The following is a 57671-nucleotide window of genomic DNA, read 5'->3' as shown; positions in this document are numbered from 1 at the left end:
TAGGCCAGTTCCACTTGTATTCCTTACGGGTGCTGTCCAGTTTCGAACGCGACCGGCGTAACGGCCGATTGTGCTTCGAGGGTATTACTTCTGCGCGCGAGGTGGATGGGGGTACCGCGCTGCACGACTGCGCACCGATCAGCTCCGGGCGCTGTACGGGCAGATCGCCGGAGTCCTCAGGGACGGTGGGAATTCCCGGAAATGCGTGCGGTGGGCTTCGCCGAGGCCCCGCCGGTGTGGTGCTCGCAGTCGGTCGGAACCGTCCTCGTCGGGCTGAAGTAGGCGCCACGCTCCTGGGCTGAAGAAAGAAGAGAGTGGGAGGGCGGAGACGGAAGAGCCCTCCGCGGCGCCTGCCGCGGAGGGCTGTGCATGTCCCGGCCTGTCGGAGGGCTGTGCATGTCCCGGCCTGTGGCCGGGGCGCGTTGAACTACAGCACCTTCGAGAGGAACGACTTGGTGCGTTCGTGCTGGGGGTCGGTGAGGACGTCCCGCGGGTGGCCCGACTCGACCACGACGCCGTCGTCCATGAACACCAGCGCGTCGCCGACCTCGCGCGCGAAGCCCATCTCGTGGGTCACCACGATCATGGTCATGCCGTCCTCGGCCAGGCCGCGCATGACGTCCAGCACGTCACCCACGAGCTCCGGGTCCAGCGCCGAGGTCGGCTCGTCGAAGAGCATCAGCTTCGGCTCCATGGCCAGGGCACGGGCGATGGCCACCCGCTGCTGCTGGCCGCCGGAGAGCTGGGAGGGGTAGCTCCCGGCCTTGTCGCGCAGGCCCACCCGGTCCAGCAGCCGCTCCGCCCGCTCCCGGGCCACGGCCCTGGTCTCGCCCTTCACCTGGACCGGTGCCTCCATGACGTTGGCCAGGGCGGTCATGTGCGGGAAGAGGTTGAAGCGCTGGAAGACCATGCCGATGTCGCGCCGCTTGAGGGCGACTTCGCTGTCCTTCAGCTCGTAGAGCTTGTCGCCCTTCTGCCGGTAGCCGACCAGGTCGCCGTCGACGTAGAGCCGACCGGCGTTGATCTTCTCCAGGTGGTTGATGCACCGCAGGAAGGTCGACTTGCCGGAGCCGGAGGGCCCGATCAGGCAGAACACCTCACGGGGCGCGACCTCGAGGTCGATGCCCTTCAGGATGTGGGCCGGGCCGAACGACTTGTGCACGCCCTCGGCCTTGACCATCGTGCTCATGCGCCACCTCCGCTCGGACGGTTGCTGAAGGCGGCCAGGTTCACCTTGATCCGCTGGAACGGGGTGAGGGGCAGGCTGCGCACGCTTCCTCGAGCGTAGTACCGCTCCAGGTAGTACTGGCCGACGCTGAAGACGCTGGTCAGGATCAGGTACCAGACCACGGCGAGGAAGAGCATCTCCACCACCGCGCCGGAGGTCTGGCCGATGTTCTGCGTGGACCTCAGCAACTCGTCGTACTGACAGGCGCTCGCCGCCAGCGACGAGGTCTTGAGCATGTTCAGGAACTCGTTGCCGGTGGGCGGCACGATGACGCGCATCGCCTGTGGCAGAACGACCCGGCGCAGCGTCTTGCTGTGCGTCATGCCCAGCGCGTGCGACGCCTCGGTCTGGCCCTCGTCGACCGACTGGATGCCGGCCCGGACGATCTCCGACATGTACGCGGCCTCGTTCAGGCCGAGTCCGAGCAGAGCGGCCATGAACGGGGTCATGAAGTCGCTCATCTCGTCCCGGTAGAACCCCAGGTTGATGTAGGGGAAGACCAGGGCGAGGTTGAACCACAGGATGAGCTGGACGAAGACCGGAGTGCCGCGGAAGAACCAGATGTAGCCCCAGGCCACCGAGGAGGTGACCGGATTCTTGGACAACCGCATCACGGCCAGGACGATGCCCAGCACCAGGCCGACCACCATGGAGAGGACCGTGATCAGCACGGTCCTCCACAGACCCTCCAGCACGCTGGAGTCGAACATGAAGTCCGGGATGGCCGACCAGTTGATCTTGGCGCCGGCGAAGGCGTTGACCAGCAGTGCCAGCAGTCCGAGGACGATGATGCCCGAAGCCCACCGGCCGTAGTGCCGGACGGGGATCGCCTTGATGGTCTCAGGCTGCGGGCCCGGTGGCGGGATGTCCTCCGGGCCCGTCTTGTCGATGGGAACAGTCACGGGTAATGCCTTTCAGCGTTCCTTCGGCCGTACGAATCCTTCAGGAGGTCGTACGTACGATCAGGAGCCGCCGTTGATCTTGATCTCCTTGACTGCGCCGTCCTGGACCAGCCACTTCTTCATGATCTTGTCGTACTCACCGTTCTTGACGGTCGCCTCCAGCGCGGCCTTCAGGGCGTCGCGGAGCTGGGTGTTCTCCTTGCCGACCGCGATGCCGTACGGGGCGGCCTCGACTTGCTCGCCTACGATCTCGAAGTCCTTACCGCCGCCGGAGGTCTTCACCGCGTACGCCGCGACCGGGAAGTCGCTCGCGCCCGCGTCCGCGCCGCCCGCGCGCAGCCGGGTTTGCGCCTCGACATCGGTGTCGAAGGCCTCGATGGTGATTGCCTTGCCACTGGCCTTGGTGCACTTCTTCGACTGGTCCTTGGCCAGGTCGTGCGACACGGTGCCGCGCTGGACGACGACCGTCTTGCCGCAGAGGTCGTCCCAGGTCTCGATCCCCTTGGTCTGGCCCTTCTTGGTATAGATCGAAACACCCGCGGAGAAGTAGTCGACGAAGTCGACGCCCTCGAAGATCTTCTTTCCGGTCTCCGGGTCGATTCCGTTCTGCCGGTCCTTGGTGTCCGTCATCGCGGACATGGCGACCTGGTACCGGCCGGAACGCATACCGGTGAGCAAAGTGTCGAAGGTGCCGTTCTGGAACTCGAACTTCACACCGAGTTCCTTGCCCATGGCGTCGGCGAGGTCGGGGTCCAGACCGACCGTCTTGCCACCCTCCTTGAACTCCACCGGCGGGTACGCGATGTCCGAGCCGACCTTGATGACCTTGGAATCCTGGATGGCCTTGGGCAGCTTGGAGAACAGGGGCGCCTCGGAGCCCGCAGCGGTCGAGTCGCCGTTGCCGCCCTTTTCCGTCTGGTCGCCGCATGCGGTGAGCAGCAGGGCGCCCGCGACCGCGATCGCGCCGGCGGCGGCCATCCGGGACCTGGCTGCGGCCGCGCGACCAGTGTTGCTTGCGGTCATTGCTGGTTCCTCCTGCGAGTGAGGGAGTAGCCGATCGGTCGGGCACATCATCGAGTGTCGCGACCTCGTGTGATTGAGGCATCTTGCCATCCGGACGGCTCCGAACAGGGGGCCAGCCATGTCAAAATCGGATAACGGGCTTCCCCGCCGCCGGGCCCACGTAAGCGCAATTCGTGCGCGACTCGCGACTGTCCGGAGTGAGCGGCCCTCAGGGCGACTCCATTGCGTGATATGTCTCCCGGCCGGATGGCGGGGCCGAAAGAGTTCATGTCATGCGCCCGCGTGACGAAAGCGACTCGTCCATGTCAGCGCTCGTGCGGTAGAAACGGTGGTTACACCCCTCACCCGGGGCTCAGGGCGCGTGTGCGGCGCGCCCGGCGTCCGTTACCCATTCCGCGCAGCGGCCCATCCGCCGCGCAGGTCTTCCGGACGCGTGCCCGCCCGCTCCTCAACCTGGGGCGGCTACCCTCGACAGAAATCAGACATAAGGGGTCCAAAAAGTGGCAGCGGAGATCGTGAATCCTCGCAGCGATAGCGATACGGCGGACGACGGCGAGCCTTCTGATCCGGCCTTCGCCCTCCACCGCGGCGGCAAGATGGCCGTCCAAGCGACCGTCCCGGTCCGCGACAAGGACGATCTGTCCCTCGCCTACACGCCGGGTGTGGCCAAGGTGTGCAGCGCCATCGCGGAGAAGCCGGAACTGGTACACGACTACACGTGGAAGTCTCAGGTCGTCGCCGTCGTGACGGACGGCAGCGCGGTGCTCGGGCTCGGCGACATCGGGCCGGAGGCGTCGCTTCCGGTGATGGAGGGCAAGGCGATCCTCTTCAAGCAGTTCGGCGGGGTGGACGCCGTTCCGGTCGCCCTGGACTGCCGGGACGCCGACGACATCGTGGAGACCGTCGTCCGTATGGCGCCGTCCTTCGGTGGGGTGAATCTCGAGGACATCTCCGCACCGCGCTGCTTCGAGATCGAGCGCAAGCTCCAGGAGCGCCTGGACATCCCGGTCTTCCACGACGACCAGCACGGCACGGCCGTGGTCACCCTCGCCGCGCTGCGCAACGCGGCCCAGATCACCGGGCGTACGCTCGGGCAGCTCCGGGCCGTGATCTCCGGCGCCGGTGCCGCGGGCGTCGCGATCGCCCGGATCCTCGTCGAGGCGGGCATCGGCGATGTCGTCGTCTGCGACCGCAAGGGCGTCGTCAGCGCGGACCGTGAGGACCTCACGGATGTGAAGCGGGATCTGGCCGCCTTCACCAACAAGGCGGGCACCACCGGCTCTCTGGAATCGGCGCTCGCTGGCGCCGACGTCTTCATCGGGGTCTCCGGCGGGACGGTCGCGGAGTCAGCGGTCGCCACGATGGCCGAGGACGCGCTCATCTTCGCCATGGCCAACCCGAACCCGGAGATCCACCCGGACGTCGCGCACAAGTACGCGGCCGTGGTCGCCACCGGCCGCAGCGACTTCCCGAACCAGATCAACAACGTGCTCGCCTTCCCCGGGATCTTCGCGGGCGCCCTGCAGGTGCGCGCCTCGCGGATCACGGAGGGGATGAAGCTGGCCGCGGCCGAGGCGCTGGCGGCCGTGGTGGCGGAGGAACTGAGCGCGGACAAGGTCATCCCCTCGCCCTTCGACGAGCGTGTGGCACCCGCGGTCACCGCGGCGGTGGCAGCGGCCGCTCGCGCCGAGGGGGTCGCGCGGCGCTAGCTGTATCGATCACGAGCGACGGACGCCTACGGGCCGTGGCCCGCCCCCGCGGCGGGTGGCGGCCCGTAGCCCGTAGGCGCCAGGGGGCGCCCGGTCCCGCCGCTGCCGGACGCCCTGAGTTGGTTCCAGACCGTTTCCATGGGGGGCGAACTCGCCCCGCCTGCGCTGTACTTCCGGCCGGGTGGCCGGGTGGCGGTGCGACGAGCCTGCGGCCCGGGAGCGGACAGGCGAGCGGACACCTTCCGCGAAGCCCGCCTGAGCCCGGCGCCCCCGCACGGCCGGCCCCGGTACGGCGCACGGGCCGTCGGCGGTGCGTCCGCACGCCGTGCGTGTGCCACGCCGAACGGGGGCCATTGGAAGGCGCGGTGCGATTCACACCGGTGTGAGGTTCCGCCGCGTGCCGCGCGCGTCCTAGTCTCGGGATCATGTTCGCTGCCTACGCCGCCCGAATCGATCGTGACCAGCCGCTGAGCGGCCTCGAGCTGGGGGAGCGCCCCGCGCCGGAGGAGCGACCCGGCTGGACCACCGTCAACGTCCGGGCCGCCTCGCTCAACCACCACGACCTGTGGTCGCTGCGCGGGGTCGGCCTCGGCGAGGAGTCACTCCCGATGATCCTCGGCTGCGACGCGGCGGGCACCGACCAGGACGGCAACGAGGTCGTCATCCACTCCGTCATCGGGCAGAGCGGCCACGGCGTCGGCCCGAAGGAGCCCCGCTCCATCCTCACCGAGCGCTACCAGGGCACGTTCGCCGAGCAGGTCGCCGTCCCCACCTGGAACCTCCTTCCCAAGCCCGCGGACCTGTCCTTCGAGGAGGCGGCCTGCCTGCCGACCGCGTGGCTGACGGCGTACCGGATGCTGTTCACCAACGCGGGCGTACGGCCGGGAGACAGCGTCCTCGTCCAGGGCGCGGGCGGCGGGGTGGCGACCGCCGCGATCGTCCTCGCCAAGGCGGCGGGGCTGCGGGTCTACGCCACCAGCCGTGACGAGGCCAAGCGCAAGCGGGCGGTGGACCTCGGTGCCCTCGACGCGTTCGAGCCGGGGGCGCGGCTGCCGGAGCGCGTGGACGCGGTGATCGAGACGGTCGGCGCGGCGACCTGGTCGCACTCGGTCAAGTCGCTGAAGCCGGGCGGCACTCTGGTCATCTCGGGTGCCACCTCCGGCCCCAACCCCAAGGCCGCCGAGCTGAACCGCATCTTCTTTCTGGAGCTGAAGGTCGTCGGTTCGACCATGGGCACCAAGGACGAGCTGGAGGACCTGCTCAACTTCTGCGCGACGACCGGCGTGCGGCCGGTCGTCGACTCCGTGCTGCCGCTGGACCGGGCGCGCGAGGGCTTCGAGAAGATGGCGGGCGGCGACCTCTTCGGCAAGATCGTCCTGACCGTCTGAGCGTTCACCCATAACCTCCCGGTCCATCGGATGACCAGGTGGGCGGCGGCCCGCCCGGGGCACCGCCGACCCGCCGCACCTCGGTGGGGTGGGGCGCGGACGGCCGACCGAGGACGTAGGCGCGTGGACAACGGGCGTACGGGCGCGAGGACTTGGGTCCGGCGGGCGTGCGTTGCCGGGGCGGGACGCGGCCCTGGCGGGCCTTCCTGCCGGAGCTGCCACGCCGACGGGACGCAACGCATCTCGCACAACGGATCCCGCATGGCGCTGGTTTCCACGGGCCGGATCGACGACCCGATGGAGGACGTGCCGGAGCACACCCTTCCGTCCGGCAACGGCTACCGCTGGGACTGATGCCTCGGCCTCAGGGACGCGGAGCGCGCAGGACGGCACCGATGTGGGCCGCGGCCGTCGAGAGATGGCGGCGCGCCTCCTTCAACTGCTCCGCACTGACGCCGTGGTCGCGGGCCGCGTCGCGGATGTCGTCCCGGAAGCGGTCGAGCAGGCGCTCCAGATCGCGGGCCGGGTCGGTGGAGGCGGTTCCCGGTTCCCGGGCCCACTCGGGCTCGGGGCCCTCCGGTGTCCCGGCCCCGGCAGCGTTGCCCCCCGCCGCGGGGCCCTCGCCCGACTGCTGCTTGCCGAGGTCCGTCCGCTCGACCGTCACGTCCGCCGCCTCGGGGCCGGGACCCGTCTGCTGTGCCACCCGGCGCATCTCACGGGTGACTTCGGTGAGCGCGTCGCGTACGGCGCCCTGCCAGTCGCCGCTGCGGATCTGCCCCTGCGTCTGCTCCTGGACCCGCCTGACGATCCTCTGGATCTCCTCGCGCGCGAACGTCTGCGCGTCCCGTGCCTGCTGACGGGCCCGCTGCGCATCCTCCTTGGCGCGACGGCTCTCCTCCTTCGCCCTGCGTGCCTGCTCCTTCCACTCCTCCTTGGCGCGCCGCAGCTCCTCCTTGGCCTGACGCCAGGCCTCGCGGTCGCCCAGAGCGCCCTCCCAGCCCTCGGCCGAGGGCCGCTCGGCACGCGCCTGGCGCGCGGCGGCACGCATCTCGCGGCGGAGGTCACCGGCCATGTCGCGGACGTCCTCGCGGATCTCCGCGGCCAGTTCGGAGACGGATTCGCGGATCTCCAGCTCCAGATCGGCGAGTTCGCCCTGGCGCCCGGCGAGTTCGGCGCGCCCCGCGTCGGTGATCGAGTAGACCTTGCGGCCCCCCTCGGAGGTGTGGGTGACCAGACCCTCGGCCTCGAGCTTGGCCAGCCGCGGGTAGACGGTGCCGGCGGACGGCGCGTAAAGGCCCTGGAAGCGCTCCTCCAGCAGACGGATCACCTCGTAGCCGTGGCGGGGGGCTTCGTCCAGCAGCTTGAGGAGGTACAGGCGGAGCCGGCCGTGGGCGAAGACGGGAGGCATCAGAGGGCCTTTCCGGAGCTGGTGGGGGAGTCGGCGTGCGGTCCTGCGTCTCCGTTGTGCGGCGGTTCCCCCGCACCGTAGGGGGGTTCGTCCTCGGTCTGCGGGCGGCGCAGCAGGGCGATGGCGCCGGAGACGGTGCTCGCCTTGAGTCGCCCGTTGCCCTCGCCGAGGGTGCCGATGAGCTGCTTGGTGCCCCAGTGGCCGGTCACCTTGAGCTCTTCGAAGGCGCTGGAGACGGCGCCGCTCGCCGTGCTGGCCTCGACCCTGGTGTCGGCCGGGTGGGGAATCCTGATCGCGATTTCGCCGGAGACGGTGGCCAGGGTGAGATCGGCGGTCCTGCTGTCCACATCGACGATCATGTTGCCGCTGACCGATTCCGCTTGCACCGCGGAGCCGTACGCCTCGATCACGGTGAGATCGCCGGAGACGGAGGTGAACCGGAGCTGCCCGGTGAGCCCTTGGGCGTCGACGCCGCCGGAGACCGTCTCGGCACGGACGTCGCCGGTGAGCCCGACGAGCGTGGTGTCACCCGTGACCCCGCAGATGTGCGTGGGACCCTCGATGCCGGAGACCACCGCGCCGGCACCCACCACACCCACCTCGACGCGTGTCCCGGCCGGCACGGCGAGCGAGACGGCGGCGCTGCGCCGGCGGCCCTTGGGGTCGAGCCACTTCAGGAACCCCTTCCAGGGCAGGTCCTCGTACGTGACGGTCAGCGCGCCGTCCTCGTGCGTGACCATCAGCGGCGGGCCCTCGAACGCGCTGACCTCCAGCCGCGCCGTGCCGGCGTCGGTGCCGACGACATTGACCGTGCCGCCGACGATGCGGACGCTGACCCGGTCGACCGGGCCTTCCAGGTCGAGTGTGCGCGGGCCGGAGAGCGACCACGCGTTGCCGGCTTTCACTGCTGCGGCCTCCCTGAGGCATGGGCGTTCGACGACATATCGCGTTGCCATACGGAAGACACGATATATCGCGGGCAGGGGAAGTCAAGGGAGACGATTGCACGGGCTTCGCAGGGAAAACGGGGGACGACCGGCCGTGGCGGGGACGAAAGGCGCAGCCGCTCTGACGACGTACAGCGCGAGTCGCGTACTACTCGTCCGCCTCCCGGCCGCTACTCGTCGTCCTCGTCGTCGAGGCGCGCCAGCCATGTCGCGAGCCGCTCGACCGGGACCTCGAAGTCCGGGTTGAGATCGACGAACGTACGGAGCTGCTCGGCCAGCCACTCGAGGGTGACCTCTTCCTGGCCGCGCCGCCGCTCCAGTTCCTCGATGCCGCGGTCGGTGAAGTACACGGGACGCTCCTGATCCTCCGGAGATGTTCGCCTCCCAGGGTATGCGGGCCGTGGCCGGCACCCGCGCCGGCCGCCGCGGTCTCGCCCGCCGTCGGCGCAGGCCAGTACCCTTGTGTGGCTCAAGCACGAGCCGGGGAGGGCGAGTTGCTGTCGGAAGCGGGGGGAGCCGTGGCACGCATCCAGAGGATCCAGCTGCCCGGGGGAGCCGAAGTGCTCGCCCGTGTCCGTACGCCGGGGGGCTACGGGGAGGACGACGAGGACGTCGGCGTCCTCGACGCCGCCGCGGCCAAGGTCGAGCAGCTCCGTGAGGTCATCGGCGGAGTGGGCACGGCGGTTCTCGGCGCGGCGTCCGCGGTGAAGCCCGACGAGGCGAGCATCACCTTCGGCATCGAGCTGGCCGCCAAGTCGGGCAAGGCGCTGGCCGTGCTCGCCGACGGCGAGGCGAAGGCCTCGATCCAGGTGACACTGACCTGGCGGCCCGGCCCGGATTCGGCGGACGACCCGGCACGCACGGATGGGTGAGCCGGGGCATCTCGACGCACTGACCCGCGCCGCGACCGTGCACCTCCTGCCCGACGGCGGCGACGGCGCCGGGCGTTCCGCGATGTGGGGGAGCGGGTTCTTCATCGCCCCGGGCTGGGTCCTGACCTGCGCCCATGTGCTGCGGCCCCATCTGGGGCAGGGGCGGGACCGGGTCCTGTGCGTCCGCAACGATGCGGTGAACGGCGGAACACCCGTCGAGGCGCGCCTCGCGGACTGGCTCCTGACGGATGCCGGCAAGGACAAGGTGCCGGTGGCCGAGGACCTGGCCCTGGTGCGGCTGCTGGACGGGAGCGTCGAGCACGAATGCGTCTGGTTCACCGACCGGGCGGAACAGCCGGGCGGCGATCCCAAGTCGGCCCATGGTTACCGGCCCGGCGGCCCCGGGGACGACGCCGCGGTCTCCTGGAGCGCGGATGTCGAGATCAACCAGCGCGACGGGCCGTACGGGATGCGGTTCGCGCCGCAGGCCGAGTTCCCCAAGGGCACGTCGGGAGGGCCCGTACTCGACCCGTCCACCGGAGCCGTCGTCGGGATCATCAAGTCCCGCAGGGCGGACCGGGACGGCGGCATGGCCATCGCGGCCTCCGCCCTGCGGCGGTTCGGCGATCTGTACGGGGAGGTGCTGACGGCCCATGACCGCTGGCACGGGGACCGCGCCGCGCTCACGCCGTACCACTGGGCCGCCGAACAGGCCAAGCTGCCGGGCAGCAGCCCGGGTACCGGCGGGGACCGCTGGACCCCCCTCGACCGCATCGAGGCGCTCGGGCTGCTCGCCGAACTCCCCGCTCCGGGCAGTGCGTCCGACGTGGCGGCCCTGGTGCAGCAGGCCCGGGGCGAGCCGCCGCCGCCCGGCCGCCCTCCGCTGCTGCACACCTGGCGCGACGGCCACGGCAGGCTCTACGGCAGTGACGGCCCGCTGGAGGCCATCGCCTTCCTCCACTACCTGCGTCTGGTGGCACTCCTCGTCGAGCAACGGGACGGCGACGCCAAGACGCTGTCGGACTGGGTCGACCGGCGGTTGAGGAGCGTACGGCCTCCGGTGCGCGCGGTGGTCACCCTCACGCGCCTGCCGAAGACGTCGGCCGCGCCCGTGGGCCGGGACACCGGACGGCGCGTGATCCCGTACCCGGGCCCGGGCGAAGGCGCCACCGTCATCGTCGAGTTGGAGCCTGTGCACTACGAGGAACCCACGCGCTTCTACTGGCGCATCCGGGTCGACGACGGTGACGACAGCGGCGAGCCCTTCGAAGCCGAGGAGACCGGGCGAGGGGTGCTTCCCGAGGATCTGGTCCGGCGCCTCCGGCAGCCGCTGGCCGAAGTCTTCAAGGGCGTCGACACGCCGGACTGCCCCGCGCCGCTCGAAGTGGTCCTGCCCGTCGACCACTTCGACACCGCGGTGCACCGCTGGCAGCTCAGCGAGATGGCGAAGCTGTACGACACGGCGCAACTGCCCCTGGGTGCGCACCGCCGTGTGGTGCTGCGCGACATCGCTCGCCGTGGAGAACCGGCCAACGTCTGGCTCGCCCGCTGGGAACTCACCGCCGAAGCAGAGGAGTTCAGGGCCGTGCGCACCCCACCGCCGGGCCGCCCGCCGAGGTCTCGTCAGTTCCAGGACATGCCCCCCGCGGCCATCCCCGTGCTGTGCCGCCCCGCGAGCAAAGGCCTCGGGCGCAAGGCCATCGACCTGGCGCTGCAGGCCGGCCACGGCATCGCGCTCTGGCACACCGACGGGCACACCGCCGGCGGTTGCCTGGACGACTGCGACACCTTCCACGCGGGCGCCGCGGAAGCGCTGGGGCGGCTGGGATCAGCCGCTGAACTGCCCGACCGGCTGCGCCGTATCAGGGAGGAGATCCATCGGGACCGGGACGCGAACCACTGGGCGGAGGCGGTGGCCGTTCTGTACGACGACCCCAGGAGGCCGGTGCCCGCCGGCGCGCCCGGGACGCTGGACTCGCCATGAGGTCCACCGGCTCCTTACGGCGCGCGAGCGGCACGCGGCACCTTGGTGACTGTCCGGAAACCGCCGATACCGGCGCGCTGCGTGGGTACATTTTCAGGGGCCCGTTGTGGGCACAGCCTGCCCCCGTCGGCCAAGGCGCGGCGCCCCACCGACCGCCGACGAGGAGCGAGAGTTGAGCGACTGGCTGATCTACCGCGGCACGGGCGACGCCGATCACGACCGGATCCGTACGCTCCCACCACCCCCGCCCTGGCGGACTTTCGAGGGCGGTCCCGCCGTCCCCGCCGCCCCGCCCATCGACGCGGCCTCCAAACGGCGGCTGGGGAAGACGAATGCGCCGCTGCCCACCCAGGACGAAGAGGCACTCCACCTCGTCAATGCCGCCCTGTACCTGAGGCGCCCGCTGCTGGTGACCGGCGAGCCCGGCTCCGGCAAGAGCACACTCGCCCACGCCGTGGCCCATGAGCTGGGACTCGGCCGCGTACTGCAGTGGCCCGTCGTCAGCCGCACCGAACTGAAGGACGGGCTCTACACCTACGACGCCGTCGGACGCCTCCAGGACGTGCAGCTCTCCCGCCAGAACGACGGACCCGAGGACGACATCGGCCGCTACATCAGGCTCGGTCCCCTCGGTACGGCCCTGCTGCCCAGCGAACTGCCCCGCGTCCTGCTCATCGACGAACTGGACAAGAGCGACCTGGATCTGCCGAACGACCTGCTGAACGCCTTGGAGGAGGGCGAGTTCGGCCTCCCGGAGCTGGAGCGCATCGCCGACCGACCCGGCCGCGACGAGGTGCAGGTTCTCGACGACGACGGCCGGCGGGTGCCGGTGCGGAGGGGCCGCGTCCGGTGCTGCGCCTTCCCGTTCGTCGTCATGACCAGCAACGGCGAGCGGGACTTCCCCGCACCGCTGCTCCGCCGCTGCATCCACCTCGAACTCGACCCGCCGCGCGACGAACGCCTGGCCGCCATGGTGCAGGCGCATTTCGGCGCGGGCTCCGACGAGCGGAACCTCGACCTCATCTCGCTCTTCGCACAAGGGACCAGGAGCGGCGAGCTGCGCCCGACCGACCAACTCCTGAACGCCATCTTCCTGACCCAGTACGCGGCGCGCGAGGAGCGCGACAGCCGGGAGGACATCGCGGACCTGCTGATGCGACCGCTCGACCAACGGCAGCGGTAGCCGTGTCCACCGTCGCCGGCGCCGGCTCCGCCGACGCCGTGAGCGCTCTGCTCACGGCGCTGGTGGCACGGCTGCGGGAGGCGGGCATCGAGCCCACGGCCGAGGAACTGGCGGACACACTCTGGCTGGCGCGGTGGGCGGGCCCGGCGCAGCCCCGTACACGTCCCGGCGGCACTCCGCCGCCGGCTTCCTCCGCCCCGTCCTCCCCCTCCGCGCCCGCTCAGGAGCAGGCGCGCGCCGAGGAGTCCCCGGTGGCCCCGCGCCGGGACCAGGAGGGCCGGCCGCACGCGGGGACGGGCGCCCGTGCCGATCTGTTCGCCGCCGCGCCCCACGGAGGCCGGGACCCCGACGGCACACTGCCCGTACGGGTGCCGGCCGCCTCCGTACTGCCCCACCCGGAAGCCCTGCAACGCGCCCTGCGTCCCCTGCAGCGCTTCCGTGCCCCGGTCGTCCCCTCACGGACCCGCGTCGACGAGGAGGCGACCTCCGAACGGGTCGCGGACACCGGCCTCGTCATGCCCGTGTTCACGGGCATCCGGCGGCGCGAGGCACGCATCAGGCTGCTCATGGACGTCTCCACCTCGATGGCCGTGTGGGAGCAGACGCTCGACGAGCTGCGCCAGGTCTGCGAACGGGCGGGAGCCTTCAGAGAAGTCCGCGTGCACTACCTGCACCCGGCCGAGGACGGAACCCCCGGGGTCGGCAGGACCATGACCCCCGGCTCCGTGCTGCGCGCGCCCGCACAGCTCGCCGACCCGACGGGCCGGCAGCTCACTCTGGTGCTGAGCGACTGCGCCGGGCCGATGTGGCGCAGCGGGCGGATGCAGCGACTGGTCCACCGCTGGGCCGCCGCCTCACCGGTGGCCGTCGTGCAGCCGTTGCCGCAACGCATGTGGCAGCGCACCCACTTACCAGCCGTGCCCGGTGTGCTGCACCGGGCGGAAGGCCCCGTGGGGCGGCTGACGTTCACGGCGGCCCGGGGGCCGGGGGGCGGCCCCGGAGCCATGCCCGTACCCGTACTCGCGCCGGCCCCGGCCGCGCTGGGCGCCTGGGCCCGCCTCGTCTCGGGCACGGCGGGCGTCTCGCTCCACGCGGCCGCGGGACTGGTCCGCGCCGGCCACGGCCCGTCCTCGGCGGTGCCCCGCTCGTCCGAGCCGGTCGACGCCGCCGCCCGCGTCCGTGCCTTCCGGCGCGCCGCCTCACCGGAGGCCGCGCAGCTCGTCGTGCATCTCTCCGCCGTGCCCCTGGTCCTGCCGGTGATGCAGCTCGTCCAGCGGGCGATGCTCGCCGGGACCGGGCCGTCGGTGCTCGCGGAGGTCCTGCTCAGCGGCCTGCTGCGGCGGAACGCCGACGCCGGGCGCGCGGCCGGCGGCCGCCCGGGCGGCCCGGAGTACGACTTCCTCGACGGTGTGCGCGAACAGCTGCTGCGGCAGCTTCCGCTCGGCGACGCGCAGCTCGTCCTCAAGCACTGTTCCCAGTACGTGGAACGGCACTTCGGGCGCCGCGCACGCAACTTCCCCGCCATGGCGGCGGCCTATCTGTCGGGCTCCGTGGGGCGCTCGATGGAGGGGCGCGGCGACGGGGACCTTCCCGGACTGCGGACGTTCGCACGGGTCTCCGAGCAGGTCCTGCGCAGGTTCCTCCCACAGAGCACGGTGCCCGCGATGCCGCCCGTGCCGGACGACCCCCGCATCCTGAGCGCGAAGGCGCGCGAACTGCTGGACCGCTTCAGGGCGCAGGGGACGGCACGCGACCTGGACGAGGCGGTACGGCTGCTCCAGGGCGCCGCGACGACGCGGCTGGACGACGACCGCGCGGCGGCCCAGGAGGCCCTGGTGGACGCGCTGCTGCTCCGCTGGCGGACCCGGCATCTGCCCGAGGACCTGGAGACCGCCCGTCAGGCCGCCGAGCATGCGGCACGTCACCGGCCCTCGGCGATGCCGGTGCTGGCAGGGGTCGTGGAGATCATGGCCGACGAGGTGCTGGCCGGCGGGATCACCTCACGCGTCGTGCCGTACGCGCTGCGCCAGGAGGCGGAAGCGCACGACATCCCTGCCGAGTTGCAGGGGGTCTGGGTCGTACGCGAGCTGTTGGTCGAAGCGGACCGGCGCCTCGACGCGTTCGTCCGAGGACCCGGCGCTTCGGGGGACGACAGAACGCTCTTCGCTGCGGTCGGGCAGCGCGTCGGCGTGCTCCGCAAACTCGCCCTGGTCCGGCACGAGCTGGATCCGTGGCCCGATGCCTCCGGGACGCGCACCGACGAGAACTGGTTCGTCACGCTGATGCTGGAGGCGGTCGGCCTCGCCGACGCCGTCCTGGAACGCGCCACCACGGTCGACAGCCGGTGGGGAGCCATGGCGGTCGCCAACGGCCGGATCTGCCTGGACCTCGCGCGGCACTACGCGGGCCGGGGACCGGCGGTACGGCATCCCCGCCCCGGCGATCCCGAGCGGCTGAGGGAGATGGCCGGTCACGCCGTCGACACGCTCCAGGACGGGCTCGCCGTCCTGTCCGAGGTGCAGTGGCCCGGCGAGGACCTCGCTCAGGGGTGGCTGGATCTGGCCGAAGCGGTGGAGACGGCCGCCGGCGGGCTGTCGGACACCGGGGCCTATCGCGCGGTACGAGTAGCGCTCGGCCAGGCCCTGGGGCCGGCCGCCGGCGTCCCGGACCCCGAACTGCGGATCACCTGCCTCCGCCGTACCGCGGAGGTGACATGGGACCACCACCGGCGCACCGGCGACACCAGTGAACTCGGCTTCGCGGCCGTGACACTGGAGACCGCGGTCGGGCTCGCCGGGCGCGACCACGCCCGCCGCGCCGAACTCCTCGCCTTCCGCGGCGAAGTGCTCACCGCCTGCGCGCTGGGCCGCCCTCTCGCGTCGGCCGATGCGGACGAAGCCGTACGGTCCCTGCGCGAGGCACTTGCCGAGACGCCGGACCGTCATCCCCAACTCGCCCGGCGGCGCCTGCTCTTCGGTGAGGCGCTCCGCGTACGCCATACGCACGGGGGATCACTCGCCGATCTGCACGAGGCCGACTGGATACTCGGTGCCGCGGCCCGCGAGTCGGACGACCCGGCAATAGAGGCCCGCGCGTCCCTGGTGCGCGGACAGGTGGGGCTCGACCTCGCCCGCCACACCGGGTCGCGCGAGCGCCGGCAGCGCGCGGCCGACGACTTCCGCCGTGCGGCCGAGGCGGCCGAGGCGCTGGGTCACCTCGAAGCCGCGGGAGACGCACGGGGGCGAAGAGCCGAGGTACTGGAGTCGACGGCCGGTGCGTCACATGCCCTCCAGGAGTACCGCAGGGCTCTGGACCTGCTGGAGAGAGCGTCCGGGCCCGGCTCCGCGCACCTCTCGGCGGAGACGATCCGTACCCGCGTCGCGATGCTCGAGGCGGGCGACGCGTGACCCACCCCGCCGACGAACGCGGCACACCGCTGCCCGAATTCACCGACCTCGACCTCGCGCACCCGCCGGCGCACCCGGTTCTCTCCGCGATCCTCGCGGGACTTGGAGAGCGGGGCCCCGACGACGACGTCGTCGCCTACTACGAAGACGCGCCGTGAGTCCGGCCCCCGTCGACCCCGCGGAGCCCCCGGGCACCGCCGAGCCGCTCTGGCCGCACCGGAGTCTGGAAGTGGCGGCGCTGCGCGCCAGGGGCGTACGCCCTGTCCCCTTCCGGCAGTTCGTCCTCAAGGTCCACAGCCGCTGCAACCTCGCCTGCAGCTACTGCTACATCTACACCGGGCCCGACGAGAGCTGGCGCCACCGCCCGGCCCGCGTCCCCGTCCGCACCATGCGCCGCACGGCCCGCCGGATCGCCGAGCACGTCACCGCGCACCGGCTGCGCAGGATCCGGATCGAACTCCACGGCGGCGAACCGCTCCTGGCCGGCCCCGGACCCGTGGTCGCCTATGCCCGCGCGGTACGGGCCGCGGTACCCGCCCACTGCGAGGTCACCGCCTCCGTGCAGACCAACGGCACGCTCCTGACCGCGCGCACCCTCGACCGGCTGGCCGCCGCCGGCATCCGCGTGGGCCTGAGCCTCGACGGAGGCAGCGCCCGGCTGGCCCGCCGCCGCACCGACCACGCCGGCCGCTCCTCCTGGCCCGCGGCATCGCGCGCGGCCAGGCTACTGGCCGCGCGCCCCGAGCAGTACGCCGGGCTTCTGTGCACGCTCGACCTCGCCACCGACCCCGACGAGGTCTACCACTCGCTCACGGCGTTGGGCCCGCCGCACATCGACTTCCTTCTCCCGCACGCCCATTGGGCCGCGCCGCCGCCCGGACTCGCGGTCCTTCCGGAGCCCGGCCGCCGCCCCCGTCCGACCCCGTACGGCGACTGGCTGGCCCGGGCGTTCGACCTGTGGTGGAACGCCGACCGGATGCGGACCGGCGTACGGCTCTTCAGCGCCGTCGTGGCGCTGCTCCTCGGCGCCCCCAGCACCGCGGAGTCCGTCGGACTGTCCCCGATGGCCGCCGTGGTCGTCGACACCGATGGTGCCGTCGAGCAGGTCGACTCGCTGAAGACCGCCTACGCGGGCGCCCCCGCCACCGGCCTGGACGTCTTCGCCCACAGCTTCGACGAGGCCCTGGAGCACCCCGGGATCGCGGCACGGCAGATCGGCGCGGAAGGGCTCGCCGCCGACTGTTCCGCCTGCCCCGTGCTGCGCGTGTGCGGCGGCGGCAACTACGCCCACCGCTATGTGCCGGTCAGCGGGTTCCTGCACCCCAGCGTGTACTGCGCGGATCTGGAGCGGCTCATCCGGCACATCGCGGGCCGCCTCGACGCCGTGCTCGCCGCTCCGCGTTCCGGTGGCAGCAAGTCGCCTGGGATGACAGGGTTTTGACGGACAATCGACGGGCGTATCGCATGCCGCCCCGCAGGCCCGCGGGGCCGGCGGGGCGGAGCGGACCCGAGGAAGGGGGTTGCATGACCGACAGGCCCGAGCACGTCACGGTCGTCTTCGCCGGTCTCAGCCAGTCCTGGGCCGAGTGGATCACGGCGACGCTCGCATCGGCCGGCTGCTCCACCGGCATGGTCCGCTGGGACCCCGTACGCAGGGCCCCGTCGGCCGCCGCCATCACGGACCTGCTGGCCGAACGCGGGCGGGTCCTGCTCGTGCTCGACGACTGGTACCTCCGGTTCGACTCCGGGCGCAACGAGGAGTGGAGCACCGCACTGCGCCGGGCCGTGACGCAGGGACTGGGCCGGATCGCGGCGGTCAGCGTCACCACGCGGCCGCTCCCGGAGGCGGCCGCGATCGTCGCTCCGGTCGGTCTTCGCGGCCTCGTCCCCGACGACGCGCGGCGCCGTCTTCTGGCCTGCGTGGACCTCCCCGCGCCGGCGTCGGCGCGGGTGGACCTGGCGCGCAGCCCGCGCTTCCCCGACGACCTTCCGGAGATCTGGAACGCCCCGCGGCGCAACCGCCGGTTCACCGGTCGCGAGAAGGTGCTCGAACAGCTTCACGACGCATTCGCCGCGGGCGGCGACGCGACCACGTGCGTGGCCCTGCACGGTCCGAGCGGCGTCGGCAAGACACAGGTGGCCACCGAGTTCGTGCACCGCTTCGCAGGCGAGTACGACATCGTCTGGTACATCAGCGCCGCCGTCCGTGCCACGGCCCGCGAGAGCTATGCGGCGCTGGCGGAGAAGCTCGGCATCAGCACCGGTGACGAGGTCGGGCGGCTCATCGAGGCCGTCAGGGAGAGGCTGGGTTCCACCGGCCGCCGTTGGCTGATCGTCCTGGACGGCGCCGAGGAGCCGGAGGAACTGGAGGCCCTCGTCCCGGACGGCCGTGGCCACGTCCTCATCACCACGCGCCGCGCCACGTGGAGCCAGCAGGGCGCGGAACTGGTGGAGCTGGACCCCTTCCGGCGGGCCGAGAGCATCGCGTTCGTGTGCCGCAGGGCCTCCCGGCTGTCGGAGGACGAGGCGGACAGCCTGGCCGACGCCCTGGAGGACCTGCCGCTGCTGCTCGACCAGATGGCGGCCTGGCTCGACACCAACCCCACTGCCTCCGTGAGCGGCTACGTCGCCAACATCCGGTCCGGCAACCCGAACGATTTCGGCGTCCTGCCGTCCAAGGAGTACCCTCGCGGATTCCAGGTCGCCTGGGCCATCACGCTCAACACCCTCCGCGAACGCTCGCCCGAGGTCGACGAACTCCTCGGGCTCCTCGCGTTCTTCTCCCCGGACGTCGTCCCCGTACGGCTGCTGCAGTCGGCGCGGGCGGCCGATCTGCCGCCCCATCTGGCCGAGCTGGTGGCCGAGCCCAGCAGCTGGAACACCGCGCTGCGCACTCTCTCCGAGGCCACTTCGATGCGTCTGGAGTACGAGACCGGGCCGCGCCTGGACATCCTGACCGTGGGCACGCTGCGCATGCACCGGCTCTTCCACCGCTTCGTCCGCAGCAGCATGGCGCACAAGGAGCGCGTGAAGGCCTCCGCCATCGCCTGCCGCGTCCTGGTCGCCGCCGACCCCCGGTCCCCGGCATCGCCCCGGAACTGGGCGCGCTACGCGGAGCTGATCCCGCACCTGGAGCCGTCGGGTGCCCTGGACTCGGCCGAGGACGACGTACGCGACCTCGTGCTCAACTGCATCGAGTACCTGCGCACGCGCGGCGAGTACCACGACGGGTGGTGGCTCAGCCGGCTGGCCGTGGAGCGCTGGCGCGCGACGTCCGCCCCCACCGACCGCCGGGTGCTCGTCGCCGTCCACCAGCAGGCCAACATGCTCCGTCGGCTGGGCCGTTACGCCGAGGCGGAGACGGTCGGCCGGGAGGTGCTGCGCACCCTGGAGGAGGACCCGTCCGCCCGCACCATCGAGGTGCTGCGCGCCAAGGACGGGCTCGCCGGGACGCTGATGGCGCTCGCCAAGCACGGCGAGGCGACCGCCTTCTTCGAGGAGGCAGCGCAGGACGCCACCGAGGCGCTCGGCGAAAGCGTTCCGCGCACCCTGGCCATCCGCAGCAATCTCGCCGTCTCGCTGGGCCTCCAGGGCCGGTACGAGGACTCCCTCGCCCTCCACCGCACGCTCCTGGAGTCCCGGTCCGCCCTCCTAGGGAACCGCGATCCGCTCACCCTCAACTCCGCCCTGCACACGGCCTGGATGCTGCGGCTGCTCGGCCGCTACGAGGAGGCGCTCGCCATCCAGGACCACAACTGCCGTCTGCACCGGCAGATCCTGGACAAGAACCACACCCAGACCCTGCTCGCCGAGCACAACCTCGCCCTGTGCTCACGGCGCAACGGGAATCTTCAGTTCGCGCAGGCGCTGATGCGCAACGTGCGCGACCGTCTGATCAGCCGCCGCGGACAGCAGCATCCCGAGACGCTGATCGTGTCGGCCGACTTCGCCATGCTGCTGCGGCAGTCCGGAGAGCTCGACACAGCACGTGAACTGGCCGAATCCACAGCCAAGTTGTACGGCGCCCAGCTCGGCCGGGACCACCCGTACGCCATTGGCACCCATGCCAACCTGGCATTCGTTCAGGGCGAGGTCGGCGAGCACCGGGCGGCGCTGCGGACGGCGGAGCAGGCGCTGGACGCCATGGGCGGCGCCGTGGGAGCCGACCATCCCTGGACGGTCGGCTGCGCGCTCAACGCCGCGGCCGCACGTCACCGAAGCGGGGACACACCGGGTGCCATCAGGATGGGGCGCGAAGCTCTGGACCGGGCCCCGAGGGCGGTCGGCGAGCAGCACCCCCTGACCATCAACTGCAGGATGAGCCTGGCCCAGGACCTGCACGCCGCGGGCGAGACCGAAGAGGCGGACACGCTCCGGGCGGAAGCACTCGACACGCTCACCTCGCTGCTGGGCGAGGACCACGCCCATACTCGGGCGCTGCGCGAGGGCGTACGCCCGTACTGGGACTTCGAGCCGCAGCCGATCTAGCGCGGAGTGGAACAGCGGGCCCGGACAAAGCCGGAGGCGCGGCCCGGACAAAGCCGGAGGCCCGGCTCCGCGGTGGGCGGGGCCGGGCCCTTGAGGTTCGAGGCGTGAGCGCCGGTCAGATGTCGAAGACCTCGCCGACCAGGGCCTGCTGCTCCGCCTGGTGGCGCTTGGCCGAACCGACCGCGGGCGAGGAGGAGTGCGGCCGGGAGACCCGGCGCAGCCGCTCCTTGTGCGGGACGTCGGCGCCGACGGCCAGGTCCAGGTAGTCGATCAGGTTGATGGCGATGAACGGCCACGCACCCTGGTTCGCCGGCTCCTCCTGGGCCCAGACGAACTTCTCCGCGCTCCGGAACTTGGCCACCTCCGCCTGGAGTTCCGCACCCGGCAGCGGGTACAGGCGCTCGAGCCGGATGATCGCGGTGTCGCTCGTTCCGCGCTTGTCCCGCTCCGCCAAGAGGTCGTAGTAGACCTTGCCGGAGCAGAAGACGACCTTCCGGACCGCGCTCGCGTCGACCGTCTCGTCGCCGATCACCGGGCGGAAGCCGCCCTCGAGGAACTCCTCCGTCTTCGACGCCGCGGCCTTGAGCCGGAGCATCGACTTCGGGGTGAAGACGACCAGCGGCTTGTGGTGCGGGTTGTGGACCTGCCAGCGCAGCAGGTGGAAGTAGTTCGAGGGGAGGGTCGGCATCGCGACCGTCATGTTGTTCTGCGCGCAGACCTGGAGGAAGCGCTCGATCCGGGCCGAGGAGTGGTCCGGGCCCTGGCCCTCGTAGCCGTGCGGCAGGAGCAGCGTGACGCCGGAGGTCTGGCCCCACTTCTGCTCGGCGGAGGAGATGAACTCGTCGACGACGGTCTGGGCGCCGTTGACGAAGTCACCGAACTGGGCCTCCCACATGACCAGCGCGTCCGGCCGGGCCAGGGAGTAGCCGTACTCGAAGCCCATCGCCGCGTACTCGCTGAGGAGCGAGTCGTAGATGTTGTACCGGGCCTGGTCCTCGGAGAGGTAGAGCAGCGGTGTGTAGTCCTGGCCGGTCTCGCGGTCCACCAGCACCGCGTGGCGCTGGCCGAAGGTGCCGCGGCGGGAGTCCTGGCCGGCGAGCCGCACCGGCGTGCCCTCCACCAGCAGCGAACCGATCGCGAGGGTCTCGCCCATGCCCCAGTCGATCACGCCGTCCTCGACCATCGAGACGCGCCGCTGGAGCTGCGGCAGCAGGCGCGGGTGCACGGTGATCCGGTCGGGGATGTTGACCTGCGACTCGGCGATCCGCTTGACGACCTCGCGGGAGATGCCGGTGTCGACCGAGACCGGGAACTCGGCCTGCGGCTCCGGCACATGGGCCGGAGCCGGGTTCGACACGGCGTCGCGGACCTCGGTGAAGACCTTCTCCAACTGGCCCTGGAAGTCCTGCAGCGCCTGCTCGGCCTCCTCCAGCGTGATGTCGCCGCGACCGATCAGGGACTCGGTGTAGAGCTTGCGCACCGAGCGCTTCTTGTCGATCAGGTCGTACATCAGCGGCTGGGTGAAGCCGGGGTTGTCGGTCTCGTTGTGACCGCGGCGGCGGTAGCAGATGAGGTCGATGACCACGTCCTTGTTGAACGCCTGGCGGAACTCGAACGCCAGCCGTGCCACGCGGACGACGGCCTCCGGGTCGTCGCCGTTGACGTGGAAGATCGGGGCCTCGATCATGCGCGCCACGTCGGTGCAGTACATCGACGAACGGGACGCGGCCGGGGCGGCGGTGAAGCCGACCTGGTTGTTGATCACGATGTGCACGGTGCCGCCGGTGCGGTAGCCGCGCAGCTGTGACATGTTGAGCGTCTCGGCCACCACGCCCTGGCCCGCGAAGGCGGCGTCGCCGTGGAGCTGGATCGGCAGGACCGTGAAGTCCGTGCCCGCCTTGCCGATGATGTCCTGCTTGGCGCGGGCGACACCCTCGACGACCGGGTCGACGGCCTCCAGGTGGGAGGGGTTGGCGGTGAGCGAGACCTTGATCTGCTCGCCGTCCAGGCCGGTGAAGGTGCCCTCGGCGCCCAAGTGGTACTTCACGTCGCCGGAGCCGTGCATGGACTTCGGGTCGAGGTTGCCCTCGAACTCGCGGAAGATCTGGGCGTACGACTTGCCGACGATGTTCGCCAGGACGTTGAGACGGCCGCGGTGGGCCATGCCGATGACGACCTCGTCCAGGCGCGACTCGGCGGCCGAGTCCAGGACGGCGTCGAGCATCGGGATGACGGACTCGCCGCCCTCCAGCGAGAACCGCTTCTGGCCGACGTACTTGGTCTGCAGGAAGGTCTCGAAGGCCTCCGCCGCGTTCAGCCGACGCAGGATCCGCAGCTGCTCCTCGCGCTCCGGCTTGGTGTGCGGGCGCTCGACGCGGTCCTGGATCCACTTGCGCTGCTTGGGATCCTGGATGTGCATGAACTCGATGCCGGTGGTGCGGCAGTACGAGTCGCGCAGCACGCCCAGGATGTCGCGCAGCTTCATCATCGACTTGCCGGCGAAGCCCCCGACCGCGAACTCGCGCTCGAGGTCCCACAGCGTCAGCCCGTGCTCGGTGATGTCGAGGTCGGGGTGCTTGCGCTGCTTGTACTCCAGCGGGTCGGTGTCGGCCATGACGTGGCCGCGGACCCGGTAGGAGTGGATCAGCTCGAAGACGCGGGCGGCCTTGGTGACGTCGTCGTCGTGCGAGGCGTCGATGTCCCGGAGCCAGCGGACCGGCTCGTACGGAATGCGCAGGGCCTGGAAGATCTCGTCGTAGAAGTCGTTCTCGCCGAGCAGCAGCTGGTGCATGATCCGCAGGAACTCGCCGGAGGCGGCGCCCTGGATCACCCGGTGGTCGTAGGTGCTCGTCAGCGTCATGACCTTCGAGACGCCCAGGCGGTTCAGGGTGTCCTGCGAGGTGCCCTGGAACTCGGCCGGGTAGTCCATCGCGCCGACGCCGATGATGACGCCCTGGCCCGGCATCAGGCGCGGCACGGAGTGAACGGTGCCGATGCCGCCGGGGTTGGTCAGGGAGGCGGTGACGCCGGTGAAGTCCTCCATCGTCAGCTTGTTCGCGCGGGCGCGGCGGACGATGTCCTCGTAGGCCTGCCAGAACTCGAAGAAGTTGAGCGTCTCGGCCTTCTTGATGGCCGCGACGACGAGCTGGCGCTCACCGTTCGACTTCACCAGGTCGATGGCCAGGCCCAGGTTGACGTGCTCGGGCTTGACCAGGGTGGGCTTGCCGTCCTTCTCCGTGAAGGAGTGGTTCATCGACGGCATCGCCTTCAGCGCCCGCACCATCGCGTAGCCGATCAGGTGCGTGAAGGACACCTTGCCGCCGCGGGCGCGCTTGAGGTGGTTGTTGATGACGATGCGGTTGTCGAACAGCAGCTTCACGGGCACGGCCCGGACGCTCGTCGCGGTCGGCAGCTCGAGGCTGGCGTTCATGTTCTTCGCGACGGCGGCGGAGGGGCCGCGCAGCGTGACGAACTCGGTGTCGGCGGGCACTGCGGGGGCGGCGGCCTTGGCGGCCGGCTTCGCGGGCGCGGCCTCGGGCTTCGCCGGGGCGGCGTGCTTCGGCCCGGACGGCTTCGCCGGTGCGGGGGCGGGGGCGGGGGCTGCGGGCGCGGCCTGGGCGGTGGTGCCGTTGGCACCGGCGGCCGCGCTCGGGGCCGCGGGCACGGCCTCGGCCTTCGGGGCCGCAGCGGCCTGCTCGCCGGCGGGCGCCGCCGGGGCCTGTGTCCCGGCCGCCTGCGGCGGTGAGGCGGCCGCGGGGCCGGTCTCACGCCCCGGCTTGTAGTCGGCGAAGAAGTCCCACCAGGCTCGGTCTACCGAGTTCGGGTCCTGGAGGTACTGCTGGTAGATCTCGTCGACGAGCCACTCATTGGGGCCGAACGCTTCCGCAGGGGAGGACTTCCCCTGTCCGTCTTCGTCGGCCGAGAGACTCGAGGTATTGGGGGACTGTGGCGACACGGCGGCAACCGCCCTCTTCCGCTTCCTTAGATGGTGGACAGCGGAAATAAAGGCTACGCCTCTTACCGGACTGGTTGCAGGCCGGGCGGCCCAGTCGTCGTGCAAGTCACATTGATCGACTGGTTTCGGCGCTCGATGTGGCGGGAAACACGTCAGGTTACGCCCGGTCCGCCGCAACCGTCCTGGAACCTGGCGTTCGACCCTACGTCAGCCGTTCGCCCTGGGGCCGCCCGGGAGCATGACGCGTATGCGGCAGCCGCGAGGCGATTCGGCCACCCCGATGCTGCCGCCGTGGAGATCCACCGCCCAGCGCGCGATGGCCAGGCCCAGGCCCGTGCCGCCGTCGCTGCCCGGGCCGTGCGGGGTGGAGACGCCGCCGCGGTTGAAGCGCTCGAAGATGCGGTGCCGCTCGGACTCCGGGATGCCGGGGCCCTCGTCCAGGACCTCCAGGTTCAGGCTGTCCGGGCCGCCGGTGCCCCGCCGTGCGCGGAGCGTGACGCGGCCGTGCGGCGGGCTGTGCTTGACCGCGTTGTCGATCAGGTTGGCCACGACCTGGTGGAGCCGCTCGGCGTCGGCGTGCGCGGTCAGCTCCGGCGGTGAGACGTCGAGGTGCAGGTGGACGTCGGCGCGGGCGCCCGGGCCCCCGATGTGGGCACGGGCCGCGGCGGCCATGTTGGCCTCCTTCAGCACCCCGGACAGATACGGCCACACCTCGAAGCGCCGGACCCGCAGCGGCACGACCCCGTTGTCCAGCCGGGAGAGGTCCAGCAGCGTCTCGACCAGGCGCCCCAGCCGCTCCGTCTGCCGCAGCGCCGTCCGCATGGTCTCCGGGTCGGCCTCCGAGACGCCGTCGACGACGTTCTCCAGGACGGCGCGCAGCCCCGCGATGGGGGTGCGCAGCTCGTGCGAGACGTTCGCGACCAGCTCCTTGCGGTGCCGGTCGACGGCCTCGAGATCAGCGGCCATGTGGTTGAAGGTCTCGGCCAGATCGCCGAGCTCGTCCCGCCGTACGGCCTGGACCCGCCGGCTGTAGTCGCCGCCTGCCATCGCGCGGGCGGCGGTCTTCATCTCGTCCAGCGGCGAGGTCAGCCCGTGCGCGACGAACTGGGTGATCAGCATGGTGGCGATGATCGAGAAGATGGTGACGATCCGCAGCTCTGTGGAGGTGCGGATGGCGACGAAGACCAGCAACGTCGTGATCGTCACCGAGATGATCACGAGGGCGCCCAGGGCTGCCTTCACCGATCGGTACGGGTCGAAGGGGCGCAGGGCGTCCCAGGTCCGGGCCCACATCCGGGACCACAGTCCGGGGTCCACGGGCTCGGGCGGCCGGTTGTCCATGGGCGGCGCGCCGGTCAGGTCGCCGGGGTCGCCGGGGTCTCCAGCGCGTAGCCGACCCCGTGGACGGTACGGATCCGCTCGGCGCCGATCTTGCGCCGCAGCGCCTTGATGTGGCTGTCGACGGTCCGGGTGCCGGACGCGTCCGCCCAGTCCCAGACCTCGGCGAGGAGTTGCTCGCGGGAGAGGACGGCGCGCGGAGTGTTGGCGAGGCAGACCAGCAGGTCGAACTCCGTCGGGGTCAGATGCACGTCGTCGCCGCGCACGCGCACGCGGCGCTGGGCGTGGTCGATCTCCAGCTCGCCCAGCCGGAGTATGCCGGTGCGGGGGGTGCTGGCGGCCTGGGTGGCCCGCTCCACGCGGCGCAGCAGCACATGCACCCGGGCGGCGAGTTCGCGCATGGAGAACGGCTTGGTCATGTAGTCGTCGGCGCCGACACCGAGGCCGACCAGCATGTCCGTCTCGTCGTCCCGGGCGGTGAGCATGAGGACGGGAACGGGACGAGAGGCCTGGACGCGCCGGCACACTTCGAGCCCGTCGAAGCCCGGCAGCATCACATCGAGGACCAGCAGGTCGGGCTGCCAGGCCTCTGCGGTGTCCACCGCCGCGGGGCCGTCCTGTGCGGTCTGCACCTGGAAGCCCTCGGCGCGCAGCCGCACCGCAATGGCGTCGACGATCGTCTGGTCGTCCTCGACGACCAGGACGCGGCGCTGGGCGCCGGGAGTGGCCGTGTTGCCCGCCACGCCGTTGTGAGTGTGCTCCATCGCCCGCCCCTGCATTTTCCCCGTGTACCTGCCGAGCCCTTGCCTGCGTTCCGTCACTGCACGGAGCAGGGTACGGGCAGGGTGCGCACCTCGGCTACGCAGGCGTAGGAGGCCGTACGCAGAGGTGGACGGCATCCGGGACACCCCGGGCAACAGGGATCTCTTCCGTCCTTACGTCATCGAAACCGGCATTTCGAAGAGCTTCCTCGAAGGCTGCCGACGGTTTCGCGGACCACACGGCGAGCACGCCGCCGGGCGCAAGGCGCTCCCGGCAACTGGCAAGTCCCGAAGGGCCGTAGAGGCTGTCGTTGTCCTCGGTGACGGTCCAGTCCGGCCCGTTGTCGATGTCCAGGCACAGCGCGTCGTACTCCGTCACAGCCCCAAGGGCGTGGGAGGTGTCCCCCTCGGTCGTGCCGCGCAGGTGGGCGGTCAGGTCGGTGCGGAGGATCACGCTCCGCGGATCGGAGAGCGCATCGGCGGAGATCGCCGCCAGTGGTCCGGAGAGGTGCCAGTCGATGACGGCCTGCTCGCGCTCCACGACGGTGATGCGGCCCCAGCGGGGCTCCGCGGCGGCGTGGGCGAGGGAGAAGCCGACGCCCAGACCGCCGATGAGCAGGGACGGTTGCGCGCGGTCCGGGGGGAGGGCGGCGAGTGCCGCGTCGACCAGCAGCCGCTCGGAGCGCCCGTCGGAGGTGTCCATCAGGAAGCAGCCGTTGGCGATGATTTCGAAGTGCTCGGCGCGCCGGCGCAGCACCACCTCGCCGTACGGACCGTCCCGGCGGTCGAGGGTGACCGGCGCGGCGGGGACGGGGGGCAGAGGCATGGGATGCGGTCTTCCTGGGGCACGGGCTGGGTACGCGGTGGGGCGCCGATGCCACCCAGGGTAACGATACGGCCCCGAAGCGGTCCCCTCCCACGTCTGCGAGGGCTCAACGAGGCGTCGGAGGGCCGCTGTTGACGGGAGGGGGGAGGGCGGGGCGCAGGGAGGGCGGGCCGCGGCGCGGCGGGCCGGCCGACGTGACGGAAGTCATAGGGGATTCTTGGCCGGTATGAGGGGGATGGCAGGGGGTCGGTCCGGCCCGAAAGCCCTCGGCGTCACGCTCCGTTTGCCCCACTGTCACGCTCCGGTGATACGGCTGCGGCGTCACGCTCCGGTGATGCGCCTGGGGCCGGAACCGCGTCGGACGCGGCTCCGGAACCCCCGCCGCCCCGCGTCGAGCCGCCCTGCGGCGTCGAGCGGGACTGCCAGTGACGACGTGCGCTCGGTCGGCGCGGGACTGCCAGTGACGACGTGCGCTCGGTCGGCGCGGGACCCGAGCCGACCGAGTCCGTGCGGCACCCGAGCCGACCGAGTCCGTGCGGCGCGGGCGAAGCCTGAGCCGACCGAGTCCGTGCGGCGCGGGCGAAGCCTGAGGCGATCGAGTCCGTGCGGCGCGGGCGAAGCCTGAGGCGATCGGGTTCTGGCCGCACAGAAGGGTGGAGTCGGCGTCCGACTCGGATCCGCGCCGTAGGCCGCGGGCCGGGCGGCGTCCGCGGCCCAGCCGGTCGCGAGGCCCCGCACCGTCTTTCACCTGCACGAACGGATGCCCATCGGTATGCGCCCCGGCGCACCACCCCCGCGTAAGGGTGTGATCGCTCACAGCGAACGGCCCATGGGAACAGCTGGCCACCTCCGCGCATTGAGTCAGTAACGCTCAACTTGAATGCCGAAGGGGAGATCATGGCTTCGACGTCCACATCGCTCACTCTGCCCGTGCTGCCGCTCGATGACGAGGTCGTCCTGCCCGGCATGGTCGTGCCCCTCGACCTGTCCGACGCCGAGGTGCGGGCCGCCGTCCAGGCGGCTCAGGCCGCAGCCCGATCTTCCGGCGGCAAGCCACGGGTGCTGCTGGTCCCACGGATCGACGGCACCTATGCCGCGGTCGGCACACTCGGCACGATCGAGCAGGTAGGCCGGCTCTCCGACGGCGACCCCGGCGCGCTGATCCGCGGCGTGAGCCGGGTCCGCGTCGGGGCCGGGACCACCGGGCCCGGGGCGGCGCTCTGGATCGAGGGCACCCGCATCGAGGAGGTCGTCCCCGACCCGCTACCGGGCTCGGTCACCGAACTGATGAAGGAGTACAAGGCCCTGGCCACGAGCTGGCTGCGCAAGCGCGGAGCCTGGCAGGTCGTGGACCGCGTCCAGCAGATCGACGACCCGGGCCAGCTCGCCGACAACTCCGGCTACTCGCCGTTCCTCACCCCCCAGCAGCGCGTCGAGCTCCTGGAGGCCACCGACCCGGTCGCCCGGCTGAAGCTCGCCACCGCCTGGCTCAGCGAGCACATGGCCGAGCAGGACGTGGCCGAGTCCATCGCCAAGGACGTCCAGGAGGGCGTGGACAAGCAGCAGCGCGAGTTCCTGCTCCGCCGACAGCTCGAGGCCGTCCGCAAGGAACTGGCCGAGCTGAACGGCGACCCCGAGGACGAGTCCGACGACTACCGTGCCCGGGTCGAGGCCGCCGACCTTCCCGACCACGTGCGCGAGGCCGCGCTCAAGGAGGTCGACAAGCTGGAGCGGGCCTCCGAACAGAGCCCCGAGGGCGGCTGGATCCGCACCTGGCTCGACACGGTCCTGGAGATGCCCTGGAGCGAGCGGACCGAGGACGCGTACGACCTCCCCGGGGCGAAGTCCGTCCTCGACGCGGACCACGCCGGGCTGGAGGACGTGAAGGAGCGGATCACCGAGTACCTGGCCGTGCGCAAGCGGCGCGCGGACCGCGGGCTGGGCGTCGTCGGAGGCCGCCGCGGAGGCGCGGTGCTGGCGCTCGTCGGCCCGCCCGGCGTCGGAAAGACCTCGCTCGGCGAGTCCGTCGCGCGCGCCATGGGGCGGAAGTTCGTCCGCGTCGCGCTCGGCGGCGTACGGGACGAGGCGGAGATCCGCGGTCACCGGCGTACGTACGTCGGCGCCCTGCCCGGCCGGATCGTCCGCGCCATCAAGGAGGCCGGGTCCATGAACCCGGTCGTGCTGCTGGACGAGATCGACAAGGTCGGCTCCGACTTCCGCGGCGACCCGGCCGCTGCGTTGCTCGAAGTGCTCGACCCGGCGCAGAACCACACGTTCCGGGACCACTACCTGGAGGTCGAACTGGACCTCTCCGACGTGGTGTTCCTCGCCACGGCGAATGTCCTGGAGGCGATCCCGGAGGCGCTGCTCGACCGTATGGAACTGGTCAGGCTGGACGGCTACACCGAGGACGAGAAGGTCGTCATCGCCCGCGACCACCTGCTCGGGCGCCAGCTCGACCGGGCGGGCCTGGAGCCCGGCGAGGTCGTCCTGGAAGACGGCGCGCTGCGCAGGCTCGCGGGGGAGTACACCCGTGAGGCGGGTGTACGGAACCTGGAGCGGGCCGTGGCCCGGCTGCTCCGCAAGGTCGCGGCCAAGCACGAACTCGGCGAGCAGAAGCTGCCGGTGACCCTGGGCCCGAACGATCTGCGCCAGTGGATCGGACGTCCGCACCACGTGCCGGAGTCGGCGCAGGACCCGGAGGAGCGGCGCACCGCCGTACCGGGTGTGGCGACCGGCCTGGCGGTCACGGGCGCGGGCGGCGATGTCCTCTACATCGAGGCGTCGCTGGCCGATCCCGAGACCGGCGGCAGCGGGCTGCAGCTCACTGGCCAGCTCGGCGAGGTCATGAAGGAGTCGGCGCAGATCGCGCTCTCGTTCCTGCGCTCGCACGGGGCGGAGCTCGAACTGCCCGTCGGGGACCTGAAGGAGCGGGGCGTGCACCTGCACGTGCCGGCCGGGGCGGTTCCCAAGGACGGGCCGAGCGCGGGCATCACGATGACCACCGCTCTGGCGTCGCTGCTGTCGGGGCGGAAGGCCCGCACCGATGTGGCGATGACGGGTGAGGTGTCGCTGACCGGCAGGGTGCTGCCGATCGGCGGGGTGAAGCAGAAGCTGCTGGCCGCGCACCGCGCCGGGGTCACCACCGTGGTGATCCCCAAGCGGAACGAGGCGGATCTGGACGACGTGCCCGCCGAGGTGCTGGAGAAGCTCGACGTGCACACCGTCAGCGACGTCCGCCAGGTACTGAAGCTGGCTCTGGAGCCCGCCCACAGCGAGCCGGAGTCGGAGGTCCCGGTCGCGGCGTGACGGACGCCGGCCGGGTGTGATGCGGCCCCCTTCCCGCGCGGGGAGGGGGCCGCATCCCTCGCGGGCGAGGGCGGCTTCCCGCGCGGGGCAGGGCCGCTTCCCGCGCGGGAAGGGGGCCGCGTCCAGGTTCGGGGCGCGAAGTCCCCGCGTACCGGCGGGGAGCGCCGCACCATCCAGGGGCAGCCGCTACATCGCGGGATCCCGCAGGGGCAGCCGGACTTCGAAGGTCGCACCGCCGCCCGGTGTCCGCAGGCAGCGGACGCTGCCGCCGTGCGCCGTGACGATCGCGGCGACGATCGACAGCCCCAGACCTGTGCCGCCGCTGGCCCGGTCACGCCCGTCGCCGACCCGGTGGAATCGGTCGAAGACGCGCTCGGCCTCCTCCTCCGGCACGCCGGGCCCGGTGTCGGCGACCTCGACGACGGCCTGCCCCGCCTTCTCGTCCGTCCCGATCCGTACGGTCACGGACGTGCCCGCGGGGGTGTGCCGCAGGGCGTTGGACACCAGGTTGGTCAGGACGCGGGCGAGCCGTACGTCGTCCCCGACGACGGTGGGGCGCGGCCCGTCATCGCCGTTCCCCCTGTCCTCGTCGCCCGGTGGCAGGTCGAGCCGCAGTGGGCGGTCCGGTTCGGTCGCGCGGGCCGTGGCGAGCGCGTCGACGGCCAGCGGTACGAGGTCCACCGGCTCGCTCGCCTGCGGGCGCTCCTGGTCGAGGCGGGCGAGCAGCAGCAGATCCTCCACCAGCAGCCGCATGCGGCGCCCCTCGGCCTCGATCCCGTCGAGCAGCGCGGTGACGTCCTGCCGGGAACCCGCCGCTCCGCTGCGGTGCAGTTCGACGAGGCCGAGCACGGCGGCCAGTGGCGTCCGCAGCTCGTGGCCCGCGTCGGCGACGAAGCGGCGCAGCCGCTCCTGGGCAGCCGAACTCTCCGCGAACGACTGGTCGATGCGGACCAGCATGGTGTTGAGCGTCGCCGAGAGGCGCCCGATCTCTGTGGACGGCGGTGCGCGCTCGGGGACGCGGCGGGACAGGTCGTCGCCATCGATGATCGATTCGGCGGTCGCTTCCACATCCGCCAGCGGCTTCAGCCCGATCCGCACCACGGCGGAGCCGAGCAGCGCGAGACCCGTCAGGACGACGGCGGTGACGACGATTTCGATCCGGATCAGGCGCCTGGTTGTGTCGTTGAGCGGCGTCAGGTCGATGGCGGCGGCCACGGTACCTCCGCCGGGCCGCTCCCGTACGAGCACCCGGTAGCGCCGGCCGTCGTCGTCCCCCGTCCCGGTCGTGAACGGCTCGCCGACGGGGGTGGATGCGGCAGGGGGCAGCGCGGGCGGGGGCGCGGATTCGTCCGACGTACTGAACCGCAGCTGCGTCTTCCCCGAGGCGTCGCGGAACTCCACGACCGCGTGGGTGCCAACCGCCCCGGTCCGCACCAGCACGCTGCGCAGATCGCCGGGGATCCGGTTCACCTGCGGGGCGAGGACCTCCAGCAGCCCCAGTCGGGTCTGCAGGATGCGCGCCTGGTCGTCCGTGCGGTCCATCAGATAGCCGCGGAAGAGCTGGGTGCACACGACTTCCGCCGACACCAGACCGCCCGCGCACAGCAGCAGAGCCCCGACGAGCAGCCGCGCCCGGATGGAGCGTGCGGCGAGCCAGGCGCGGGCGCGGCGCGCTCCCCGCGCGATGCCCGACCCGCGCGTCCGGGGCACCGCCGTTCCGTCCGGAGTGGACCCGGTTGATTCCGCTGTGGACCCGACTGATTCCGGGGTTGACCTCGCGAATGCCGAGGAGGTGGCTGACGTGGCGGAGGTCATGTCGGCAGCCGGAGGCTGTAGCCGAAGCCCCGCAGCGTATGGATCAGCTGCGGCTCCACGGTGTCGATCTTGCGTCGCAGCAGGCTGATGTACGACTCCACGATCCGGGTGTCGCCCGCGAAGTCGTACGCCCACACCTCGTCCAGGATCTGCGTCTTGCTGACCACGCGCCCGGCATTGAGCAGCAGATACCGCAGGAGCTTGTACTCGGTGGGCGACAGCCGTACGGGGCGCCCATCCCGCCGTACGTCGCAGGTCTCCTCGTCGAGTTCGAGGTCGGCGAAGTTCAGCACCGGGTCCGCGGCGTCCTCCGGTCGCGGCCCGCGGGTGCGGCGCAGGACGGCGCGGATTCGGGCGACGACCTCGTCCAGGCTGAACGGCTTGGTCACGTAGTCGTCCCCGCCCGCGCCCAGGCCGACGATCTTGTCGTGCGTCGTGTCCCGCGCGGTGAGGAAGACGACGGGCATGTGCAGGCCGCGGGCGCGCAGCGTGCGAGTGAGCTCGAAGCCGCCCAGGTCGGGCAGCATCACGTCCAGCACGATCAGATGGGGGCGCCGCCGCTGCGCCTCCTCCAGCGCCTCCTTCCCGGTTGCCGCCGTGGTGACGTCGAAGCCGACGTGCCGAAGGCTCGCGGCGAGCAGTCCGGCGATGGTCGCCTCGTCGTCGACGACGAGCAGCCGGACCGGGCTCTCCTGGGACTGGACGGTCGGTGGGGGCACGCGCTCTTCCTCGCTCGGGGGGACAGGGCTTCTTCGTACGCGCTGCCGTACCGGCCGGGCAAAGGGTGAGCCGGGATTTTCAGGGATCTTTCAGGTTGCTTGCACCCTGCCTGCGCATCGGCTTGCTGGGATCCGTCGCGTCGGACGCCATCGCGTGACGCACAGGAAGAGAACTCATCGATGATCAAGCTGACTTCGTTCAGCATGCGGAACCGCGCCCTGGTCGCGTTCGTCATGCTGGCGATCACCGGGATGGGGCTGCTGGCCCTCCCCTCGCTGCGGCAGCAGATGATGCCGGACGTGTCCTTCCCCAAGGTTTCGGTCACGGCCTCCTACCCGGGCGCTTCGCCTCAGGTCGTCGAGGACCGGGTCGCGGTGGTGCTGGAACAGGCCGTACGGGACGCGGACGGCGTTCTCTCGGCCACCACCACCTCGCGGTCCGGATCCGCTTCCGTCGTCGCCGAATTCGACTACGGGGTCTCGGCGGACGACAGCACGGCGACCCTGCGGGACGCGGTGCACGAGGTGGAGCCCCGGCTTCCCGACGGGGTGGAGACCGAGGTCGTGGCCGGGGCCACGGAGGATCTGCCCGCGGTCCAGCTCGCGGCCGCCCGGGGGCCCGGGGAGGGTGGGAAGGACACGGCATCGGGGGACGGCGGGGCCGAGGACCGGGACGGCAAGAACGACGGCGGGGCCGAGGACCGGGACGGCAAGAACGACGGCAAGGACGATGCCGGGGACGGCGAGGGCGAGGACGCCGCGGGCCAGGACGGTGAAACCGGGGACGCGGGCGGCAAGGACGGCACGAGCGGCAAGGGCCGCGAGGACGGGGGCACGCACGACGCCGATGGCGAGAAGGAGTTCGCCGACCGCCTCGACTCGGCGGTCGTACCGGAGCTGGAGGACATGGACGGTGTCCGCGAGGTGAAGGTCACCGGCGTCCGCGACGAGCGTGTGACCGTGACGCTCGACAGCGACGCCCTCGCCGGCGCCGGGCTCACACCGGCCGACGTCACCCAGTCCCTCCAGAACGCCGGAGCCGTTCTGCCGTCCGGTTCCCTCACCGAGGACGACACGAGCTACTCGGTCTCCGTGGACGCCGCGTTGGCTTCGGTCAAGGATCTGCGGAAGCTGTACGTGACCCCGACTGGTGGCGGGGCGGCGAACGGCGGCGGGGCGAACGGCGGCCGATCAGCGCCCCGTTCCGGGACGAACGGCGGCCAACCCGCAACCGGTTCGGCGGCGGACGGCGGCCAACCCGCAACCGGTTCGGCGGCGGACGGCGGCCAACCGGCCGCCGGGGCGGACCATTCCGCCGGATCCGTACGCCTGGAGGACGTCGCCACCGTCCGCCAGGACCTCGCACCGTCCACCACCCTCACGCGCACCAATGGCGAACCCACCCTGGGCGTCGCGGTGACCCCGCAGCCCGACGCCGACACCGTCGGCATCTCCCATGCCGTACGCGACGCCCTGCCCCGCCTGGAGAAGGAACTGGGCGACGGCGCCGCGCTGACCGTGGTCTTCGACCAGGCCCCTGCGGTGGAGGAGTCCATCGACGATCTGAGCACGGAGGGCGGGCTCGGTCTCGCCTTCGCCGTCGTGGTCATCCTGCTCTTCCTGGTGTCCGTGCGGTCCACGCTCGTCACGGCGGTGTCCATACCGCTGTCCGTTCTCATCGCCCTCATCGCGCTGTGGGCGTGGGACTACACGCTGAACCTCCTGACCCTGGGCGCACTGACGGTCGCCGTCGGGCGGGTGGTCGACGACTCGATCGTCGTCCTGGAGAACATCAAGCGGCACCTCGGCCTCACCCGGGACAAGAGCAGGGCCATGATCGACGGAGTGCGCGAAGTCGCGGGCGCCGTCACCTCGTCCACCGTGACGACGGTCGCGGTCTTCCTGCCCATCGCGTTCGTCGGCGGGATCGTGGGCCAGCTCTTCGGGCCGTTCGCGATCACGGTGACGGTCGCCCTGCTCGCCTCGCTGCTCGTGTCGCTGACGGTGGTGCCCGTCCTCGCGTACTGGTTCCTCAAGGCGGCGCCCGCAGGGGAGAACGACGAAGGGAACAGCGAGGAGACGAAGGCCAAGAGGGGCAGGAGCGGCGGGGGCACCGACCGTACGCTGCTCAAGCGCGCCTATCTCCCTCTCCTCAACACCGCCCTGCGCTTCCGCGCCCTCACCCTGCTCACCGCCCTCGCGATCCTCGGGGCCACGGTCGCCCTCGTGCCGCTGCTGAGCACCAACTTCCTCGGCAGCTCAGGCCAGAACACCTTCACGATCCGCCAGACGCTGCCCCCGGGCAGCAGCCTGCGGAACACCAGCGACGCGGCGAAGAAGGTGGAGGCGGCACTGTCCGGCGTCGACGACATCGAGACCTACCAGCTCACCGTGGGCGGTCAGGCGGGCGTCCAGCTGCGCGGCGACGGCGCGGCGTCCGACTCCGGCACCGCCACCTACAGCATCACCGCGAACCCCGATGCCGATCAGGCCGCCGTCGAGCGCGAGTTGCGCTCCGCCGTCGCGTCGGTGAAGGGCGCGGGCGAGATCGCCGTCGAGGCCTCGGAGGCGGGCGGTCTGGGCGGATCGACCCTGGAGGTGCTCGTCCGGGCCCCTGACGACGCCACCTTGAAGAAGGCCACCGAGCAGGTACGCCGTACGGTGCGGGACACCCCGCACACCGAGGACGTCACCACGGACCTGACGGAGGACATGCCGCAGGTGACCGTCACGCCGGACAAGCCGGCCGCCGCCGAGAAGGGGACCGACGAGGACCGTATCGACCAGGCGGTCACCCAGGCCCTCGACGGCACCAGCCTGGGCGACATCACCCTGGGCGGCGAGAGCTCCGAACTCGTCGTGCGCACGGGCGATCCCACCAGGGCCGTCGACGAGTTGGAGGACGCGACCGTGTTCAGTCCGCAGGGCCGGGTCCGCCTCGGGGAGGTCGCGGACGTGAAGGTGACGCATGCCCCCGCGAGCGTCAAGCGGATCGACGGCGCCCGCGCCGCCACCGTCACCGCCCGTGCGACCACAGAGGACACCGGAGCCGTCAGCAAGGAACTGGAGCAGGGCCTCGACGCGCTCCATCTCCCGGACGGTGCCGGCTACTCGCTTGGCGGCACCACCAGCCAGCAGGACGAGGCGTTCGGCGACATGGGGCTCGCCCTCGCCGTCGCCGTCCTCCTGGTCTTCGTGATCATGGTGGCCACGTTCCGCAGCTTCCTCCAGCCGCTGATCCTCATGGTGTCCGTTCCGTTCGCGGCCACCGGTGCGCTCGGACTACTGGTCGCGACCGGCACACCGCTCGGACTGCCCGCGCTGATCGGGTTGTTGATGCTCGTCGGCATCGTCGTCACCAACGCGATCGTGCTCATCGACCTGGTCAACCAGAAGCGCAGGGCGGGCCTGTCCGCCCATGCGGCGATCGTCGAAGGAGCGGGGCTGCGGCTGCGGCCGATCCTCATGACGGCGCTGGCCACCATCTGCGCGCTGCTGCCGATGGCCTTCGGGCTGACCGGCGGCGGAGCGTTCATCTCCCAGCCCCTGGCGATCGTCGTGATCGGCGGCCTGGTCAGCTCGACGCTGCTCACGCTGATCCTCGTCCCGGTCCTGTACTCCCTCGCCGAGGCCGTACGGAACCGGGCGCCGGGCCGCCGACCCGAGTCCGGCGCGCCGGAGGGGCCCGATGTGCCCGAGCGGGCCGGGGCCGGTGACGCTCCCGTCGCCGTGCACTGATCCGTGAGCGAGCCGGCGGGCGGCCGCTCCTGCGGATGATCGGCTTCATCGGCGTACCGCTCGCCTGTTTCCGCCCGCCCCTGCTGTTGCGTCCACGCACCGCAAACGAATCACCGGAAGGTCTTCCATGGTCTCGTCCCCAGCACCCAGGACCGCGATCCGCCCCGACCACCCCCGTACGGGGACCCGTTTTCCCGGCTTCGCCCGACGCCACCGCAGGCTGCTGCGGGTGCTCGCCGGGGTGCTGGCCGCCGTCGTCATCTTCCTTGCGGGGGTCGGCACCGCGGGCATCGTGATCGTCGGGCAGATGAAGTCGACGATGAGGTCCGTCCTGGCCGGGGGCGGCGGTCTGCCCCCGGGGCCGTCCACCCGGAGCGGCGGCCCGGGCTCGTCCGGGCAAGGCACGGATGACGACGGACTGCGGGACTGGGCCAAGAAGCAGGACTGCCCCAGGGGTTGCCGGACCAGGTCCTCAGGCTGCTCCGGCAGAGGTACCCGGACGGCGTTCCGCAGGAGATCAAGGACCGGATCGGGGAACGCCTCGGCGGCTGAGGGGGGATCCCCTCCGGGCGCGGCCGTGCGGGGCGGTGAGGAACTCCCCTCGGGGGCGCGGCCGTGCGCCACGGCGTAACGGTGCACGCACCGGTCACGGCGCACCGGCGCCGCGCCCCGCGGGGGGAGGGGCGGCCGATCAGCCCTTGGCCAGGGCCTCCAGCTCCTCCTGCGTCCCGTTGAACCAGTTCTGGTCACCGGGGAACGTGCCCGAGTCCGAGTACTGCCAGAAGGTGTAGTCGGACCAGCCCGCCGGGAGTGTGCCGGGGGAGGCCGCGTAGCGCGCGATCCAGAGCGGGTTGGACCCGAAGCTCGCGTCGTTGCCCGTGCACTGCGTCCACCAGTCGGTCGTGGTGTAGATCGCCGGGTGGCGGCCCGTGAGCTCGTGCACGGTATCGCTGAACTCCCGTATCCAGGCGACCATGTCGCTCTGGCTCCGCCCGTAGCAGACGTCGCCGCCCGTGGGGTTGTACTCGATGTCGAGTGCGGGCGGCAGTGTCCGCCCGTCGTCGGTCCACATGCCTCCGTGGTCGACGAAGTTGTGTGCCTGCACGGCTGCGCCGGAGGTGTCGGGGCGGGCGAAGTGGTACGCGCCGCGGATCATGCCGACGTCGTACGCACCCTGGAACTGCTCGGGGAAGGTGGGGCTCTGGAAGTCGGTGCCTTCCGTGGCCTTGACGTAGGCCCAGCGGGCGCCGTTGTCCCAGGCGCCCTGCCAGTCGACGGTGCCCTGATGGCGGCTCACGTCCATGCCGGGCACCTGTTCGGCGTTCGCTCCGCCGTGTCGAGCGGCGGAGGTTCCGGTGGTCGCGGCCGAGGCGGATACGGCGGTCGGGGTGAGGATGCACAGCAGCGCGACGGTGGCGGTGAGTACGGCGGCGCGCAGCGTGCACGGGGGTCGGCGAAGCCGGGACACGGGCATGTGGGGGATGCCTCCGTGGTGTGGGGGCCTTTGGGGCCCTTGTGGGTGTGGGGGATTGTTCTCCCCTCCCGCGGAAGCGAAGTGCCCTCGCAGGAGGGGACGTTGCACGCGTGATGCGTTGGCACGATAGGGGCGGTGGCCGACCGTTGGCCAGAGCCTGGAGCTGCTCAAATGTCCCCTTGCACAGGTCGTGGTCGCTCGGCGGTCGGCCCGGTGGAGGTGTACTGCCGGAAGGTCTGGTACGGCCATCCGTTCGGTCCGGCGGACCGGACGTCGTGTTGCAACGGGCGGGCCACAGCGGGTTGGTGGACTCGAAGCTCGCGTCGCTGCCGAGCGCTCACAGGACGCCGTGCTGGGCAGGGCGGCGGCAGGGCGAGCAGGGCGGTGAACAGGCAGTGAGGGGAAGGGTGCACGGGCATGCGAGCCTCCGACGACCTTGAGCGGGAGGAACGTTGCCGGGAGGATGGGTGGCATTGGTGTGGCCATGCCGGAAATGAACCACCCGGGACTCCACTTCGGCCAAAGGGCCAGGCGTGCTGCCGTTGGTCCACTCCTGAGAAATACTGGCCGAGCTGCGGCGACGGCAGCCACTGAACGAATCGGCCACAGGAAAGGTGCGGAAGGGTGCGAAGAGCGTGACAGGGGTGGACCGGGAGTTTCTGGCACTCGAGCGGGAATTGGCCGTCTTCCTGCGCCGCGCCCGCGCTTCCTCCGGTGAGATGGCCCGCGAGATCCACCCGGACCTCGAACCCGCCGCGTACGGACTCCTCGTCCGCCTCGAGGAGACCGGCGAGCAGCGCGCCACCGCCCTCGCCGTCTACTTCGGCGTCGGAAAGGCGACGATGAGCCGCCAGCTCCGGGCGCTCGAAACCCTCGGCCTCATCACCCGCCGACCCGACCCGGACGACGGCCGCGCCTCTCTCGTCGCTCTCACCGACGAGGGGCTGGCCCGCTTTTCGGCCGTGCGCAACGCGCGCCGCGAGAGCTATGTGAAAAAGCTGGAGGGCTGGGACAGCGCGGAGATCGCCGAACTGGCCCGTCTGCTCCACCGGTTGAACAGCCTGCAGGGCGGGACGGACGACTGAGAACGCCCGCCCCGGGGCTTTCCGGCCCCTCGTGGTTCACGCGTCGAGCGGAGGGCTCCGCACATCAGCGGCGACGCACCGGCCTTCCGTCTTGGCGGCCAGGGCCTGCTCACCTCAGCGGGCCATCGGCCCCGCAGTGACCCTTCCGTGCCCATACGGTGATGCGGCCGCCCCTCACCTCGGTCCGCGAGCACACCTCGAAGTGCGTCCGGAGGACCGACCGTTTGACGACCTCCGGCTCGACGGTGTCCAGGGACTGCCTTGCCGGATCGCTCGCCGTGACGATCCGCTCCTCGGCGAGCATGCGGGCCCGGATCTCGCGTGCCGGCAGCTCCGAGCCCTGGAGGCTGCCCGACGCGACCGGATCCCGCTCCAGGGCGATGTCCCGGACCTCCCGGTACTGCGTCGCGTAGGACATGCGCCACTCGCGCCGCCTGGCCGGCATGAAGAGGATCGCGTCCCCGGGTTCGGCCGCCTTCCTCACGGCCAGAGCGATGCCCGCCACATCGTCCCTGCGGCTCTCGGGTTTCCGCAGCTGGAGATGCAGCGGCACCAGTGCGCTCACGACCGCCGCGGCGGCGACGGCGATCGCCGCGCTGCGGAGAGCGCCGACCGGTACGAGCCTCCGGAGACTGCCCGGTCGCAGGAGTGGGTCCAGCGCCGCGCCGGCAAGCACCGCGAAGCCGGCGGCGGAGTAGAGGACGTAGCGGTCGATGAAGAGCGGCTTGGTCAGGGACACGGTCATCAGCACCGCGGCCGGGAGGACCAGCAGGGGCAGCGCCAGGGCCGCCGGGCTGACGGGCCCCCTGCCCCGTACGGGCACGCGGGCCAGCGCCGTCCCGGCCAGAACCACCGCCACGAACCCGGCCCACCCGCTCCACGACGGGCGGCCCAGCCACGCGAGTTGCTCCTGCTGCCGCATGCTCAGCACGACGAGCGGCAGGATGCCCGCGGCCACTGCGCTCGCCGAGATGATCCATGCCGTACGGGTCCGCCGCGCCAGGCGACGGCGGCAGAGGTACAGCGTGGTGCCGTGGGCGAGAAGCGCCAGGACCGCTAACTCGTGCAGCAGACACGCCACCCACGTCACCGCGGCGTATGCGGTCCACCGCGCGATTCCGCACCACCGGCGTCCGCCGCCTCCTCCTCCGCTCCCTCCGGGGCGCCAGGCCGCCGCCCGGACGAAAAGGCACGTCGAGGCGGTGACCCCCGCGCAGACGAGTGCGTACGACCGGCCCTCCTGCGCGTACATCTGCACCGGGGGCAGAACGGCGAAGACGAGCCCCGCGACGATTCCGGCCCGCGGGCCCACCAGGTACCGCCCCAGCCACGCCACCGCACCGGCCGACGCGGCCATGGCCAGGGCGGACGGGAGGCGGAGCGCCGCAGGTCCGCCGTCCCAGCCGGCGAACCAAGCGTGCATGAGCAGGTAGTACAGGCCGTGCACCGCGTCGACGTTCCCCAGCGCCGACCACAGCTCGGGCAGGCTGCGATGGGCCATCTGGTACGTGACGGACTCGTCCCGCCACATCGTCCCGTCGCGCCGGAGGCCCCAGAGCCCCAGTGCGAGCGCCGTGAGGACCGGCAGGAGGGCGAGGGCGGCCCGCCGCGGGCCGCCCTTGCCCTGGAGCGGCGGCCTGACGGCGGTGCGCCGCACCCGGGCGGGCGCGCCGTACTCCGCCGTGGACCGACCTGCGGACTGGATGGCGTCTCCCCGTTGCTCCGACCGGCACTCCGGGCCCGGAGGAGGTCGTCTCCTCCGGTGCCGCGCCCGAATTCTCCCTGATTGTGCACCTCTGAGGGTGCATGGATCGCCGACGTCGTCGGTTCCGGCAGGGAACGGATTGCGGAAGCGCCGCCCCCGGCCGTCGGCGTGCCGGCAGAGAGGCCACTCCCTCGGTGCCGGCGAAGCTCAGTGCCTCATGGCCGACGAAGGCCGCTCCCTCGGGGCCGACGAGCACCGCTTCCTCGGGGCGGACGAGCACTGCTCCCAGGGGGGGGGCGAAGGCCGCTTCTTCAGCGCCGACGAGCAGCGCTCCCTCAGGGCCTGTGAAGGTCGCTCGGTCAGGGCCGACGAAGCTCGCTTCCTCCGAGCTCCACGAAGATCGCCGCCTTGTCGTCGCGCGCCTTGCCCCGGCGGAACGCGGCGCCCTCGGGGTCGGCCGCTTCCGCCGCCCGTACGCGGTCCAGGAGCGACCGGGTTCCCTCCGTGCGCAGGAGGGCGAGGCAGTCCGCCCAGTCGCCCTCGTGGAAGACCTCCACCCATCGCGATGCGCCGTCGGTCAGCGCGGCCAGCGCGCGCACCTCCGCGCGGGCGGACGTCCCCGTGACGGCGCGGTGCGCCACGTCGGGGTCGGCGGCCGCGGTGAAGAAGCCGCCCTCGGCGTTCCGCAGGGGCGCGACGCGCCGACCCGCGGCGCGCAGGCGGTCGATCCGGTCGTCGAGGACGGTGGTGACCCGGCCGTCCGTGCACTCGATGAGCAGGGCGGAGTCGGAGAGCACCAGATGCTCGACACGCTCCGCGTCCCACCGCGCGGCAACCACTGTTGACTGCGGTGTCAGTAGGTGAGAAAGGTCACAGGAGGCCCGATGAACCTCCGCGGTGAGCCGGATCGACTCGGCGAGGCAGTGTGCCAGCGTCATATCCCGCCGAGATCCGGACAGTTCGAGCATCCTGCCGCCGAGCCGCGCGGTGAACCAGGGCACCCCGTGGATGCATCCCGTATCGCTCTCCGGTGGCGTCACGCCGTCGAGGAGGACCAGCGCCCCGCCCTGTCCCGAGGCTGGTAGTGCAGCGGATACGTAGTCCTCGTTGGGGTTTCGGGGGTCACCGGGCTCGGTGCTCAGGTCGACGCGCATGCCGTCAGTCTGCCGGACGGGGTGGCGGTCGCCGGGGGTTCGGCGGGTGATATCCGGCTGATCGCCCGGGACGTCTCCGGCCTGCGGCCGGAGGGAAAATGAGCGGGCGTCAAACGTGCCGGAATTACCCGGAATTGCCGACTCCGGTCTGCTGTGGGGGAGCATCCTGCCAGTCCCCGTGAGGTTTTCCAACCGCCTTGGCGGGGAACACAGCGCCGCCCCGAAGGCAAGAGTTGTTTGCCAACTCGGGAGTGATGTTCACTCGTTCAGGTGGCCAAGCGGATGAGGGCCGCCTCGCCCAAAGCGGTACTGGAATGGTCAGTTTCGTACCAAAGGGTGGGGGTGGGTGTTCGTCGGTGCTCCGCGACGCGCGGCCGGCACGAGTGAACTGTTGACACCTCGGCCATGGCAGACGAGAAACAGATTGCGAGCACCGGTGCAGAAAATGTGGCCTCGGGGCATCAAACGTGGTTCGGCGCAACCCACCGGTGGCGCCTCCGACGGCGCGTCGGCGGTACAGCGACGCACAGCCCTGGTCCGCAACCGGCTTGTGGGCGCCGTCGCGGTCGTGGGCGTCGCCGTACTGGCCGCAGGAGCCCCGGGCATCGCCGCGGCTTCCGGTGATCTGACCGAGTCCCAGCGGCTGGTGTCCCTTTCGGAAGTGAACTCCCAAGCGGTCGTACTCGTTCACTCGCTGGCCGATGAGCGCGACTCCATGACCGAGTTCGTAGCCGCGGGCCGTACCACCGCGTCCGGTGCCGACGGCGTCTCCGAAAGCCGGCGTGCCCGCGTCGACCGCCGGGTCAGCGAGATACGCGCCGACGCACCCGCCGAACTGCGCCGCGTCCTCGCGGGATTGCCGAAGATCCGTCAGGAGGCGATGTCCGGGCGCGGCAACGCCACGGACACCTTCGAGGCGTACACCGAAATCATCGGCGCGGTCCGTACCCTCGTCGCCGACCTCGCCCGGCGCGTCCCGCCGCGCGCCTCCGGTCCGGCCGAGGCGCTGCCCGTGCTCGGCCGCGCCGTCGACCACGCTTCCGCCACCCGAGCGCTGCTGCTCGCCGCACTCTCCGGCGGCAGCGGCCAACCGCGGCTGACGGCGGCCGCGCAGCGCACGCACGTGCAATCCGAGGCGGCGCTCGCCGACTTCGGGCAGACGGCTCCCGAGTCCGCGGTCGACCGCTACGCGAACACCGTCAACGGCACCGAGGTCAGCAGCGCCGAGCGCTTCCTCGCCCGGCTCACCGACCAGCCGCGGCTCTCCGCCTCCGACCTCCGGCTCGACCGGGAGCGCGTGGACGGCGCGCTGTCCGGCCGCATCGACCGCATGCGGGCCGCCGAATCCGCGCTCACCCGGGCCGAGACCGAGCGCTTCGCCGCCCTCCGTGACGACGATGTCACCGTGCTGGAGCTGGAGATCGCGCTGGCCGCGGTCTGCCTGCTGCTTGCGGTCGGCATCAGCATCTCGGCCGCCCGCTCCATGACCCACCCGCTGGCCGTGCTGCGGCGCGGTGCGCGGCGCGTCGCGGAGGACCCGGCCGGGCAGGAACCCGTCCGCTGGAAAGGCCGCAACGACGAGTTCGCCGACGTGGTCGCCGCGGTCAACGAACTGCACCAGCATGCCGTGCGGATGCACGCGCGCATGGAGCAACTCGGCGAGGACCGGACTCGGCTCGTCGCCGAGCGGCAGCGCCTGGCCGACCAGCGCGACGAACTGCGGCGACTGCACGAGGAGCTCACCGACCGCCTCGACGGCGTCCACGAACACGCCCATGCCGGCTACGTCAGTCTCGCCCTGCGCACGCTCGGGCTCGTCGAGCGGCAACTCGGCATCATCGAGGATCTGGAGGACCGCGAGGCGGACCCGGAGCGTCTCGACACGCTCTTCGGACTCGACCATCTCGCCACGCGCATGCGGCGCAACAGCGAGAACCTCCTCGTTCTCGCCGGCGCCGACCACAGCGGCGGGCAGTCCGGCGCGCCCGTCCCCCTGCTGGACGTCCTGCGCGCCGCGGTCAGTGAGATCGAGCAGTACGACCGTGTGGCCATCCACTCCCTGCCGCCGCACGCACAGGTCGCGGGCTTCGCTGCGGACGCGATCAGCCATCTGGTCGCCGAACTGCTGGAGAACGCCGCCGCGTTCTCGCCGCCGGATGCCCAGGTCGAGCTGTCCGGGTGGCTGATGCAGAACGGCGAGATCATGCTCTCCGTCCAGGACGAGGGCATCGGCATCCCCGAGGATCGGCTCGAGGCGGTCAATGCCCGCCTTGCGGAGCCGGGTACGCCCTCCGGCGAGGAGGACGACTGCGAGACGCTCGGGCTGGGGCTCTACGTCGTGGCGCGGCTGGCGTCCCGGCACGGCGTACGGGTACAGCTGCGCGCACAGAAGTCGGGCGGGACCGCGGCCGTTGCCGTCCTGCCCAAGTCGATCCTGCCGACGCGCCCGGCCCCGGCGGGGTCGGGCGGGACGGGAGCGCCGCAGCGGCCGACGGTGAGCCTCCCCGGCTCGGTCGCCGAGGCCAACTCCAACACCCTGCCGATGCGCACTCCGACCCAGCGGGGCCCGCAGCAGGTGCCGGGCGCCGCCCCTGCCGAGGACCCGGTGGTGGCGGCCGCGGAACGGGCCATCGTGGCGGACGAGTCCGCAGCGACGGCACCGGTGGGCCCGTCCCCGGACGCCCCGGCCGCGGATGCGCCGGACGCACCGATTGCGGATGCGCCGATGCCGGACGCACCGATTGCGGATGCGCCGATGCCGGACGCCTCTTCCGTGGATGCGCCGATGCCGGATGCGCCGCTCACAGACGCCCTCCCCCCGGACGCCCCTGAAGCGGACGGATCGGCAACCCCTGCTCCGGGCACGGTCGTCGGGTCCTCCGCCGCGCGGCCGCCTGCCACACCGCCGTCGGAAGTACCGCCGTCGGAGGTGACGGGGACGTTCCCGCTCCCCTCGCCCCCGGCCGGTCCGTCCGCCGGCGCGGGACCGTACGCCATCGGGCCCGACCAGCACACGCACGCCGAGGACGAAGCGGGTGCCACCGCCGACCAGGCGACGCGGGATCTGCGTCAGCCACCTTCGTCCGAGCACCCGCACGGCTCCACGTCACACGGCACCGGCTCCCTCACCCCGCCCGTCCGGCCGGGCGGGACCGACGAGGCGACGGAGCACGGCGAGCATCCGCAGCCGGAGCGGGTCACCGACAAGGGCTTGCCCAAGCGGGCGCCGAAGAACGTGGCTCCCACCACCCCTGCGGCGCGGCAGCGGAACCGGCCGGTCGAAGCCGAGGAACTGCGGCGCAGGCTCGGCGGCTTCCAGCGCGGAGCGCGCGACGGCCACCGGGTCGCCGCGCAGGAGATCGCCGCACAGGATCCACAGAGTCACGGCACGCCCGCGCACGGCATGCCCGCGCACGGCATGCCCGCGCACGGCATGCCCGCGCACGCCACGCCCGCGCACGGCACGCCCGCGCACGGCACGCCCGCGCGGGGCGGCGCCAAACGCCACGGGAGCGCAGCACAGGAAGCAGCAGGAGAAGTCACCGGAGAGCGACGGACGGGGGCGCCGAACGGCACAGTCGAGGAGGCACGCGGTTGAACGCGCATACCAAGCCGAACACGGATTCCGGCAGCAGGACCGCACCGGCGTACGGACTGAGCATCCAGGCCCGTAACCTGGCCTGGCTGCTGAGCAACCTGGTCGACGAGGTGCCCGGCCTCCTTTCGGTCGCCGTCGTCTCCTCCGACGGGCTGCTTCTTCTCTCCTCGGACTCGGACGCCTCCACCGTGCCGGTACGGGAGGCCCGTATCCCCGGACAGGACGACGGCCATGAGTGGTCCGGCGGCGCCGTTGGAGCCGTCCGCGGGCCCAGGGGCTCGTCCGCCGATCTCGCCACCATCGTCTCCGGCCTCGCCGCCCTCACCATCGGCGCCGCCAAGCTGATGGACGCCGGGTCTGTCAAGCAGACGATGGTGACCATGAACGAGGGCAGCGTCTTCGTCATGTCCATCAGCGACGGCTCGCTGCTCGGCGTGCACGCCACCCCGGACTGCGACATGAGCGTCGTCGCGTACCACATGGCCCTGTTCGTCGGTCGCGCCGGCCACGTTCTCACCCCAGAACTCCGCAGTGAACTGCGCAAGTCCATGGAGAGGCACCAGTGACCTCCTCGCCCAAGCTGCCCCGTCGTGGCGCGGATCCGGCGTCCGGCAAACGGCCGGCGCGCGTCCGCCCGTACTCGCTGACCGGCGGCCGCACCCGCTTCGGCCATGTCCTGCTCGTCGAGACCTTCGTCGCCGCCCTCGACGGCCCCGAGGAACGGCGTGAGCTGACCTCCGGCGGTTGGGCCGAGCGCGTCATGCCCGAGATGCGCGCCATCGTCGAACTGTGCCGCAGGATGCGGACGGTGGCGGAGATCTCCGCGCTGCTGAGCATGCCCCTGGGCGTGGTCCGGGTGCTGCTCAGCGACTTGGCCGACCAGGGGTTGATCCGCGTCTACGGCACCGGGCACGGCACCGGCCGCCCCGAACGCGCACTGCTGGAAAGGGTGCTGGGTGGACTTCGCAGGCTCTGACTTCGCACGCTCCGGCCAAGCAGGCTCCCGTACCGTCACCGGAAACACCGTCACGGGAAGGGCTGACCGCCGGGCCGGGGAGGAAGGTGCCGCCGCGGCCGAGGACGGATTGCAGGGCTGGCAGACGGACCGCAGCCGCGCACCGATCGCCACGAAGATCGTCGTAGCGGGCGGCTTCGGCGTCGGCAAGACCACGTTCGTCGGCTCGGTCTCGGAGATCGAACCCCTGACGACCGAGGCCCTGATGACCCGGGCCGCCGAGGACATCGACGACATCGAGGCGACCCCGGACAAGACCACGACCACCGTCGCCATGGACTTCGGCCGGATCACGCTCGACTCCGACCTGGTCCTCCATCTCTTCGGTACGCCCGGCCAGCAGCGCTTCTGGTTCATGTGGGACGACCTGGTGCGCGGCGCGATCGGAGCGGTCGTCATGGCCGACACGCGACGGCTGCCCGATTGCTTTCCCGTACTGGACTACTTCGAGAGCTGCGGCCTGCCCTACGTCGTGGCGGTCAACCACTTCGAGGGGACCCCGGAATACGCGGCCGAGGACGTAAGGGACGCCCTCTCGGTACCCGCGGACGTCCCCGTCGTCGTCATGGACGCGCGCAAGCGGATCACGGTCGTCGAGTCGCTGCTGGCCCTGGTCGGCCACGCCCTTGACGTGACGCCCGAGTGACGTAGCCTCAGCCGCTGCCGCCCCCACCGACCTCCACGCACCAACCGAGAGAGAAGACCCCTGCCATGCGGAAGATACTCGTCGTGGGGGCCGGCCAGTCCGGCCTCCAGCTCGCCCTCGGCCTGCAGTCCCACGGGTACGAGGTCACCCTGATGTCGAACCGGACGGCCGACGAGATCCGTGCCGGACGGGTCATGTCCACCCAGTGCATGTTCCACACCGCGCTGCAGCACGAGCGCGATCTGCAGATCAACTTCTGGGAGAGTCAGGCGCCGGACATCGAGGGCCTCGGGGTCTCCGTAGCCGGTCCTGATTCCGGGAGCGGCCCCGGGGGGAGGGTGATCGACTGGGTGGGCAAGCTCGACGGCTACGCCCAGTCCGTCGATCAGCGTCTGAAGATGGCCGGCTGGATGGAGACGTTCGCCCAGCGCGGCGGCCAGGTCGTCATCCACGGTGCGGCCGTTTCCGACCTGGACTTCTTCGCCCGCCGGTACGACCTGGTCCTGGTCTCGGCGGGCAAGGGCGAGCTGGTGTCGATGTTCGGCCGGGACGCCTCCCGTTCGCCGTACGACAGCCCGCAGCGAGCGCTCGCCGTCTCCTATGTGCACGGCCTCGGCCCGCGCCCCGAGCACCCCGACTTCGACGCGGTCCGCTGCAATCTCGTCCCCGGCGTGGGCGAGCTGTTCATCATGCCGACGCTGACGAACACCGGGCGGGCCGACATCCTCTTCTGGGAGGGCATCCCGGGCGGCCCCCTGGACGTTTTTCAGAGCGTCAAGGACCCCAATGAGCACCTCGCGCTGACCCTGGAGCTGATGGAGCGCTTCACGCCTTGGGAGTACGCGCGCGCCACCAAGGTCGAACTGACCGACGGCAACGGCACGCTGGCCGGGCGGTACGCGCCGACCGTCCGCCACCCGATCGGGAAGCTGCCGAGCGGCGGGCTCGTACTGGGCGTCGCGGACGTGGTGGTGGCCAACGACCCGATCACGGGCCAGGGCTCGAACTCGGCATCCAAGTGCGCTGCCTCGTATTTCGCCTCGATCCTCGAGCAGGGTGACAAGCCGTTCGACGAGACGTGGATGCAGGCCGCGTTCGACCGCTACTGGGAGACCGCGCAGCACGTCACCAAGTGGACGAATGCGATGCTGGCGCCTCCGCCGGAGCACGTACTGAACCTCATCGGTGCCGCGGGGCAGCTGCCGCCGGTCGCCGCCCGCATCGCCAACGGTTTCAACGACCCGGCGGACTTCGAGAACTTCTTCTTCGAGCCGGAGAAGGCCGAGGCGTACCTCGTGGAGGTCGCGGCCGCGGAGGGGCCCGGCGTCTGATCCCGCACTGTCCCCGCCGCCCGCCCCGGTCGCGTCGTACGCGGGGCGGGCGGCGCTGTGTTCACCGCAGGGCGGGCTCCGGGGCGGCTGGAGCCGTGGGCCGAGCCTTGGGCAGCATCCCCTAGGCGGGTGCCGTGGCGGAGGGGGAGACGGTGTCGGAGCCGGACTTGGCGCCCTTCGGGAGCTCCGGCCGCGCGTACCGCTCCAGAGGCTTCGAACCCGCGTCGGGGCGCACGGCTCCGATGAGCGGGTTCGCCGCGACGGGCGAGACCTTGATCACCGCTCCGGGGCGTGGTGCCTGCACCACCTTGCCGTTGCCGACGTAGAGCGCGACATGGGTCGCCCCGCGGTAGTAGATGACCAGATCGCCGGGGCGCAACTCCTTCACCGGCACCCGCGGCAGCTTCCGCCACTGGAGCTGGCTCGTCCGCGGGATCTTCCTTCCCGCGTGTGCCCACGCCTGCGAGGTGAGTCCGGAGCAGTCGAAGGAGGCGGGCCCCTCCGCGCCCCACTCGTACGGCTTGCCGAGCTGCGCGAAGGCGTACTCGATCGCGCGGGCGCCCGCGCGGGACGGCTTGCGCGCCTGCCGTACGGCGCTCAGACCGGCCGATCCCACGAAGGCGCGCTGTGCGGTGGCGACGAGGGACCGCTCGAGCCGGCCGACGTTCGTGAGCTGCTGCGGAGACAGCGACGCGAGCGCACCCTCCACCTCGCCGAGGCGCCGCTCCGCGGTGGCGCGCAGGGTCAGCCGCTTCTTCGCCAGCGTCTGCTGCCTGTCCAGGGCGGTACGGGCTCGGGTGGTCACACCGTCGAGGCGGCGCTCGGTCCCGGCCAGCCGGCGGACGGCGTGGTTCCGCTCGTCCGCCGCCCGCTGGAGCACATGTCCCTGGTCGAGGGCGCCCTGGAGGCTGCGGCTCATCAGGAGCTGCAGATACGCGGAGACCTCGCCGGCGGAGTTCTGGTACTGCCGCCGGGCCAGCCGGCCGGCGTCGTTGCGGCCCTCGGTGAGCCGCACCCGCGCCTGCGCGAGTTGTGTGCCGAGGCGGCGGACCTGCAGGTGCTGTCGCCGGAGCTCCTCCTCGGCCGCGTTGTAGGCCTCGCCGGCCTCCTCGGCCCGCCGGTACAACGTCTGAAGCTGCGTCAGCAGATCCCGAACCGACCGGTCGGCGGGGTCCGCGATGCCGGCCGGCGAGGGGGGTACGGCCACCGCGAGCGCGGTACCCGCAGCCAACGCCGCCGTGCGGACCGACCCTACGAACCGTCTTGACACCGACTCACCTCCGTTGATGGGGGTGCGCGTGAGGGCTCGCCTTCGCGCGTGACGATCTTCGGAGTTGGTCGTATTGTCGGCAAACCGGACTGCGCGGAACCGACCAAAGAAGTCACTCGCAGGGTGCCGGCCCGGCTGGGGTCCGGCGGTGCTCCCGCACGGCGGGGCCCGGTCGTGCTATGACCACCCGGCCGTCGGCCGAATCCGGGCCGGTCCCGACGCGGCATATCAGTGGTCCACACCAATTGAACCGTAACGTGCCTGTGCGCGCCCGGCGATACGGTCCGGATCCGGACTCTGCGTGACGCCACGCGCACGGACCGACCCGGCCCGGCCGGAGGTGGCCCCGGGTCTTCCGGCTCAACTCGAGCCGGAACAGTCCCACTTGCCGAGAGCTCCCAATTGGGGTCTGGTTTGTGTAATGGGGTCCGGCTTTCTGGGCACGCTTCTCCTTCGATGGCATGAGTCGACAAAGGGACGGAGGGTGACTGCATGGATGACATCGGCGTGCGTGCCACCGTGCCGTCCACCCTCGCCGTCCTGGACATCAGCTCCGAAACCCCCGCGCGAGCTCGAAGAATTGCCGATCGCTTCATGCGCGGCCTCATGCCGCCCCCCGGCCGTGAGACGGCCGCCGCGGTCGAACTGGTCATCTCCGAACTGATCACCAATGCCGTCCGCCATGCCGGCGGGACGTCGTGCTCGATAACGCTGTCCGTGCGGCCCGAGGGCATTGAGGTCGCAGTCACCGACGACAGTCCCGTCCCGCCCAGGGAGCGTGTTCCCGACTTCTCGGGCGCCAAGGGAGGATTCGGCTGGCGCATGGTCTGCCGGCTGGCCAGCTCGGTCAGCGTGGACGCGGACGCGGGTGGCAAGACCATCCGTGTGCTCATGGCCCGCTGAGCCCAGGGCGGCGGTCGTCCATGGTGCCGTCACGCTTTCCGCGCAGTGCTCCGCGTTCTCCCGTCCTGCCTGCCCGGAACTTCCGCGCTCGATTTCCCCGTAGGTTCCGCGGGCTTCCGTATTTCTCCGCCGGCGCGTACGCGGTGTGCGGAGCCATATCTCCTCCGAATGGCGCAGGTTTATGGCGGGGGGCTCCGGGCATTCGACTCATCATCAGGCTGTCAATCATGAAAGGAGTTCCGTGGCGTGGCCATGAAGCACCTGCCGGAGAAACAGTGAAGGCAGACCGACGGCCGAGGTCGTGAATGCCGTCGACCTTGACCGGCCCGAGAAATCCAACGGGTTGATGTATCTCGCAACAGGCCAGGTCGCATCCGACTGGCCAGGAAGAAACGAGAAAAGGGGATGTCGCCGATGAGACCATGAAAGCCGGGGAGTACGCCATCTCGGGGACCGGCCGGGAAGAAGTCGTGCAAAGGCTTCTTCCCGCCCCCCGGCGGACATTCGGTCCTCATCTCGTCCGGGGTCCGGCATCTTTCGTTAGCTCCTGGCCGGGCTCATGGAAATGCCCATGGAACCGTATGCGTCAACATGGCCCAGAGGAGAGCGACATGAGCACAACGGAAGCCCTTGTTCCCGTCACATCGCCGGAGGCCGGGCCGGGACAAGCGAATTCTGGTGCCGATCGGGAACTTCCGCACATCGACGATCCGCTCCATGTCGCCCCTGGAGACGCCCGGCAACTCTCGAAGGTGTTCCTCGACCGCCTCGCCCAGGTTCAGGAAGGCACCCCGGAGCACGCTTACGTTCGCAGCACGCTCATCGAGATGAACCTGTCGCTGGTCCGGTACATCGCCGCCCGGTTCCGCAGGCGGGCCGATCAGATGGAGGACATCGTCCAGGTCGGCACCATTGGATTGATCAAGGCCATCGACCGGTTCGATCTCACGCGGCAGGTGGGGTTCGCCACCTTCGCGGTCCCGCACATCACAGGCGAGATCAAACGCCACTTCCGCAACACCGGCTGGGCCGTGCACGTCCCACGCAGGCTGCAGGAACTGCGCGTCGACATCGCCCGCTCCACCGACGAGCTCTCCCAACGGTTCGACCGCGCGCCGACGACCGCCGAACTCGCCGCTCACCTCGGAATCAGCAGGGAGGAGATCGAGGAGGGGATCGTGGCCGCCAACGGCTTCACCGCGACATCGCTCGACGCGCCCCCGGAGGAGTCCCCGGGGGAGGCGGGAGAGGGGTTCGCCGACCGCCTGGGCGATGTGGATCAGGCGCTGGAGAGCGTCGAGGACATCGAGACGCTGCGGCCACTCGTCGCCCGACTGGACGAGCGCGAGCGGACCATTCTGCGGATGCGCTTCGTCGACGAGCTCACCCAGGCGCAGATCGGCGCTGAACTGGGCATCTCCCAGATGCAGGTGTCACGGCTGCTCGCCCGTACGCTGTCCCGTCTGCGCGAGGCATTGCTGCCGCGCCCGTAGGGCCGTCTTCGGAAGACCCGCAACCCCGCTGCCCCGCAACCCGCTGCCCGCTGCCGTTCGCCCCGCGTCCCGCGGGACCGCCATGGTTCGGCGGGGCCGCCATGGTTCGTCGGGACCGCTCAGTCCGGCACGGGCCCTATCAGTCCGGCTTGGACCAGGGCCACTTGAGGTGGCCCTTCGGCTTTCCCTCCGGGTCGTACTCGTACTTCCAACCGCGCTGGAGCCCCAGACGCTTCGAATACCCGGCCGGCACACGGCGGTAGACATGGACCGCCGGTTCGCCGCCGAGCGCGTCCGGCACCGGGACCTCGTACACCTTCGGCGGGTGGCCGGTGGCTCCCACCAGGACCGGTAGCACCCGACCGTCCAGGGGGCCCCCGACGAAGGGCATCTCTTCGCTTCTCATGCCACCAGCCTCACAGCAGGTGCGCGGCGTCGCTCACCACCGGCAGGACGCGGCGGGCCAGTGCCCCCGCCGCCCCCTCCGAGGTCTCGATCGCGAGCGCGGACCGCGCCACCTCCGCCGTCTGCGAATCGCTCGCGGCGGTCACGGTGAACAGGGCGATGAAGTGGTCGACGAGCCAGTCGCGCAGTTCGTCGATCGGCGGCTGCTTCTCCTCGTCGAGCCAGATGAGGGAGGCGGCCTCGACCGCCGTGATCCACATGCGCACCATCATCCGCAGCCGCGGACCGGGCTCCGGCACCTCCATGTGCAGCAGGATCTGTTCGGCGCCCGCGCGCCGCACCTCGTCGACGATGGCGCAGGTCCGCGAGGTCTCGGCGACGCTGCCGCCCTGCAGCAGGGCGGTGAATCCCGGGGCGTGCTCGTCGACGAAGGCCAGGTAGCGGTCCAGCGCGCGCGAGAGGCGCAGGGTGAGCGGGCCGGACTGCGGCTCGGTGAAGCACCGTTCGAGTTCATCGGCCGCGGTGCGCAGCGCGGCCTCGTACAGCTGCTGCTTTCCGCCGGGGAAGTAGCGGTAGACGAGGGGGCGCGAGACCTCGGCGGCGTGCGCGACGTCGTCCAGCGAGACGTCCTCGGGGGCGGCGTGTGCGAACAGCTCCAGGGCTGCCCCGATGAGCTGCGCCCGACGCTGCTCGACGGACATCCTCCGGTACGCGACCTCACTGCCTCTCATATCCGGCAGCGTATCGGTCCGTGTCATATGAAGCAGTCCGGGCGATTCCCCACGTGTCCGGCGACCCGGCTGCAGTGCTCCCGCGCCCGCATCCGGCCTCGCTGCCGCCCGCGCCCCGGCCGTCCCGACGGTGGGCCGGGCCGCGCCTCACGGCAGCAGGCCCGAGCTGCGCCACATCCGGCGCCCCACGCCCTGCAGGACGCCGATGTCGTCGAAGAAGTCCGTGAGCCGCTTGGCCCCGGTCTGCATCACCTCGCGGCGGTGTGCGCTCGCCTTCACCTGGGCCATCGCCTCGCGCCGGTCGAGTCCGACGTTCGTGTAGACCTGCGGGTTGACGAAGGCGATCGAGAAGACGCGGGCCGCCTCGCCTGAGCTGATTCGGGTCAGCCGGCGTTCCCAGCGCGGGCTGGTGACCATCTGACGGCGCAGTTCCTCACGCGCGTACCGGACGTGCCGCGCCTCCTCCACGACATGAATACGCGTCACGCCCCGTACCAGGGGCTGCACCCGCTCGTCCGGGAAGGTCAAGCGCTGCATCCAGTCCAGGATCTCCTCGCCCAGCAAGGTGCAGGCGAAGGAACCGGGCGTCGTGGAGAGGGTCTTGAGGACCCGGGCCAGGTTGTGGTGGAGCCGGGTCACCGGGTACGTGGGAGAGCCCGACTTCTGGATCATGCGCGCGAACATCTTCGAGTGGCGGCACTCGTCGGCGATCTCGGTGAGCGCGTACCGCGTGTGGGCGCTCGTCACCGACTTGTCGTAGATGTGCCGGCAGAGCAGCTGCATGAGGATGATCTCGAACCAGATGCCCAGTGAGGCCAGCGCCGCGGACTCGTGCCGGGACAGCTCCAGACGCTGCTCCTCCGACATCTGCCGCCACATCCGGGTGTCGTAGAGCGACAGCAGCTCCGGAGGCCAGAACCACTTGCCCTCCTCGAGCGGCGCGTCCCAGTCGAGTTCGGTGTCCGGGTCGAAGGAGTGCTTCGCGGAGGACTCCAGCAGCCGCTCGGCGACCTGTTCGCGGTCCTTGAGCAGCCCGAGCGCGTCGCGCAGCGGGCGGGTTCCGGTCACGGACGACGTCATGGCTGAGTGCTCCTCGCTGGTGAAGTGCCGCCTGCGCCGGCGAGTTACCGCCGGTATTGCTTATGAGACTACTTGTCAGTAAGGTCGTCAATCCCTTGTGCACGAGTTCTCGCACGACTTGTTGACTCGGCGGTAACAGACGTGTGAGCCTGCCAACTATCCGACCCCCCACGGGAATCCGGTCAGATACGCGAGGCGAAGGAGGCGTCAGTGTCGACGCACGAGCTCTACGCGCAAGATCCTGGGGAAAGCCTGTGGCAGGTGCCGGCGTCCGGCTCGGCCCGCTTCAGCTGGGAGTACGACGACGGCCGTGACCGGCTCCTCGCCCTCTACCAGAAGGGCAAGGACAAGCAGTGGGACGGCACGAAGCGGATCGACTGGGATCTGGAGGTCGACCCCTACGACGCGCTCGGCACTCCCGACGAATCCCTCGCCCTCCACGGGACCCCGTACTGGGCGAAGATGAGCGAGAAGGACAAGGACGAGCTGCGACGGCACTACACCTCCTGGCAGTTCAGCCAGTTCCTGCACGGTGAGCAGGGCGCGATGGTGTGCGCCGCGCGGATCGTGGAGTCCGTCCCCGACCTCGACGCGAAGTTCTACTCCGCGACCCAGACCATGGACGAGGCGCGGCACGCCGAGATCTACAGCCGCTTCCTCCACGAGAAGGTGGGGATGCTCTACCCGATCAACGACAACCTCCAGGCCCTGCTGGGCGACACCCTCCGCGACTCCCGCTGGGACATGCCGTACCTGGGCATGCAGGTGCTCATCGAGGGCCTGGCGCTGGCCGCGTTCGGCATGATCCGCGACACCACCACCAAGCCGCTCCCGAAGCAGATCCTCGCCTATGTGATGCAGGACGAGGCCCGCCACGTCGCGTTCGGGCGCATGGCGCTGCGCGACTATTACAAGCAGCTCAGCGACGCCGAACTCCGCGAGCGCGAGGAGTTCGTGATCGAAGGCTGCTATCTGATGCGCGACCGGTTGCGCGGCACAGAGGTCCTGGAGAACTTCGGCATTCCGGCCGCCGAGGCCGCCGAGTACACCGAGCAGTCCGAATTCCTGCACCTCTTCCGGAAGTTGCTGTTCAGCCGCATCGTGCCGTGCGTCAAGGACATCGGCCTGTGGGGCGAGCGCCTGCAGCGCGCATACGTCGACATGGGCGTCTTCGAACTCGGCGACTCCAACCTCGATCTGCTGATGGCCCAGGACGAGGAACTGGCCGAGAAGCTGGACGCGGAGCGGTTCGCGGAGGAGGAGTCGGCCCGTACGGCGGAGGTGACCGAGGCCATCGCGGCGGGCGCGGGCGTGGGTGCGACGGGCGACGGGGCCGGGGAGTAGCGGGGGCGGGCGGCTCGCGGGCGTCCCCGGCGGCGGGTGTGCTCCGGTGGCCAGTGTGCTCGGGTGGCGCCGTCCTGGGCGAAGCGTTCCCGGAGGCCCCCCGGTGCGCTCCGGTGGTGCCGTCACAGGCGTGCTCCCCGTACGCGTATCGCGCACGGGGAGCACGGTCAGCCGGTTTTCCGCAGGGGCGTCAGCACCAGTGCGGCGCGGGGCCGATGTTCTCGATGTAGCGGGCGGAGGCCCAGGCCCAGTGGCCGTTCGCGAGCAGGTACCAGCGCGGGTTGCCGTCGATGTTCTGGCTGTTCACCTTGCAGTGGATGCGGACGATACTGCCGTAGGCGACGCTGCCGACGACGCGCGACTTCGTGTTGGGGGCATCCCGCAGGAGGAGGCCGGTCCGGGCGATCACGCGGCCCTTGTACGGGGCGCGGTCGTCGCGGTCGTTGTCCGAGGCCGCGAGCGCGGGGCCGGCGGCGGTCATGGTGGCGAGGATGCCGGAAGCAGCGAAGACGGCGAGCTTGCTGAACTTGGACTGCAGCATCTTTGTCCTCCTGTGGAGGTGAGAACCCATGGAGAGCCCATGGGTGACTCGGGGCGCCGGGCGTCGGTTCGACGTCGGCCAGGCCCTGCACCCGGGAGGGGCGGCATCGTGGCCTTCCCGGCGGCGAGTTGCGGCGGATTGAACCGATTCGGACTCGCACTCATCACGCTAAGGCCGTCGCCCATTGCGCGCAACTCGTCACTGTCCGTATTCGCCGCCCCGGGAGCGATGAGTTCCGCCCGCCCGCCCGGTCTCCTACGGCATGAACGCGAACACACAGGCGGAACCCATGATCGTAGAACGTCCCGAGCAGACCTACGTGGCCGTGCGAAAGGCGGTCACCATGACGAGCATCGCCGAGATCGCCGATCGCCTCCCGGAGCTCTTCGGCTGGCTCACGGCCCGGGGCGTCGAACCGGCGGGGCCGCCCTTCTTCCGGTACCGGGTCATCGACATGGACAGGAAACTCGACATCGAGGCGGGCTTTCCGGTCGCCGACGCCCCGGAGGTCGAGGGCGAGATTTTCGAGGGCGTCCTCCCCGCGGGCCGGTACGTGACCGTCACCCACATCGGTCATCCCGACCGGCTCCGTGACGTCCACGCCTCCGTACTGGACTGGGCGGCCCGGCACGACCTCACGTGGGACATGGCGGAGACGGGCGAGGGCGAGGAGTGGGGCTGTCGCCTGGAGATCTACCGTACGGATCCGCGGGAACAGCCCGACATGAACGCCTGGGAGACGGAGGTGGCCTTCCGTCTGGCCGACCGGGGGCGGTAGCGCCCAGGCCCGGCCGTACGGCGCGGCGTCCGGTCGTGGCGGCCGTACAGGCTGTGGCCACGGGTGGTCCGCAGCCGTGCGGTCGGGCGCACGCGCCGTACCGTCGGGCCGTTCTTGC

42 protein-coding genes are annotated in these 57671 nt (G+C 71.3%); 22 read left to right on the top strand and 20 right to left on the bottom strand.

Going from position 1 to position 57671, the window contains the following annotated elements; translation table 11 throughout:
• Nucleotides 1–427: 427 nt before the first annotated feature.
• Genes AB0M26_RS06090 through AB0M26_RS06080 form a run of 3 tightly spaced genes read right to left on the bottom strand, consistent with a single transcriptional unit; the run spans nt 428 to nt 3153 of the window.
• Entirely contained in the window at nt 428–1189 is a 762-nt protein-coding gene (locus AB0M26_RS06090) for an amino acid ABC transporter ATP-binding protein (protein ID WP_365255204.1), read from the bottom strand.
• On the bottom strand, nt 1186–2130 hold the full coding sequence (locus tag AB0M26_RS06085; protein ID WP_365255201.1) for an amino acid ABC transporter permease: 945 nt from the start codon (nt 2128–2130) through the stop codon (nt 1186–1188). The genes AB0M26_RS06090 and AB0M26_RS06085 overlap by 4 nt, the downstream gene beginning before the upstream one ends.
• Nucleotides 2131–2190: 60 nt before the next feature.
• Nucleotides 2191–3153, bottom strand: coding sequence for an ABC transporter substrate-binding protein (locus AB0M26_RS06080; RefSeq protein ID WP_365255198.1), 963 nt, complete (start codon nt 3151–3153; stop codon nt 2191–2193).
• 500 nt (nt 3154–3653) lie between these two features.
• Here AB0M26_RS06080 and AB0M26_RS06075 point away from each other — a divergent pair, with 500 nt between their 5' ends.
• Nucleotides 3654–4862: an NADP-dependent malic enzyme gene (locus AB0M26_RS06075; RefSeq protein ID WP_365255191.1), complete on the top strand. Its 1209-nt coding sequence runs from the start codon at nt 3654–3656 to the stop codon at nt 4860–4862.
• 425 nt (nt 4863–5287) lie between these two features.
• On the top strand, nt 5288–6250 hold the full coding sequence (locus AB0M26_RS06070) for a zinc-binding dehydrogenase (RefSeq protein ID WP_365255188.1): 963 nt from the start codon (nt 5288–5290) through the stop codon (nt 6248–6250).
• 364 nt (nt 6251–6614) lie between these two features.
• Here the strand turns inward: AB0M26_RS06070 and AB0M26_RS06065 are convergent, their stop codons facing one another.
• From AB0M26_RS06065 to AB0M26_RS06055, 3 genes are all read right to left on the bottom strand, one after another.
• Nucleotides 6615–7658 (bottom strand): helix-turn-helix transcriptional regulator, encoded by a 1044-nt coding sequence (locus tag AB0M26_RS06065; RefSeq protein ID WP_365255185.1) that lies wholly within the window; start codon nt 7656–7658, stop codon nt 6615–6617.
• Complete coding sequence (locus AB0M26_RS06060; RefSeq protein ID WP_365255182.1) at nt 7658–8563, bottom strand: DUF4097 family beta strand repeat-containing protein; 906 nt, start codon at nt 8561–8563, stop codon at nt 7658–7660. The genes AB0M26_RS06065 and AB0M26_RS06060 overlap by 1 nt, the downstream gene beginning before the upstream one ends.
• Before the next feature lie 212 nt (nt 8564–8775).
• Nucleotides 8776–8955, bottom strand: coding sequence for a DUF6104 family protein (locus AB0M26_RS06055; RefSeq protein ID WP_365255179.1), 180 nt, complete (start codon nt 8953–8955; stop codon nt 8776–8778).
• A 168-nt stretch (nt 8956–9123) separates the two neighbouring features.
• Between AB0M26_RS06055 and AB0M26_RS06050 the strand changes: the two genes are divergently transcribed.
• From AB0M26_RS06050 to fxsT, 7 genes are all read left to right on the top strand, one after another.
• Nucleotides 9124–9477 (top strand): CU044_2847 family protein, encoded by a 354-nt coding sequence (locus AB0M26_RS06050; RefSeq protein WP_365255176.1) that lies wholly within the window; start codon nt 9124–9126, stop codon nt 9475–9477.
• Entirely contained in the window at nt 9470–11461 is a 1992-nt protein-coding gene (locus AB0M26_RS06045; protein WP_365255173.1) for a trypsin-like peptidase domain-containing protein, read from the top strand. The genes AB0M26_RS06050 and AB0M26_RS06045 overlap by 8 nt, the downstream gene beginning before the upstream one ends.
• 172 nt (nt 11462–11633) lie before the next feature.
• Nucleotides 11634–12644, top strand: a complete 1011-nt coding sequence (locus AB0M26_RS06040) for a MoxR family ATPase (protein WP_365255170.1) — start codon at nt 11634–11636, stop codon at nt 12642–12644.
• 2 nt (nt 12645–12646) lie between these two features.
• On the top strand, nt 12647–16051 hold the full coding sequence (locus AB0M26_RS06035; protein ID WP_365255167.1) for an SAV_2336 N-terminal domain-related protein: 3405 nt from the start codon (nt 12647–12649) through the stop codon (nt 16049–16051).
• Entirely contained in the window at nt 16048–16209 is a 162-nt protein-coding gene (locus AB0M26_RS06030; protein ID WP_365255164.1) for a hypothetical protein, read from the top strand. The genes AB0M26_RS06035 and AB0M26_RS06030 overlap by 4 nt, the downstream gene beginning before the upstream one ends.
• A gap of 65 nt (nt 16210–16274) precedes the next feature.
• On the top strand, nt 16275–17492 hold the full coding sequence (locus AB0M26_RS06025) for an FxsB family cyclophane-forming radical SAM/SPASM peptide maturase (RefSeq protein ID WP_365255279.1): 1218 nt from the start codon (nt 16275–16277) through the stop codon (nt 17490–17492).
• An 83-nt stretch (nt 17493–17575) separates the two neighbouring features.
• Nucleotides 17576–20539, top strand: a complete 2964-nt coding sequence (gene fxsT, locus AB0M26_RS06020) for an FxSxx-COOH system tetratricopeptide repeat protein (RefSeq protein WP_365255161.1) — start codon at nt 17576–17578, stop codon at nt 20537–20539.
• A gap of 115 nt (nt 20540–20654) precedes the next feature.
• Here fxsT and AB0M26_RS06015 read toward each other — a convergent pair whose 3' ends face one another.
• The 4 genes from AB0M26_RS06015 to AB0M26_RS06000 form a co-directional block, all read right to left on the bottom strand.
• Complete coding sequence (locus tag AB0M26_RS06015; RefSeq protein WP_365255158.1) at nt 20655–24494, bottom strand: multifunctional oxoglutarate decarboxylase/oxoglutarate dehydrogenase thiamine pyrophosphate-binding subunit/dihydrolipoyllysine-residue succinyltransferase subunit; 3840 nt, start codon at nt 24492–24494, stop codon at nt 20655–20657.
• A gap of 207 nt (nt 24495–24701) precedes the next feature.
• A complete protein-coding gene (locus AB0M26_RS06010; RefSeq protein ID WP_365255276.1) occupies nt 24702–25787 on the bottom strand; it encodes an ATP-binding protein in 1086 nt (361 codons plus the stop codon).
• A gap of 62 nt (nt 25788–25849) precedes the next feature.
• Nucleotides 25850–26596: a response regulator transcription factor gene (locus AB0M26_RS06005; RefSeq protein WP_365255155.1), complete on the bottom strand. Its 747-nt coding sequence runs from the start codon at nt 26594–26596 to the stop codon at nt 25850–25852.
• Between the two features lie 94 nt (nt 26597–26690).
• On the bottom strand, nt 26691–27419 hold the full coding sequence (locus tag AB0M26_RS06000; RefSeq protein ID WP_365255152.1) for a spermidine synthase: 729 nt from the start codon (nt 27417–27419) through the stop codon (nt 26691–26693).
• Nucleotides 27420–28316: 897 nt separating this feature from the next.
• On the opposite strand from AB0M26_RS06000, the gene lon reads away from it, so the two are divergent.
• Nucleotides 28317–30728, top strand: a complete 2412-nt coding sequence (lon, locus tag AB0M26_RS05995) for an endopeptidase La (protein ID WP_365255149.1) — start codon at nt 28317–28319, stop codon at nt 30726–30728.
• Nucleotides 30729–30914: 186 nt separating this feature from the next.
• On the opposite strand, the gene AB0M26_RS05990 is transcribed toward lon, so the two are convergent.
• Together AB0M26_RS05990 and AB0M26_RS05985 are read right to left on the bottom strand one after the other, a co-directional pair.
• A complete protein-coding gene (locus tag AB0M26_RS05990) occupies nt 30915–32438 on the bottom strand; it encodes a HAMP domain-containing sensor histidine kinase (protein WP_365255146.1) in 1524 nt (507 codons plus the stop codon).
• Between the two features lie 101 nt (nt 32439–32539).
• Entirely contained in the window at nt 32540–33262 is a 723-nt protein-coding gene (locus AB0M26_RS05985; RefSeq protein ID WP_365255143.1) for a response regulator transcription factor, read from the bottom strand.
• A gap of 180 nt (nt 33263–33442) precedes the next feature.
• Here AB0M26_RS05985 and AB0M26_RS05980 point away from each other — a divergent pair, with 180 nt between their 5' ends.
• Nucleotides 33443–37000, top strand: a complete 3558-nt coding sequence (locus AB0M26_RS05980; RefSeq protein WP_365255140.1) for an efflux RND transporter permease subunit — start codon at nt 33443–33445, stop codon at nt 36998–37000.
• A 127-nt stretch (nt 37001–37127) separates the two neighbouring features.
• Complete coding sequence (locus AB0M26_RS05975; RefSeq protein ID WP_365255137.1) at nt 37128–37631, top strand: hypothetical protein; 504 nt, start codon at nt 37128–37130, stop codon at nt 37629–37631.
• 60 nt (nt 37632–37691) lie between these two features.
• Here the strand turns inward: AB0M26_RS05975 and AB0M26_RS05970 are convergent, their stop codons facing one another.
• Nucleotides 37692–38474, bottom strand: coding sequence for a lysozyme (locus tag AB0M26_RS05970; RefSeq protein ID WP_365255134.1), 783 nt, complete (start codon nt 38472–38474; stop codon nt 37692–37694).
• A 635-nt stretch (nt 38475–39109) separates the two neighbouring features.
• On the opposite strand from AB0M26_RS05970, the gene AB0M26_RS05965 reads away from it, so the two are divergent.
• Entirely contained in the window at nt 39110–39559 is a 450-nt protein-coding gene (locus AB0M26_RS05965; protein ID WP_365255132.1) for a MarR family transcriptional regulator, read from the top strand.
• 109 nt (nt 39560–39668) lie between these two features.
• Here AB0M26_RS05965 and AB0M26_RS05960 read toward each other — a convergent pair whose 3' ends face one another.
• Together AB0M26_RS05960 and AB0M26_RS05955 are read right to left on the bottom strand one after the other, a co-directional pair.
• Nucleotides 39669–41216, bottom strand: coding sequence for a hypothetical protein (locus AB0M26_RS05960; RefSeq protein WP_365255129.1), 1548 nt, complete (start codon nt 41214–41216; stop codon nt 39669–39671).
• 407 nt (nt 41217–41623) lie between these two features.
• Nucleotides 41624–42418, bottom strand: coding sequence for a hypothetical protein (locus AB0M26_RS05955; RefSeq protein ID WP_365255126.1), 795 nt, complete (start codon nt 42416–42418; stop codon nt 41624–41626).
• Nucleotides 42419–42968: 550 nt separating this feature from the next.
• Here AB0M26_RS05955 and AB0M26_RS05950 point away from each other — a divergent pair.
• The 5 genes from AB0M26_RS05950 (at nt 42969) to AB0M26_RS05930 (ending at nt 49008) form a co-directional block, all read left to right on the top strand.
• Nucleotides 42969–46016, top strand: a complete 3048-nt coding sequence (locus AB0M26_RS05950; protein ID WP_365255123.1) for a nitrate- and nitrite sensing domain-containing protein — start codon at nt 42969–42971, stop codon at nt 46014–46016.
• Nucleotides 46013–46582, top strand: coding sequence for a roadblock/LC7 domain-containing protein (locus AB0M26_RS05945; RefSeq protein WP_365255120.1), 570 nt, complete (start codon nt 46013–46015; stop codon nt 46580–46582). Before AB0M26_RS05950 ends, AB0M26_RS05945 begins: the two co-directional genes overlap by 4 nt.
• Nucleotides 46579–46992, top strand: a complete 414-nt coding sequence (locus AB0M26_RS05940) for a DUF742 domain-containing protein (RefSeq protein ID WP_365255117.1) — start codon at nt 46579–46581, stop codon at nt 46990–46992. Before AB0M26_RS05945 ends, AB0M26_RS05940 begins: the two co-directional genes overlap by 4 nt.
• A gap of 109 nt (nt 46993–47101) precedes the next feature.
• Nucleotides 47102–47677 carry an ATP/GTP-binding protein gene (locus tag AB0M26_RS05935; RefSeq protein ID WP_365255273.1) on the top strand — a complete coding sequence of 192 codons (576 nt, stop codon included), beginning with the start codon at nt 47102–47104 and terminating at the stop codon, nt 47675–47677.
• 65 nt (nt 47678–47742) lie between these two features.
• Nucleotides 47743–49008, top strand: coding sequence for a styrene monooxygenase/indole monooxygenase family protein (locus AB0M26_RS05930; RefSeq protein WP_365255114.1), 1266 nt, complete (start codon nt 47743–47745; stop codon nt 49006–49008).
• A 121-nt stretch (nt 49009–49129) separates the two neighbouring features.
• Here AB0M26_RS05930 and AB0M26_RS05925 read toward each other — a convergent pair whose 3' ends face one another.
• Complete coding sequence (locus AB0M26_RS05925) at nt 49130–50215, bottom strand: NlpC/P60 family protein (RefSeq protein WP_365255111.1); 1086 nt, start codon at nt 50213–50215, stop codon at nt 49130–49132.
• 555 nt (nt 50216–50770) lie between these two features.
• Between AB0M26_RS05925 and AB0M26_RS05920 the strand changes: the two genes are divergently transcribed.
• A complete protein-coding gene (locus AB0M26_RS05920) occupies nt 50771–51181 on the top strand; it encodes an ATP-binding protein (RefSeq protein ID WP_365255108.1) in 411 nt (136 codons plus the stop codon).
• A 611-nt stretch (nt 51182–51792) separates the two neighbouring features.
• Entirely contained in the window at nt 51793–52674 is an 882-nt protein-coding gene (locus AB0M26_RS05915) for an RNA polymerase sigma factor SigF (RefSeq protein ID WP_365255105.1), read from the top strand.
• A 139-nt stretch (nt 52675–52813) separates the two neighbouring features.
• On the opposite strand, the gene AB0M26_RS05910 is transcribed toward AB0M26_RS05915, so the two are convergent.
• The 3 genes from AB0M26_RS05910 to AB0M26_RS05900 all read right to left on the bottom strand — a co-directional run bounded on the left by AB0M26_RS05910 (nt 52814) and on the right by AB0M26_RS05900 (nt 54890).
• Nucleotides 52814–53080: a hypothetical protein gene (locus AB0M26_RS05910; protein ID WP_365255102.1), complete on the bottom strand. Its 267-nt coding sequence runs from the start codon at nt 53078–53080 to the stop codon at nt 52814–52816.
• 10 nt (nt 53081–53090) lie between these two features.
• Entirely contained in the window at nt 53091–53810 is a 720-nt protein-coding gene (locus AB0M26_RS05905; protein WP_365255099.1) for a helix-turn-helix domain-containing protein, read from the bottom strand.
• Nucleotides 53811–53957: 147 nt separating this feature from the next.
• Nucleotides 53958–54890: a diiron oxygenase gene (locus AB0M26_RS05900; protein WP_365255096.1), complete on the bottom strand. Its 933-nt coding sequence runs from the start codon at nt 54888–54890 to the stop codon at nt 53958–53960.
• A 210-nt stretch (nt 54891–55100) separates the two neighbouring features.
• On the opposite strand from AB0M26_RS05900, the gene AB0M26_RS05895 reads away from it, so the two are divergent.
• Nucleotides 55101–56234 carry a ferritin-like domain-containing protein gene (locus AB0M26_RS05895; protein ID WP_365255093.1) on the top strand — a complete coding sequence of 378 codons (1134 nt, stop codon included), beginning with the start codon at nt 55101–55103 and terminating at the stop codon, nt 56232–56234.
• Between the two features lie 190 nt (nt 56235–56424).
• Here AB0M26_RS05895 and AB0M26_RS05890 read toward each other — a convergent pair whose 3' ends face one another.
• Entirely contained in the window at nt 56425–56775 is a 351-nt protein-coding gene (locus AB0M26_RS05890; RefSeq protein ID WP_365255090.1) for an SH3 domain-containing protein, read from the bottom strand.
• Between the two features lie 289 nt (nt 56776–57064).
• Here AB0M26_RS05890 and AB0M26_RS05885 point away from each other — a divergent pair, with 289 nt between their 5' ends.
• Nucleotides 57065–57553, top strand: coding sequence for a GyrI-like domain-containing protein (locus AB0M26_RS05885; RefSeq protein ID WP_365255087.1), 489 nt, complete (start codon nt 57065–57067; stop codon nt 57551–57553).
• The last annotated feature ends 118 nt before the right edge of the window (nt 57554–57671 follow it).

The sequence above is a fragment of the Streptomyces sp. NPDC051776 genome, assembly GCF_040681345.1.
In the GTDB taxonomy this organism is placed as follows: Bacteria; Actinomycetota; Actinomycetes; order Streptomycetales; family Streptomycetaceae; genus Streptomyces.
This window is presented reverse-complemented; position numbering and strand designations above follow the sequence as displayed.

Bases quoted from the DNA above. Each gene is read 5' to 3' on its own strand.
- AB0M26_RS05955 (WP_365255126.1), bottom strand. From the start codon at position 42,418: ATGCGCGTCGACCTGAGCACCGAGCCCGGTGACCCCCGAAACCCCAAC.
- AB0M26_RS06080 (WP_365255198.1), bottom strand. From the start codon at position 3,153: ATGACCGCAAGCAACACTGGTCGCGCGGCCGCAGCCAGGTCCCGGATG.
- AB0M26_RS05885 (WP_365255087.1), top strand. From the start codon at position 57,065: ATGATCGTAGAACGTCCCGAGCAGACCTACGTGGCCGTGCGAAAGGCG.
- AB0M26_RS06090 (WP_365255204.1), bottom strand. From the start codon at position 1,189: ATGAGCACGATGGTCAAGGCCGAGGGCGTGCACAAGTCGTTCGGCCCG.
- fxsT (WP_365255161.1), top strand. From the start codon at position 17,576: ATGACCGACAGGCCCGAGCACGTCACGGTCGTCTTCGCCGGTCTCAGC.
- AB0M26_RS05975 (WP_365255137.1), top strand. From the start codon at position 37,128: ATGGTCTCGTCCCCAGCACCCAGGACCGCGATCCGCCCCGACCACCCC.
- AB0M26_RS06045 (WP_365255173.1), top strand. From the start codon at position 9,470: ATGGGTGAGCCGGGGCATCTCGACGCACTGACCCGCGCCGCGACCGTG.
- AB0M26_RS05890 (WP_365255090.1), bottom strand. From the start codon at position 56,775: ATGCTGCAGTCCAAGTTCAGCAAGCTCGCCGTCTTCGCTGCTTCCGGC.
- AB0M26_RS06065 (WP_365255185.1), bottom strand. From the start codon at position 7,658: ATGCCTCCCGTCTTCGCCCACGGCCGGCTCCGCCTGTACCTCCTCAAG.
- AB0M26_RS06010 (WP_365255276.1), bottom strand. From the start codon at position 25,787: ATGTGGGCCCGGACCTGGGACGCCCTGCGCCCCTTCGACCCGTACCGA.
- AB0M26_RS05915 (WP_365255105.1), top strand. From the start codon at position 51,793: ATGAGCACAACGGAAGCCCTTGTTCCCGTCACATCGCCGGAGGCCGGG.
- AB0M26_RS05970 (WP_365255134.1), bottom strand. From the start codon at position 38,474: ATGCCCGTGTCCCGGCTTCGCCGACCCCCGTGCACGCTGCGCGCCGCC.
- AB0M26_RS06005 (WP_365255155.1), bottom strand. From the start codon at position 26,596: ATGGAGCACACTCACAACGGCGTGGCGGGCAACACGGCCACTCCCGGC.
- AB0M26_RS05905 (WP_365255099.1), bottom strand. From the start codon at position 53,810: ATGAGAGGCAGTGAGGTCGCGTACCGGAGGATGTCCGTCGAGCAGCGT.
- AB0M26_RS05920 (WP_365255108.1), top strand. From the start codon at position 50,771: ATGGATGACATCGGCGTGCGTGCCACCGTGCCGTCCACCCTCGCCGTC.
- AB0M26_RS05910 (WP_365255102.1), bottom strand. From the start codon at position 53,080: ATGAGAAGCGAAGAGATGCCCTTCGTCGGGGGCCCCCTGGACGGTCGG.
- AB0M26_RS05900 (WP_365255096.1), bottom strand. From the start codon at position 54,890: ATGACGTCGTCCGTGACCGGAACCCGCCCGCTGCGCGACGCGCTCGGG.
- AB0M26_RS05930 (WP_365255114.1), top strand. From the start codon at position 47,743: ATGCGGAAGATACTCGTCGTGGGGGCCGGCCAGTCCGGCCTCCAGCTC.
- lon (WP_365255149.1), top strand. From the start codon at position 28,317: ATGGCTTCGACGTCCACATCGCTCACTCTGCCCGTGCTGCCGCTCGAT.
- AB0M26_RS06070 (WP_365255188.1), top strand. From the start codon at position 5,288: ATGTTCGCTGCCTACGCCGCCCGAATCGATCGTGACCAGCCGCTGAGC.
- AB0M26_RS05980 (WP_365255140.1), top strand. From the start codon at position 33,443: ATGATCAAGCTGACTTCGTTCAGCATGCGGAACCGCGCCCTGGTCGCG.
- AB0M26_RS06000 (WP_365255152.1), bottom strand. From the start codon at position 27,419: ATGCCTCTGCCCCCCGTCCCCGCCGCGCCGGTCACCCTCGACCGCCGG.